The 43,256-nt window shown below is 62.5% G+C and carries 28 protein-coding genes, 1 tRNA gene and 1 pseudogene; 7 read left to right on the plus strand and 23 right to left on the minus strand.

Annotation, left to right across the window (positions count from 1 at the left end; genetic code table 11):
- Positions 1-153 precede the first annotated feature (153 nt).
- A pseudogene (locus W930_RS29565) lies at positions 154-276 on the plus strand (integrase core domain-containing protein); the annotation flags it as partial.
- A gap of 81 nt (positions 277-357) precedes the next feature.
- Here W930_RS29565 and W930_RS0109330 read toward each other — a convergent pair.
- Together W930_RS0109330 and W930_RS26785 are read right to left on the minus strand one after the other, a co-directional pair.
- On the minus strand, positions 358-642 hold the full coding sequence (locus tag W930_RS0109330; protein ID WP_023595201.1) for a hypothetical protein: 285 nt from the start codon (positions 640-642) through the stop codon (positions 358-360).
- Positions 642-9,872: a hemagglutinin repeat-containing protein gene (locus W930_RS26785; protein ID WP_051610638.1), complete on the minus strand. Its 9,231-nt coding sequence runs from the start codon at positions 9,870-9,872 to the stop codon at positions 642-644. Before W930_RS26785 ends, W930_RS0109330 begins: the two co-directional genes overlap by 1 nt.
- 393 nt (positions 9,873-10,265) lie before the next feature.
- Between W930_RS26785 and W930_RS0109340 the strand changes: the two genes are divergently transcribed.
- Entirely contained in the window at positions 10,266-12,035 is a 1,770-nt protein-coding gene (locus W930_RS0109340; RefSeq protein WP_023871780.1) for a ShlB/FhaC/HecB family hemolysin secretion/activation protein, read from the plus strand.
- 175 nt (positions 12,036-12,210) lie between these two features.
- On the opposite strand, the gene W930_RS0109345 is transcribed toward W930_RS0109340, so the two are convergent.
- Positions 12,211-12,287: transfer RNA gene (locus W930_RS0109345), tRNA-Pro, on the minus strand.
- 179 nt (positions 12,288-12,466) lie between these two features.
- Between W930_RS0109345 and W930_RS0109350 the strand changes: the two genes are divergently transcribed.
- Both W930_RS0109350 and W930_RS0109355 read left to right on the plus strand, forming a co-directional pair.
- Positions 12,467-12,943, plus strand: coding sequence for a histidine phosphatase family protein (locus W930_RS0109350; RefSeq protein ID WP_023871781.1), 477 nt, complete (start codon positions 12,467-12,469; stop codon positions 12,941-12,943).
- 209 nt (positions 12,944-13,152) lie between these two features.
- Entirely contained in the window at positions 13,153-13,980 is an 828-nt protein-coding gene (locus tag W930_RS0109355; protein ID WP_023871782.1) for a GNAT family N-acetyltransferase, read from the plus strand.
- Positions 13,981-14,108: 128 nt separating this feature from the next.
- On the opposite strand, the gene ppx is transcribed toward W930_RS0109355, so the two are convergent.
- Positions 14,109-15,623, minus strand: coding sequence for an exopolyphosphatase (gene ppx / locus W930_RS0109360; RefSeq protein ID WP_023871783.1), 1,515 nt, complete (start codon positions 15,621-15,623; stop codon positions 14,109-14,111).
- A 152-nt stretch (positions 15,624-15,775) separates the two neighbouring features.
- Here ppx and ppk1 point away from each other — a divergent pair, with 152 nt between their 5' ends.
- Entirely contained in the window at positions 15,776-17,890 is a 2,115-nt protein-coding gene (ppk1, locus tag W930_RS0109365; protein WP_024788458.1) for a polyphosphate kinase 1, read from the plus strand.
- Between the two features lie 39 nt (positions 17,891-17,929).
- Here ppk1 and phoR read toward each other — a convergent pair whose 3' ends face one another.
- From phoR to W930_RS0109420, 11 genes are all read right to left on the minus strand, one after another.
- Entirely contained in the window at positions 17,930-19,255 is a 1,326-nt protein-coding gene (gene phoR / locus W930_RS0109370; RefSeq protein WP_023595195.1) for a phosphate regulon sensor histidine kinase PhoR, read from the minus strand.
- Between the two features lie 106 nt (positions 19,256-19,361).
- Positions 19,362-20,066, minus strand: coding sequence for a phosphate regulon transcriptional regulator PhoB (gene phoB / locus W930_RS0109375; RefSeq protein ID WP_023595194.1), 705 nt, complete (start codon positions 20,064-20,066; stop codon positions 19,362-19,364).
- Positions 20,067-20,099: 33 nt separating this feature from the next.
- On the minus strand, positions 20,100-20,807 hold the full coding sequence (phoU, locus tag W930_RS0109380) for a phosphate signaling complex protein PhoU (RefSeq protein ID WP_023595193.1): 708 nt from the start codon (positions 20,805-20,807) through the stop codon (positions 20,100-20,102).
- 22 nt (positions 20,808-20,829) lie between these two features.
- Positions 20,830-21,612, minus strand: coding sequence for a phosphate ABC transporter ATP-binding protein PstB (gene pstB / locus W930_RS0109385; protein WP_023595192.1), 783 nt, complete (start codon positions 21,610-21,612; stop codon positions 20,830-20,832).
- 66 nt (positions 21,613-21,678) lie between these two features.
- On the minus strand, positions 21,679-22,575 hold the full coding sequence (gene pstA / locus W930_RS0109390) for a phosphate ABC transporter permease PstA (RefSeq protein WP_023871785.1): 897 nt from the start codon (positions 22,573-22,575) through the stop codon (positions 21,679-21,681).
- Entirely contained in the window at positions 22,575-23,549 is a 975-nt protein-coding gene (pstC, locus tag W930_RS0109395; RefSeq protein WP_023871786.1) for a phosphate ABC transporter permease PstC, read from the minus strand. Before pstC ends, pstA begins: the two co-directional genes overlap by 1 nt.
- Positions 23,550-23,685: 136 nt before the next feature.
- Complete coding sequence (gene pstS / locus W930_RS0109400) at positions 23,686-24,720, minus strand: phosphate ABC transporter substrate-binding protein PstS (protein ID WP_023595189.1); 1,035 nt, start codon at positions 24,718-24,720, stop codon at positions 23,686-23,688.
- A 575-nt stretch (positions 24,721-25,295) separates the two neighbouring features.
- Positions 25,296-26,639 carry a phosphoglucosamine mutase gene (glmM, locus tag W930_RS0109405; protein WP_023871787.1) on the minus strand — a complete coding sequence of 448 codons (1,344 nt, stop codon included), beginning with the start codon at positions 26,637-26,639 and terminating at the stop codon, positions 25,296-25,298.
- Between the two features lie 173 nt (positions 26,640-26,812).
- A complete protein-coding gene (folP, locus tag W930_RS26790) occupies positions 26,813-27,703 on the minus strand; it encodes a dihydropteroate synthase (RefSeq protein WP_024788457.1) in 891 nt (296 codons plus the stop codon).
- Between the two features lie 315 nt (positions 27,704-28,018).
- Positions 28,019-29,893, minus strand: coding sequence for an ATP-dependent zinc metalloprotease FtsH (gene ftsH / locus W930_RS0109415; protein ID WP_023871788.1), 1,875 nt, complete (start codon positions 29,891-29,893; stop codon positions 28,019-28,021).
- 119 nt (positions 29,894-30,012) lie between these two features.
- Positions 30,013-30,663, minus strand: coding sequence for an RlmE family RNA methyltransferase (locus W930_RS0109420; protein ID WP_023595185.1), 651 nt, complete (start codon positions 30,661-30,663; stop codon positions 30,013-30,015).
- Positions 30,664-30,800: 137 nt separating this feature from the next.
- On the opposite strand from W930_RS0109420, the gene yhbY reads away from it, so the two are divergent.
- Positions 30,801-31,304 carry a ribosome assembly RNA-binding protein YhbY gene (yhbY, locus tag W930_RS0109425; RefSeq protein ID WP_023595184.1) on the plus strand — a complete coding sequence of 168 codons (504 nt, stop codon included), beginning with the start codon at positions 30,801-30,803 and terminating at the stop codon, positions 31,302-31,304.
- Positions 31,305-31,448: 144 nt separating this feature from the next.
- Here yhbY and W930_RS0109430 read toward each other — a convergent pair whose 3' ends face one another.
- The 8 genes from W930_RS0109430 to W930_RS0109465 form a co-directional block, all read right to left on the minus strand.
- Positions 31,449-31,964, minus strand: a complete 516-nt coding sequence (locus tag W930_RS0109430; protein WP_051399205.1) for a DUF4149 domain-containing protein — start codon at positions 31,962-31,964, stop codon at positions 31,449-31,451.
- Positions 31,948-32,424, minus strand: a complete 477-nt coding sequence (gene greA / locus W930_RS0109435; RefSeq protein ID WP_023595182.1) for a transcription elongation factor GreA — start codon at positions 32,422-32,424, stop codon at positions 31,948-31,950. The genes W930_RS0109430 and greA overlap by 17 nt, the downstream gene beginning before the upstream one ends.
- 285 nt (positions 32,425-32,709) lie before the next feature.
- The gene (carB, locus tag W930_RS0109440) at positions 32,710-35,952 is read right to left on the minus strand and encodes a carbamoyl-phosphate synthase large subunit (protein ID WP_023871790.1); all 3,243 of its coding nucleotides are present in this window, start codon (positions 35,950-35,952) and stop codon (positions 32,710-32,712) included.
- A gap of 18 nt (positions 35,953-35,970) precedes the next feature.
- Positions 35,971-36,639 (minus strand): leucine efflux protein LeuE, encoded by a 669-nt coding sequence (gene leuE / locus W930_RS0109445; RefSeq protein WP_023871791.1) that lies wholly within the window; start codon positions 36,637-36,639, stop codon positions 35,971-35,973.
- Positions 36,640-36,679: 40 nt separating this feature from the next.
- Positions 36,680-37,825 carry a glutamine-hydrolyzing carbamoyl-phosphate synthase small subunit gene (gene carA / locus W930_RS0109450; protein ID WP_023871792.1) on the minus strand — a complete coding sequence of 382 codons (1,146 nt, stop codon included), beginning with the start codon at positions 37,823-37,825 and terminating at the stop codon, positions 36,680-36,682.
- 195 nt (positions 37,826-38,020) lie between these two features.
- On the minus strand, positions 38,021-38,782 hold the full coding sequence (locus W930_RS0109455; RefSeq protein WP_023871793.1) for a FadR/GntR family transcriptional regulator: 762 nt from the start codon (positions 38,780-38,782) through the stop codon (positions 38,021-38,023).
- 152 nt (positions 38,783-38,934) lie between these two features.
- A complete protein-coding gene (gene treF / locus W930_RS0109460; RefSeq protein ID WP_023871794.1) occupies positions 38,935-40,569 on the minus strand; it encodes an alpha,alpha-trehalase TreF in 1,635 nt (544 codons plus the stop codon).
- A complete protein-coding gene (locus W930_RS0109465) occupies positions 40,566-41,333 on the minus strand; it encodes an SDR family NAD(P)-dependent oxidoreductase (RefSeq protein ID WP_023871795.1) in 768 nt (255 codons plus the stop codon). Before W930_RS0109465 ends, treF begins: the two co-directional genes overlap by 4 nt.
- Positions 41,334-41,776: 443 nt before the next feature.
- On the opposite strand from W930_RS0109465, the gene W930_RS0109470 reads away from it, so the two are divergent.
- On the plus strand, positions 41,777-43,102 hold the full coding sequence (locus tag W930_RS0109470; protein ID WP_023595175.1) for a C4-dicarboxylate transporter DctA: 1,326 nt from the start codon (positions 41,777-41,779) through the stop codon (positions 43,100-43,102).
- The last annotated feature ends 154 nt before the right edge of the window (positions 43,103-43,256 follow it).

Consider the following 43,256-nt stretch of genomic DNA (forward strand, 5'->3'; position numbering starts at 1 on the left):
GATGGCTTCGGCCGTCATCGGACCATTGCCGAACTGCTCAAGCAGCTCCGCGGGAATTGCCGGCAGCTCTGCCAGCGGGGCTTTCGGTTTGCGAGGCATACATTCTCCTTGGGAGCATCATATGCCTTGAACACGAAATTACTGACAGGCCCAGCGAAAGCGACTATCGAGGCATGGCGCGGGGACTACAACGAGAGTCGGCCTCACTCAGCTCTCAAAGAGCTGGCGCCAGCCGAATTCGCCCGACAATTGGTGTTTTTACCCGGGCCGACTTGACCCGATACGCCGAAAAACTCGCTCTGGATTTGGCACAGAAAACCCAAGCGGATCAGGAACTACTACACGTCTGATAACACGCTATCGAGAGATATTTTCGCTTTTAAGATCCAGCCCTCTCAGAAGAGTTTCAAACTGCATGAGTCGCTCCGTTAATATATCAAAACTTTGAATATCCGATTCAAATATCCACCGAGTCAACCCCAAATCTCGAGGCTGATTGACTCTCCCCGCCTTAGCGTCAGAAATAGCCTCCACTAACGTTGGATACTGGTCCAACCAATCAACGTCGCTACTATTCCCGAGATTTTTTTTAATTTCCACCTCGAGCAGTTCCGCGTACTTCTTGAGTTTGATTTCGTCCATCAACGTAGCCCCCTTATTTCGCCAATCTTATTCGCGTTCGGATCAGTCCACTGACTACGATTTGGCACCAGCACCTGCTGACTGCCACCCACCGCAGAATATGCTCCTTGCTTAATCGGTGCGATCAGACTTGTAAATACTGTGGGCATTGACCCCGGTTGAGGAGTCATTGAATAAACATCAAACCCCAATTGCGAGCCACGAATCGCTTGCTCTGCGGGCAAGCCGAGCTTCGCTGCAATCATGTCTGGCGGGAGTTTAGATAACGAATCATATTCCGCTCTCGTCATAAAGTATGGTGAAGTATTTTTTATCACGTCGCCACCTCCAATTGCCTTTGGCACGATCTTGATCAATTCAGTATCAGAGCTAGCAGTAAGTGCAGTTGGCAACGTCGTCCCCGTATTGATCAGATTTTGTGCAAAACCTTGAGCCTTGTCTACAGGCAATCCTGCCGCCACGTACGCGTCGACAATTGCCTGTGCCTGTGATGTCTGCATCACCGCGGTGGTCGGTTGCACCCCCTGCGCAATGAACTTTTCGTTGGTATAGGTCAATCTGGCCGCATCGTTTAACGCCGACGCTTGTTTCCCTGCTTGATTCCCCACAATTGCCCCGGTCGACGCAGCACCTAGGGTCAATGCTGCGTAGGTAAGTGCCGCCGTTCTCGGACCTAACCCAAGACTCTGTAATGCTTGCTCACCATATGTGGAGGCAACATTGCCGTCGATGAGTTGATTAAACCCAGCCTTTGAATAGTCCAAAGCAGCTACAGCGATCACTGCTCCGGCTCCACAAGCCACTAGGCTCGAGCAACTTGCGCCTAAGGATGCGGCAGCCATCGCCGCGTTTGTCACTCCTTGAACGGCCCCAACGGCCCGGTTGCTGATTTGGTATCGGTCATATTTATCATTGAGAATGTCAACTGAAGTGTAGCCTTCAAATGCACCGGCTCGCTTCAACAAGTCTTGCTCAGAGGTATATTTACCCCCATCAAGTTGGAGCTTAAGCAATACGATTTTGTTGGGATCACTATCAGGAACACCATCCGCGCAGCGGACCAGCGCGCAACTCGCTGCAGCCAACCTATACTGCTCCTCTGGTGACTTCCCCTGCTGCAACTGCTTAAGTTTCTGCTCCTCTGTCGGATGCAACTGCCGGTTGAACCGATCAACATTAAACCCAGCAAACGCCCCAGAACTTCCCCCGGCCGCCGCGCCAACTACTGTGCCAACGCCCGACGCCACGATCTGCGCTAGCGCCTGATCGACATCAGCGTTCCCAGTCGGATGCGAATCTCTGATCTTGTCGCTCAGATCATTGAGCTCCTTACCCAGTTTCGATGTCAGGCCCGCGCCCAGCGCGCCGCCGAGTGCGTTTCCGCCACCCAGGCCCGCCACGATTGCTCCACCTGCCGCGTGCATCGCTGTGCGATAATCGCCTCCCTCAGCCCAGTCTTTCGCCTCCTGTTCGTACTGGGCCTTCAGCTCTGGATCGCTGGTCTTTTTCGCCAGGTCCCCCGCTTCCTTTGCCTTCTTGTCGGCATAAGTCCCAATATCCCGCGCCACTGCCTCCCCAGCAGCCGTCGCCGCCGCCATCAGTCGTGACTGATCGCCCAGCAGTTTCTGCAGGTCCGGTGTACGGGTCACCGTTTCGTTCAGGTTTGACGTATCGCGGTTCAGGCTTGCGAGGTCTTGTGTCTGGCTTGAACCGTTCGTCAGCGTGATGCTGCCGTCGCTTACGGCACTACGCGTGGTGCCACGCTCGCTACCGCTTTCGGACTGAGGCAGCATCGGCGAAATGCCGCCCGTGTTCTTGCCGGACGAAGGCCCCGTCCTGCGCTCGTTCGCGCCGCCGTTGCCAACCGTGAACCCGCCACCGAAGCCGAAACTGTTGGCGCTGTAGTCCGAGTGGTTTTCGATATCGGAGAACGTCAGTGTCCCCGTCGTTAGCTGGTTCTTCGATGGGGCGGCAGTACTCGCGATGTACGCTCCCTTCAGATCCGTATTCCCCGCCACATTGACGTCGAACCCGCCAGTCCCCGCCTGAATCCCCGACTGCTCGACCACACCCGCGTAGTTCCCGCTTGCGTTGCCGCGCGAGTAACTGAAACTGCCGGATGCTCCTCCCATACTGACACTCAGCCCACCCCCCATGCTTTCCTGATGCGCGGAACTCTCGCTGGTGTCCTGCACGCTCGCAATGTTCAGATTACCGCCCACACGCGCAATCACCTTATCGGCATTCACGTTCGCGCCGACGATGTTCGTGTCGCCACCGCTCACAATCACGGCGGTGTTGCTCGCATTAATGTGGGAGTTGTTCTGGAACGTCGAATCCGAGTTCGCATCGCCGCTGGACTTCGAGAACGACGCCGACGCGCCCCAACCACTCGTGCCATACGACACGCCGAAGCTGCCGCTCTTCGACTCGTTCTCGCTGCGTGTCGACTCCGTGTCCTTGCTGCTGAGCACGTTGACCTGGTTATTCGCTTGCAGTAGAACGTCCTTTGCATCGATGTTCGAGCCAACGATGTTGACGTTGCCTTTCCCCGATGCAGCATCCCCAGTCGCAATGAACGCCGCAGTACCGCCCGCCTTGATGTTGCTCGACACGTTCTTCGTGCTATCGACGGATGACGTCGACCGACTGCTCGACGAACCCCAACTCAGCTCGATTTTCGCTTCAGGCGTTTTTCCGGCTGCGAGCGCACCGAGCGCACCGTTGGCCTCTCCCAGCGCCCCCACGGCGCCGCTCGCAGCGGCATATCCGCGCAAAGCGGACACCCGTGCGTCGCCGCCAGAATTTGCCGCTGCACTTACCTGATTGGTGACATTTTGAATCGCATCGATCACCGGCGATTTCACCGCAAGCGTGAAGCCCGAACTCTTGAACTCATGCGTCTCGTCGTGATGCTCGCGCTCCACCGCCGACTCGATCGTGACGTTTTGACCAATGCCGGTGATGTCCTTGCCCGCCATAATGTCGCTTCCGCGAACCAGCAGGTCGTTGCCTGCCACCATGCTGACGTTGCCATTCAGGCTGCCCACCAAGCTCCCTGTCTGCGTCACACTGCTGTCGTTGGTCCAGTCGCGTTGCTCGTTCTTTCCGTACGAAATCCCCGCACCTCCCGAAGATCCCAAGCCCGAGCTCTTCTTCTCATAGAAGGTGCTGCTCTCGCTCACGTTCTCCGCCGTCTCGATGCGAAGGTCTCGCCCCGCCTGCAGCGCGACGTCGTTGGTGCCCACCACCGTCGATCCGCTGACAATGAGATCCTTGCCTGCCGCGATACCTACCGAATCGCCCGACACCGTCGAGCCCACGGCAATCGTCTTATGCGAGCGCGCTTCCGACGTCTCCTCCGTCTTGGAGAGGAACCCGGAACTACTGTCGTGTTGCCAACTACTACTGTCGTGCGTCTCAGACACCGTGCCTATCTTGACATCCCCCGTGGCAGCCAACGCCACAGTGCCGGTCCCTTGCGATGACACCGACGAGCCAAGCACCGTCAGATTCCCCGACCCGGACGATGCTGCAACCGGACTGACCTGATAAGCGCCAAGTACACCGTTGACCGCACTCGTCTGGCCTGCGCCGATCAGCACATTGTTACCCGCACTTACAGAGGCGCCATTCGCGGCTTCGTCGAACGACGACTTCGTGAACTGCAGCGAACCGCCGAACGAACGCTCGTCGTGCGCGTGCGAATCCTTAACGGCAGTGATCGTGACATCGTTGCCCGCAAGAACGGACGCGCTCCCTCCCGCAGCAATCGTCGCACCGCTTAACGTCGTGTCGCGGCCGGAAGCGGTCGCCAGGTTTCCACCTGCCGAGATCGCGCTGCCAACTTGCTGGGTAACGACATCGTGCCCGCCGTTCTGGCCGTCGCTGGTGCCGACAGTCTGCGATTGCGTCAACGCGACCGTATTCAGGTTGACGTCCCGGCCAGCGGCGACCATCACCGCGCCGTCGCTCGCAATCGCACCCGCGTTAAGCGTTACGTCGCGATCCGCGACGACGGTCGCGCTGTTCGACGCAGAGATAATCCCGACCGCGCCCACGCCCGTTGCGGTCGCCTTCGACGTAAAGTCGCCGGTATCGGTCCCCGCCGTCTGTATGAGCGTGGTCGATTCGTTAATGACGTCACGACCGGCCTTCACCACGACATCCTTGCCGCCGATGCGACCGCCGGTGTTACGAATGTCGCCAAGCGACGTCAGCGAGGTCGTGCCGCCACTGCCCATCACCCCGAGGTTGACGATGGCGTCGCCCAGAATCGTCGTCGCGGTATTGCTGACGATCTGGCCACTGTTCTGTACATCGCCCGTCGCAGCCAACTTCACGCTGCCGCCAACGACCAGCGCACCAGTATTCGTCAGATCGACGGTGTTGGCCTGCGCCAGATACACCTGCGGGACCAGCACCGACTGAACGGACCCATCTGGCAGCGTCACGTCTTGCGAGACCAGCCACACCATGTCGCTGGTCAGTTGCTTCATCTGCGCTTCCGACAAAGCCACGCCAACGTTCAACCCGAACTGCTTTCCGTACGTCACACCGTTGTTGAGTAACGCCGTGTACTCATCGAGATAATTGGTGTAACCCGCGAGCAATGTCTTGCCCGTGAGCGCCGTAATCTGATCCCGCACCAATTGCGTTTCATAAAAGCCGTCGCCGATGCGCTTCTGCGTTGTCTGCGGATCGAGATTCAGTCCAGTGAGCATGTAGTCGCTGGAGATGAACTTGCCGTAATCGGTGAAACGCGAATCGGTGGCGACGAGATAGGTTTGCCCCGGTGCCGAGCGCAATTGGAACAGCGCGTTTTTTGGCAACGTCAGGCCGGGAATCGCCTGGGCAGATGACCCAAGCGTCTGACGATTGGCCACCGCACCCGACAGGTTGCCCAACTGCGTGCCGGTCGCATTACCACCAGTCACGCCTGCGCTACCCACCGTATTACCGGATCGGTCCACACTCGACACCGTGATGTTCCTGCCGCTGGATTGCACCGACTGATTGCCCACGGCAATCGCGGGAAGCGACGCAAGTGTAGTCGGCGGCAACGGCGTGACGGGATAGGCCACCGTCTGCTGATCGCTGTCGCCACCCGATTTCTGATGCCAGTAGAAAGTCGACGTCTGCGTTTGCGTCACCGTCTCCTGCAACGTGATGCCAACGTCGTTGACAGACCCACCGGTCGCCCGTCGAATCAGATCGCCCCCTGCCGTCATCGTCGACGACTGGTTGTTGATCGCACCGCCGTCGGCATTGATGCGAATCGATCCCTGCGCTTGCAGCTTCGCCTCGGGAGATGCGCTGATGAGTTCGTCGCGCGTTCGCGTCGTCGTGACGACGCGCGCGATTTCGTTGTAGTCGCGCTGATCGATCCCCAGATCGCCACGCGAGATCGCCTGATCCGGCCGGATCATCGTATTCGGATCCCAATCCGGCCAGAACACGACACGGTAACTGTCCGCGTTATCGACGATGCTGTTGAAGTACTGCGTCGGGTTCGTGCCGACGTCGCGCGTCTTGGTGGTCGACGCGCACTGGCCATGATCGTCGCACGGCCCCTGGCCTTGCGTCGTCATGTCCTGATACGACTCTTCGAGCGGCTTCGTCAGACTGAAGGTCTTCGCCGCAAGATCCAAATTCGTCACCTGAGACTTTGGAATGTCGACAGCCAACGGTCTGGCAAGCGTCTGCAGCAACGATGACGATATCGGCGCTCTGCCCCCGCTCCAGAACCATTCTGGGAACGTCAGGCTCATGTGCATCATCGTTTCATCGCCACCGGTCAGCCCCGCAGTGTAGAGACTGAAGCTCTGCGTCGTGGATTGTGGCGTTCCCGGCTGTGTCACGATGCTGGTGCGCGAGTTGTTGATGACGCGCGCCGCAATGTCCAGATTGCCGTCGGCAACGATGCTGGCCGAACGGTTGGTCAGCAACGCCATCTGATTGGCGAGCAGCCCCTGCCCGTCGCGTGTGCCGTCACGCGCAATCTCGATGTCGCCCATGCTGTAGAGCAATGCTCCGTCGTAGTTGGAGACGGAGTTCGACGCATATAACGCGAGTCGCCTCGCGCCCCCCATAATCGCCGACGCGCTGTTGTTCTCGATATCGACGGCATTGATCTGCACATCGTTGCCCAGCACACCATAGCCATTGAAGAAGTAGTTCGCCTTGAGTCGAACGGTATCGCCGCCGATGCTGCCCGAGTTGGAGAACAGGCCCGCAGCACTCAGTTGTGTCGTCGCCGCATTGATCGAGCCATTCGCGCTATTGACGATCTGGGCGGCTTGTACGTCGAGTGTGCCGGGTGCCGTGAGCGTGCCATCGTTGGTGAAGCGCCCCGTCGACGTGAGCTTGAGCATGCCGTCTGCGCGCAGACGATTGGCGGATGCGTTCACGTAGTCGCCAACGGCAGCAAGCGTCAGATTGCGACCGGCCGTCATATGTCCGGCACCGTTCATGGCACCGCCCACGCCCACGTCGCGGTTCGAACGGATGATGCCGCTTGCGTTATCGAGCGAAGCGACCTGCAACGAGACGTCGCCGCGACTTTCGATGGTGCCGCCCGCATTGTTCAAGCGTGCGGTGGCTTGCGTCGCCGTGAGCGAGTTACCGCCGAACAACTGCCCCGCCGAGTTGTCGAGCAAACCGACCACACCCAGCAGAACGTCTGCACCGCCAATGATCTTGCCGCCGGCGCTGTTGCTCAGCGACGCCGCATTGACGCTCAGTTTGCCGTTGCCACCGATCGTTCCTCCGGCATTGCCCACGTCCCGAGCTGCCGTTACAGAAGTATCGCCATCGCCGGCATTCGTCAGTTGCCCGGTGGCATTCACGAGGCTACCGACGGTCACCGTCAGTGCATCGTGCGCGCCATTGGCACTGATACGACCGCCGGTATTGGTGAGCGTACCGTTAGCATCCAGCTTGACGGTGCCCCCCGACTGCATCGATCCCGCCGTGTTGTAGATGTCGGTGCTCGCCGAAACCGTCAGACTATTCGCGCCATACACCGCACCGCCACTACGATTGACGATGTTCGCAGCGGCGGTAAGCCACACGGAATCGCCCGCACTCAGCTCGCCGCCCGTGTTATCGATGCGCGCCGCCGAGATCCGAAGCGCGCCCAGACTTCCCAGCAGACCGGTCAAGTTTGTGACGTCACCCGTCGACACGACCGACAAGGTGCCGCTGCCGAGATGGCTGATCTTCCCCTGATCGTTGACCAACTGTCCGACGTTCAGTGTCAGCCCGCTGGCCTTGGTTGCCACCGTGCCTGCATTGTTGTCCAGCACCCCACCGACTTTGACGGTCTGCGCCGAATCGCCGTACTGCTTGATCTCTCCCGAACGGTTTGACGCATCCCCCAACACTGTCAGCGACAGGGTGCCCGCGTCGATCAGTCCATGATCGTTGACGAGTTGCCCGGCGCGAAGCGTCGATGTCGTCGCGGAAATCGCGCCCTGACGATTGGTCAGAACACTGTCGACGCTCACGTCGATTTTCTCGCTGGAAAGTGCTCCGTTAGTGTTGTCCAGTTGTCCGGACGTAAGGGTCATCGTCGTCCCGGCGACGAGTTGCGCAGCATTGATCAGCGAGCCGGCATGCAGACGCAGGTCGCCGTTGGTGCCGATGACCCCGCCGGGGGCACCGAGTCCGTTCGTGCCCGCCGCGTTACGCAATTCGCCGTCGATATCGATGGATGTTCCGTCGCCGCCGAGCGATACCACACGCCCGGCGGTGTTGTTCAGCGATGCGCCCCTGACCTTGAGAAGCCCGCCCGATTGAAGCAACCCGCGCTGGTTATCGAGACTTCCCCCGGTGACGTCGAGTCGCGTTCTCGCGGCCGTTTGTGCGTCGGTGTTGTCGATACGGCCTAGCGCCGCCAACGTGATCGTGTCGGCCGACAATACGCCATTGGCATTGAGAAGGCCTTGCGCGGCCTTCACACTCAGCGCGTTGGACGCCGTGACAATGGCGCGTTGAAGATCGATATCGCCCGCCCGCGACGTCAGCGACAAGCTTTGACTCGCATCCGTACGACTGCCGGACAGGTCCAGCGCACCGGCAACGAACGTCATATCGCCGCGCGCGACGTTGCGCCCCGTCGCGATCACCTTTCCGGAGGCCGTCACGCTCAGATTGCCCGCGAGCGTCGCCTGCCCCGTGGAATCGATACCGGCACCGAGTGTGCCGCCCGACGTCAGACCGGCGGCCTGCGCGATGAGATTGCCCGCTGCGCTCAGCACACCGCTGTTATCGAGCAGGCCGCCTGTGCGGATGTCAGTCAATCCGCCCGCGTAGACACTACCCCGATTGTCGATGCCTGTCAGGGCGTTGAGGCGCGCATTGCCCGTTGCATCAAGCTTCCCGGTCGTGACAAGCTTACCCTCGGTCGTCAGCGTCAGATCGCCGGCCTGCGCCGCAATCACACCCTTGTTGGAGACGCCGACGCCGTTCTCGGTGCCCACGAGAAAGATGCGTTGCGCGTACATCCCGCCCAACTGGCCGACGTCCACGGCCACATCGGGCGCAGCACCGTCACCGGTTGTCTTCTGCAACGCGAGGGTCTCGTGATCGACGCGATTCGCGCCCGTCACCACATTCAGTTGCTTGGCATGCAACGCAGCGTTGACCTGTACGGCACGTGCGATGAGGTCAACCTGATCGACATTCGCCGCGTTCAGCCCGTCTCCCTGAACCACCAGACGCCCGCCGTTGACCTGATAGCCAGCGAGGCTGCCGTCCGCACCCATGATCGGAATACCGGTGGTCAGCACCGCACGCGTGGTGTTGATGAACCCCCCACCGTCGACCATGATTCCCGCGCTGTTCGCCACAACGACTTGCGCGGCCTTGCCCGCGACTTCGAGATAACCCCGTAGCTGACTCGGGGAATTGCTGTTGACCTGATTCAGGATCACGCGCGCAGCCTGATCCCGAGCGAGATTGGGGTTGCCGTTGACGTACCCCGCTTGCTGTGTGTTCACGATCGTCGGCGAGTTGTTCAGGATGACGCCCTGACGCGGCACGTCGAACTGCGAATAGACGTTTTTTGAAACGCCCGCAGCGGTAGGTGTGGTGATATTGACCTGCTGCAAGCCATTGGCAGTCTGCACGACATTGGGACCACCCGGCGCTGCAACTACCTGCGCCCGAACCGAAATCGGCGCAATGATCTGCGCAAGCACCAGCGCGCGGATCAGGCCGTGCTGCAACCCAGTTTCCAAGGCACTCCCCTGAAGCGCGCCCCGCACGCGCCGATTCGTGTGTGTTTTCATCTGATCTTTGTGCGACTGTCTTTTTCTATTTGCCTCTTCCCGATGCTCTACATTTATCGCAAAAAACTTCGCATGCCGAATATTACTAAATTTTTCATGATCAGTTCCCTATGCAAAACCATCTTCCGAAAAGTGATCAATGGCGGTAACATCCAAAAAAAGCTAATAGTCCGAATGAATATCGCCGGGGATACCAATGCGCTTCGACACCTGATTCGGGGTCGTTAAGTAGGACACGCCTCCTTTCTTTGACATCGCTTTTCGATCTACAACTTCGGGTCAGGCTGGCGCTCGTCTTGTCTCCGCGATTCCTTTTTCCGTTGCCTCGCAATGAATTTCGCATCACGTTGGTCAACCGCACAGTTTTGTCGCCTGCTTCCAGCTCTGCTCTCGCTTCCGCTGTCATTCGAGGCTGTGGCACAAACGTCGCCTGCGCCGGCCGTCGATGCGGCTGCGTCGAATGCGCGACAACAGCAACTGCTCGAGCAGCAACGTCAGGCACAGGAGCGCGCCGCCGCGATCAATACGCCAACGGTGCGCTCGGCACTCCCCGCTGCAGACGGCTTCCCGGCGCTTCCCGTGGAGTCCCCATGTTTTCCGATCGAGAGGTTTTCGCTGCACGTTCCCGAGAAACTCCCGCAACGTGCGCAAGCCGCTGGTGCGTCATCGCTTTCTCTTGATCCATTTGCGTTCGCAACAGACTGGCTCGCGCACTATCGAGGCGAATGCGTCGGCCGAGAGGGCATTGCAGCGATAACGGCGGGGCTCTCTAAGGCGATTCTGGCCAAAGGCTATGTGACGACACGCGTTCTCGTGCCCGAGCAGGATCTGACGACCGGAGAACTGAAGCTCATGCTCGTTCCCGGCATCATCGGGGACATCCGCTTCTCCGATGCCTCGCAATACGGCACGTGGCGTACGGCATTCCCCACACGCCCGGGCGATCTCCTCGAACTGCGCGACCTCGAGCAGGGGCTTGAGCAGATGAAGCGCCTTGCCAGCCAGGACGTGACGATGCAGATCGTGCCGACGCAAGCCCCGGGCGAGAGTGATGTCGTCATCGACGTCAAGCGAACAAAGCGATGGAGCGTTGTCGCCTCGGTCGACAACTCAGGATCTCGCGATACAGGGAAACTACAGGGCAGCCTCGCCCTCGGCATCGACAATCCCCTGGGTCTGAACGACATCCTGAATGTCGGCGCGACACATGATCTGTCGTTCGCTGACAAGCGCTTCGGATCGAACGGGTGGAATGCTTTCTACTCGATTCCGTGGGGATTCTGGACTGCTACAGTGGCGGCCTACGCCAATCGGTATAACCAGCAAATCGCAGGCGTGAACGACACTTTCGTCACGCGTGGACAGTCGCAGAATCTCGATTTCAAACTGTCGCGAGTCCTTCAGCGCAGCCAGAGCAATGTGCTGAGCGCGCACGTCCGGTTAAGCAAGCGCTTTGGACGCAGCTTCCTCGAGGACGCTGAAATCGATCAGCAGTACCGGAACAACACTTTCATCGAGTTCGGGATTTCGGATCGTCACCACATCGGCGGCGGGCAATTCGACAGCACCCTTGCTTATCGGCAAAGTGTGTCGGGGCTCGGGGCGGCGCCGGATAACGCCCCGCCCGGCACGCCGACGTATCGCTTCAAGATGGCGGTACTTGACGCCAACCTGTCACTGCCGCTCGGTCAATTGCCACTTCGCTACGTCACGACATTTCACGGGCAATTCACCGGCGACGTGCTGCACTACATCGACGATATGAGTATCGGTAGCCGTTATACGGTTCGTGGATTTGACGGTGAATCGTCCCTTGCTGCGGAAAAAGGCTTTTACTGGCGCAACGAATTGCAGTGGGCACCTGGCGCGTCTGGCGTATCGCTCTTCGCCGGGGTGGATTACGGCCGTGTCAGCGGTCCGAACGCGCAATACCTGGCCGGTACACAACTTGCGGGTGCGGTCATTGGCGTACGCGGCAATACCAGGCTCCCATTCGGCTTTGTCGCTGGTGAAGTCTTTGCCGGCACGCCAATCCATAAGCCAGCGTCCTTTCAGACAGCACACACCACAGTCGGATTCTCGCTTACCGCGCAGTTCTGATCGTCCATGCCTGCCGGCGAGTTGAGGGACGAAATGCGCATGAACCCGCCGATAACTGGATGAATCACCAGCACTGTTTGAGCACTGGATATTTGACGCACCGGGACAGGATCATGGATAAACGAAAAACGCCCCGATGGGGCGCTCCGTAACTGCTTGTACTGCAAGGTTTTTTTGGTCGGAGCGATAGGATTCGAACCTACGACCCTCTGATCCCAAATCAGATGCGCTACCAGGCTGCGCTACGCTCCGAGCAAAGAGATGAGATTCTAGAACGTTCGGCGCCCCGCGTCAAATCGACGCGCATCCCATGGGCAATTTCCTCTTTCCGGCTGGCACAATGACATTGTCGTTGCTGCACCGTCGACGGTCATCCCGCCGCCACGAAACCCCGCCATAGTGGGAGGTTCTCCATGTCCGAACCCGTGTCGATGAACCTGATTCTCTGGCGTCACGCCGACGCCGAAAACCTGCCTGCCACGCTGGCCACCAGCGCCCAGGCCGACCTTGCCCGCGAACTGACCGATCGCGGGCGCAAACAGGCCGAAAAATCCGCCCAGTGGCTGCGCGCCCGCCTGCCCGCCGACGCCCTCATCCTCTCCAGCCCCGCCGTGCGCGCCGTGCAAACGGCTCAGGCGCTCACCCCCACCCCGCGGATCGTGCGCGATCTCGCCCCAGGCGCCAACGCCATGACCCTGCTCGGCGCCATCCACTGGCCCGGCACCGCACAGACCGTCGTCGTCGTGGGCCACCAACCCGCCCTCGGACAACTCGCCGCCCTGCTGCTGAGCGGCCAGGAAGCTTACTGGACCATCAAGAAATCGGGCATCTGGTGGCTCGCCTCCCGCCGTCGCGAAGACGAAAGCCAGGTCGTCGTGCGCGCCGTCATCAACCCCGATCTGCTCTGAACCCGCCCGCCGCCGGCGGCGAACCGGCGGCCATCCCGCGCGAAAGGCCCCTCCCGAGCGCCTGCGCCAGCCCCGTGGAAGGTACGGAAAATGGGACCTGACTCATGACACTTGTGGTTTTGTCATAGAATTGTCGCCTACCGTTCACGGAATCGACATTGATGCTTTTTAAAGTACGTCGCAACGCGACCGTCAAAAAAAGGGCCTTTATGCGCGACCTGCCGAACCCCACCATGCCGCTCTCTTCGTTGACCCCCACGTCGCGGAGGCGTCTTCCTCGCCCTCAAACGCCTGTCAAACCGAATCTGGCTGTGGCGTGGGCACGCGACGAAAGCGAGCTTCGGGAAGCCCAACGCCTGAGATATCAGGTCTTCGCCGAAGAAATGGGCGCCTCGGTCAAAGGCCCGGCCGGTCTGGATGTCGACGAATACGACCAATATTGCGACCACCTGATCGTGCGCGATCAAGACTCGCTCAGGGTCGTCGGCACCTACCGCGTATTGCCCCCCGCACAAGCCAAACGCCTCGGACGTTTGTACTCCGAAGGAGAATTCGACCTCTCCCGCCTCGATCACCTGCGCCCGAAAATGCTCGAAACGGGCCGCTCGTGCGTGCACACCGACTACCGCAACGGCGCCGTCATCATGGCGCTCTGGAGCGGTCTGGCCGAATACATGCTGCGCAACGGCCTCGAAACGATGCTCGGCTGCGCCAGCGTGCCGATGGCCGACGGCGGGCACTACGCCGCCAGCCTGTACCGCAAGCTGCAAGGCGCCGCCATGGCCCCCTCGGAATATCACGCCGTGCCGCGCATCGCCTTGCCCGTCGACGAGCTGCAATCCACGCTCGACGTCGAACCGCCCGCGCTCGTCAAGGGTTATCTGCGCCTCGGTGCCCGCATCTGCGGCGCCCCGGCCTGGGACCCCGACTTCAACACCGCCGACTTCCTCACGCTATTCCGGCTGTCCGACATCAACCCGCGCTACGCGCGCCACTTCCTCGGACCCGAACTCGTCGGCAAGCTCCAGCAAGCCTGACAGACCTCTCCACCACGGCTTCCGCCCCCGCTACGGACAAAAAAATGCCCGGCTTCTGCCGGGCATTCTTTCATCGAGGGCCGCACATCGGTGCAGGTGCCCCTACGACGAGGCTTCGACGCAGTCGCTCAGGCGTAGACCACCTTGTAGCGCATGCCGATCTTCTCCCACTCCTGCGCCTCACGTTGCAGGCTGTAATCGGTCAACGGGTTGGCCTCGATCCATACACGCGGCACCGACACCTGGAAACCGTCACCCAGACGTTCGACCTCGATGCTGTCGGGTAGCGCGTCGGTTCGCCGACGACAGAACAGCACGGCCAGCCGCAGGCAGAACAGCAATTGCCAGTCGACCTGCTGCGCCTGCGCGGCGAGCTTGCCCAGCTTACCCACGTGCCCCAGCAGCAGCTCCGCCAGGCGCGCCTGATCGGGACGCGAAAACCCCGGCATGTCCGCGTTGCTGCCGATGTAGGCCGAATGCTTGTGATAGGCACTGTGAGAGATCGACAGCCCCATCTCGTGCAGCGACGCCGCCCAGCTCAGCAACGCCTCGTCGTCCTCGCGGCCGTCGTCGGCATCTTCGCCGGCGACCGGCAACTGACGGTACAGCGCAATGGCCAGGCGCCCCACTCGCTCGGCCTGCGCCCGATCCACGCCGTATCGCCGCACGAACTGCTCGACGGTCACCGCGCGCATGTCCTGGTGCTGGGTCCGCCCGAGCAGGTCGTACATCACGCCGAGACGCAGCGCGGCGTCGGTCGTCTCCATATGCTCGACTTCGAGTTCGTTGAAGACGGACAGCATGATGGACAGCCCCCCGGGCAGCACCGGAATGCGATCCTGCTTAAGTCCGGACAGCTTCAGGCGATTCGCGTTCTCGGCCTTGATGAGCGCGCGCTTGAGACGCTCGAGGCCGCCGCGTGTGAGACCGTGCACGCCGCCGTCATTGAAACCATTGGCCTCGAGCAGTTCGGCCAACGCGCGTGCCGTGCCCGACGAACCGATCGCCTGCGACCAGCCCGCATCGCGATACGGCGCGGAGATGATCTGAATCTCGCGACGCGCCGCCAGTTCGGCCTGCTTCATCGCATACTCGTCCACGTTGCCGCTCGGAAAGAACTGACGGCTGTGGCTCACGCAGCCGATATACAGGCTCTCCATGATGATCGGTTCGTAATCCTCACCGATGATGAATTCCGTCGAACCACCGCCAATGTCCACCACCAGCCGGTTGCCCGGGCAGGTCGGCACCGAATGCGCCGCGCCCGCATAGATCAGGCGCGCCTCTTCCCGTCCGGCAATCACTTCGATCGGAAAACCCAGCGCTCGCTGCGCCTCGCCCAGGAAATCCTGCGCATTCTTGGCCACGCGCAACGTGTTGGTCGCCACGGCGCGCACCTGGTCGGGATGAAAACCGCGCAGCCGCTCGCCGAAGCGCTTGAGCACGTCCCACCCACGTTGCTGCGACGGATGATCGAGGTATTTCTCGGCATTCAGACCGGCGGCCAGCCGCACCGGCTCGCGCAAGGCATCGACCTGATAGATCTGGGTGCCGGCGGAGGTTTCCTCCACACGTCCGATGATCAGGCGGAAGCTGTTCGAACCGAGATCGACGGCCGCTAGCAAGGGCGTTGGGGTACTCATGGGGAGGTGCGCCTGAGCGATGAGAGTCGGTAAACGCGATGCTTCACTTTAAATGCATGACGCGCACTCGACAAATAAATGACGAATACGTTACAAATCGTATATGACACGTCGTTGACAAATGTGAATGTCATATAACTGTAACAATACGGATGAAGAATTCACGCCAATCCCATGTCTTTCGCACGTTCAATATGAATTACCCGCTGCTCAATCGTGAGCTGGGCATCCTCGCATTCAACGAACGCGTGCTCGCCCAGGCGGCCGATCCGGCAACGCCATTGCTCGAGCGCCTGCGCTTCGTCTGTATCGTGAGCAGCAATCTGGACGAGTTCTTCGAAATCCGCGTCGCCGGACTGAAAGAGCAGATGCGCGAGAATCCGGGCATGCTCACGCCCGACGGCATGACGTTCCAGCAAGTTTACACGCAAGTCTGCGCCCGGGCACAGGCGCTCGTCGAAAAGCAATACGCGATGTTCGACAGCATTCTGCCGAAACTCGAGGCCGAAGGCATCGCCTTTCATCCGTCCGGCCAATGGAACGACGCTCAGGTCGAGTGGGCCCGCGACTACTTCCTGCGCGAACTGGTGCCGGTGCTCACGCCCATCGGCCTCGACCCCGCGCACCCGTTCCCGCGAGTCCTCAACAAGAGCCTGAACTTCGCCGTGGAGCTCGAAGGCAAGGATGCCTTCGGGCGCGACGCGGAACTGGCCATCGTCCAGGCCCCGCGTGCCCTGCCCCGCCTCGTGCCCATGCCGCCCGCGCTGGCCCCCCTGCCCAACAGCTTCGTGCTGCTCAGCTCGTTCATGCTGCGCTTCGCAAGCGAACTCTTCCCTGGCCTCACCGCCAAGGGTTGCCACCAGTTTCGCGTGACCCGCAACAGCGACCTGTTCGTCGACGAAGACGAGATCACGAACCTGCGCACGGCACTCCAGGGCGAACTTCCCGCCCGGCACCTCGGCGACGCCGTGCGCCTCGAAGTCGACGCGGGTGCGCCGTCGCGGCTCGTACGACGCCTGCAGACCGAGTGCGGCCTGTCCGACTCGGACTGCTACCGCGTCAAGGGCCCGGTCAATCTGGTGCGCCTCATGCCGCTCCCCGAAATGGTCGACCGCCCGGACCTCAAGTTCGTGCCGTTCGTGCCGGCATTGCCCAAGCGCATGACCGCCTCGCCCGCCATGTTCGACCTCATCGATCAGGGCGACCTCCTGCTGCACCATCCGTACGACAGCTTCCAGCCCGTGCTGGAGCTGTTGCTTCAGGCCGCCCGCGACCCGGACGTGGTGGCCATCAAGCAGACGATCTACCGCACCGGCAACGAATCCGCGCTCATGGACGCGCTCATGGAGGCGGCCCGCAACGGCAAGGAAGTCACGGTGGTCGTGGAGCTGCTCGCGCGCTTCGACGAAGAAACGAACATCAACTGGGCCGCACGCCTCGAAGCGGTCGGCGCGCATGTGGTCTATGGGGTGGTCGGCCACAAGTGCCATGCGAAGATGCTATTGATCGTGCGACGCACGCGTCAGGGCAAGAAGACGTATCTCAAGCGCTATGCCCACCTCGGCACCGGCAACTATCACCCGCGCACGGCCAGGCTGTACACGGACTTCGGGCTCATGACCGCGGACGAGACCCTGTGCGCCGACGTCCATGTAGTCTTCCAGCAGTTGACGGGCATCGGCCGCCAGACCCATCTCGACGGCCTGTGGCAATCGCCCTTCACGATGCACGCGCATCTGCTCGAGGCCATCCGCCGCGAGACGGAAGCGGCTGCCGCTGGCCGCAAGGCCCGCATCATCGCGAAGATGAACGCGCTGCTCGAGCCGACCATCATCGCCGAGCTGTACAAGGCGTCGCGCGCCGGCGTGAAGATCGACCTGATCGTGCGCGGCGTATGCTCGCTGCGCGCGGGCGTCCCGGGGCTCTCCGAGAACATCACCGTTCGCTCGATCGTCGGACGCTTTCTCGAGCACCATCGCATCTATTACTTCCATGCCGACGGTGACGAGCGCGTCATGCTCTCGAGCGCCGACTGGATGGAGCGCAATTTCTTCCGACGCGTGGAGGTGGCCTTCCCGGTGCGCGACAAGCGTCTGAAGGCGCGCGTGATTCGCGAAGGCCTGATGGTGCATCTGCGCGACAATACGGCGGCCTGGCTGATGCGCCCGGACGGCAGCTATGTTCGCCGCAAGCCGGGCAAGACCCCATTCAACAGCCAGATGGTGCTGATGCAGGAAATCGCGCAGCACGTACAGACCGGCAACTGAGCGCGTGCCACTGCGGCAGCGGCACGAACGCGCCGGCAATCACGCGGCCGACGCATCCACGGGGGCGCGATGCACCACGCGCGTGGGCGGGAAATGAATCGCGAACACGCTGCCCCGCCCCACCTCGCTCGTGACCTTCAGATCGGCCTGATGTCGGGTGAGCACGTGCTTGACGATGGCCAGTCCCAGACCGGTGCCCCCGGTATCGCGCGAACGGCTGCGGTCGATGCGGTAGAAGCGTTCGGTCAGCCGCGGAATATGCTCCGCGGGAATACCGAGCCCCGAATCCACGACGGCGAAACGCGCGCCGCCATCGGCGCTCGGCCCCCATTCGATCCGGATCTTGCCGCCCTGTGGCGTATATCGCACGGCATTGCTCACGAGGTTGCTGAACGCGCTGTGAAGCTCTCCCTCCGCGCCGCGAAGATCGATCCCCGGCGCCGCATCGACCTCGATCACGTGCTGCCCCTGCGAGAGCCCTTCCGCATCGCTTCGCAGCGAGCGCATCTGCATGCCCATGTCGATCCGGTCGTCCGCCGGTGGCTTGCCGCTGCCTTCGAGCTTGGCGAGCGTGAGCAGGTCGTTCACGATGTTCTGCATGCGTGAGGCCTGCTGCCGCATGATCTCGACGTAGCGCTGGATTTCCTCCGGCGACAGGGGCAACTCCCCGACGGTTTCAAGAAACCCCGAGAGCACGGTGAGTGGCGTCTTGAGTTCGTGCGAGACATTCGCCACGAAATCGCGCCGCATGGCGTCGGTGCGCTCGATGTCGGTCACGTCGAGCGAGATGATCAGCTTGCGGTTGTCCCCGTACGGAAACACCTGCATCGACAGCACATGGTTACGCTTGGCGCCCATGTTCGGCATGGTGAGCGCCTCGTCGTAGCGCTCCGATGCAAGGTAGTGCAAGAACGCCGGCGTGCGAAGCAAATGCGTGATCTGCTGGCGCAGGTCGCGCTTGGCGTCGATGCCGAAATGCACCTCGGCGATCGCGTTGCACCACTCGATCTGGTTCTGCTCGTCGAGCATGATCACGCCGTTGGGCGACGCCTGGATCGCCTGAATGAAGCGGGCGTGCTGTTGCTCCACCTGCTTGACCTGACTGTGCCAGCGTTTGGCGAGCTTGTGCAGCCGGTAGTAGATCTCGCCCCACAGGCCGATGGCGCTGGGGACTTCTCCGTAGACGGGGGCGTCGAGCAGACGCCAGAGACGCTGGGCGTGATAGACGTTGAACAGGAGCTGCGTCACCAGCAGCACGATGGCGGTGACGTAACCCGCGCTCGCGCCGAACAGCCAGCCGACGGCCACCGAAATGACCGCCTGCAGGATCAGGAACGCCAGCGCACGGGCCCAGATGATATTCATAGACGATGCACAGGAATTTTACCGCCCGGCGCCACCGGACGAGAGCGGCCTTGGCCCGGCAGGCGTCGGCCGCCGGGCGCGCGGTGCGCAGGCTCGGTTCGGTCCGTCAGACGGACTTCGTCAGGCGATAGCCGCTGCCGCGCACCGTCTCGATCATAGCATCGTGGCCCGCCGGCTTGAGCGCGGCGCGCAAACGCTTGATGTGCACGTCGACCGTGCGCTCCTCGACGAACACGTGGTCGCCCCACACCTGGTCGAGCAACTGCGAGCGGCTGTGCACGCGCTCGGGGTGCGTCATGAAGAAGTGCAGCAACCGGAACTCCGTGGGCCCGAGGTCCAGTTTGATGCTGTCGCCGCCGGCCTGGTGGCTCGTGACGCGGTGGGTTGCCGGGTCGAGCTTCAGGCCGTTCACGCTCACCACGTCCTCGGTGAGCTGCGGCGCACGCCGGCGAAGCACGGCCTTGATGCGCGCCATCAGCTCCTTCGGCGAGAACGGCTTGGTGACGTAGTCGTCCGCGCCGATCTCGAGGCCCATTACCTTGTCCTGCTCTTCGCTGCGCGCCGTGAGCATGATGATCGGCACGTGCTTGGTGCGCTCGTTCGCACGCAGCTCACGCGCGAACGTCACCCCCGACTTGCCGGGCAGCATCCAGTCCAGCAGCACCAGATCCGGCAGGACGTCACTGATCAACGTGAGCGCCTGCTCCGCGTTGTACGCCCGGATCGGATAATGACCCGCGTGTTGCAGATTAACGGAGATCAGCTCGGAAATCGCCGGCTCGTCTTCCACGATCAGAATGCTGCTGGGCATCGGTTCCTCTCAAACCTTCGGTGATGTCTGGCTTTACTCGCCTTGCACTTTGCGCTGCAGATCTTCGCGCGAAATGTGCCGGACGTCGGTGCCCTTGACAATGTAGATGATGAACTCCGCGATGTTCTTCGCGTGGTCGCCGATGCGCTCGACGGCCTTGGCGATGAACAGGAAATCCAGGCCCGCCGAAATGGTCCGCGGGTCTTCCATCATGTACGTGACCAATTTTCGCACGAAGCCACGAAACTCATTGTCGATCGCCTTGTCGTCGCGCACGATCTCTGCCGCGGCGACGATGTCCAGGCGGGCAAACGCGTCGAGCGTGCGGCGCAGCAATTGAGCCGCCATCTCGCCCGAGAGCTTGATCTCGGCAAAATTCACGCTCTGCGCGGCGCCGTCCTCGAGCAGATGGCGCGTGCGCTTGGCGATCTTCTCGGCTTCGTCGCCGGCGCGCTCCAGGTTGGTGATCGTCTTGGAGATCGAGAGCAGCAGACGAAGATCGCGCGCGGTCGGCTGTCGGCGGGCGATGATCTTGCTGCACTCCTCGTCGATCTCGACTTCCATCGTGTTCAGCCGCTGCTCGGTGGCGATCACTTCGTCCACGAGCGCGCGATCGAACGTGTTGAGCGCCTGCATGGCCGTCACGATCTGCGATTCGACCAGGCCGCCCATTTCGAGGACGCGCGAGCAAACCTGATTGAGGTCGGAGTCGAACTGGCTGGAAAGGTGTTTGTCGTTCATGTCGCTGATTTCCTCGTGGGCATCAACCGAAACGGCCGGTGATGTAGTCTTCGGTCTCTTTGCGATCCGGCTTGATGAATATCTTCTCGGTCTCGCCGAATTCGATCAGCTCGCCCAGATACATGTAGGCCGTGAAGTCCGAGCAACGCGCGGCCTGCTGCATGTTGTGCGTGACGATCACCACGGTGTAGTCGTCCTTGAGCTCGGCGATCAGCTCTTCGATACGACCGGTCGAGATCGGGTCGAGCGCTGAGCACGGCTCGTCGAGCAGGAGCACTTCCGGACGAATGGCGATGCCGCGCGCGATGCACAGACGCTGTTGCTGGCCGCCCGAGAGCCCGTACCCCGACTGTTGCAGCTTGTCCTTGACTTCGCTCCACAGCGCCGCCTTGGTCAGCGCCCACTCGACACGGTCGTCCATTTCCGAGCGCGAGAGCTTCTCGAACAGGCGCACGCCGAACGCGATGTTGTCGTAGATGGACATCGGGAACGGGGTCGGCTTCTGGAACACCATGCCGACCTTGGCGCGCAGCAGCGCGATGTCCTGCTTGCTGGTGAGCAGGTTCTCGCCGTCCATGTTGATCTCGCCCTCGGCGCGCTGCTCCGGATACAGGGCGTACATCTTGTTGAACGTGCGCAGCAGCGTCGACTTGCCGCAACCCGACGGGCCGATGAAGGCCGTGACCTTGCGATCGGGAATGCGCAGGTTGATGTTCTTGAGCGCGTGGTACTTGTCGTAGAAGAAGTTCAGGTTCTTGACTTCGATCTTCGAGGGCAGCTTGATTTCTTGGGTCGGGTTCGTCATGTTGGTCTCAACCGTCATGTAGGCGTCGTGTCGGGAGGTGTCGTTTCGCGTCGCTCGATTCGCCGGTCACTTCCTGGCAAACAGCGTGCGCGCCAGAATGTTCAGGAACAGCACCCCGAGGGTGATGATGAACACCCCCGCCCAGGCAAGCGCCTGCCACTCCGCAAACGGGCTCATGGCAAATTTGAAGATCGTGACCGGCAAGTTGGCCATCGGCTGGTTCAGGTTCATCGACCAGAACTGATTCGACAGCGCGGTGAAGAGCAGCGGCGCGGTCTCGCCCGCAATGCGCGCCACGGCCAGCAGCACCCCCGTCACGATGCCGGCGATCGAGGCCTTCAGCGTGATCTTCACGATGATGCGCCACTTCGGCGTGCCCAGCGCGAAGGCGGCCTCGCGCAGGTTGTTCGGCACCAGCTTGAGCATGTTCTCGGTCGTGCGGATCACGATCGGGATCTGCAGCAGCGCCAGCGCCACGATGCCGGCCCACGCCGAGAAGTGCCCCATCTTGGCCACGACCAGCGCATACACGAACAGGCCGATCACGATCGACGGCGCAGAGAGCAGAATGTCATTGATGAAGCGGGTGAGGCTCGCGAGCCAGGACTTCTGTCCGTATTCCGCGAGGTACACGCCCGCGAGGATGCCCAGCGGGGTGCCCAACAGCGTGGCCATGCCGACCATCACGAGGCTGCCCGCGATGGCGTTGGCCAGCCCCCCGCCGGCGGTATTCGGCGGCGGCGTCATCTCGGTGAACAGCGACAGCGACAGGCCGCCGACACCCAGCGAGAGGGTCGTGTAGAGAATCCACAGCAACCAGAGCAGGCCGAAGGCCATCGCCGCGAGCGACATGGCGATCGCGAAAATATTCTTGCGGCGGCGGTAGGCCTGGAGCCGCACGCGGGTAAAGGCGTCGGTGGGCTTCACGTCGGGCGTTTCCAGTTCGAGCGCTTGTTGGGTCATTATTTACCTTCGCTTTTCTCGAGGCGCAGCAGCATGAGCTTGGACAGCGCCAGCACCACAAAGGTGATGAAGAAGAGAATCAGGCCGAGCTCCATGAGCGCCGAGGTGTGCAGGCCCGGCCCGGCTTCGGCGAATTCGTTGGCCAGCGCCGAGGTAATGCTGTTGCCCGGCGAATACAGCGACACGTTGTCGAGCAGGTTCGTGTTGCCGATCACGAAGGTGACGGCCATGGTCTCGCCGAGCGCCCGGCCCAGGCCGAGCATGATGCCGCCGATGACGCCGGTTTTCGTGAAGGGCAGCACCACTCGCCACATCACTTCCCAGGTCGTGCAGCCGATGCCGTACGCCGATTCCTTGAGCAGCACGGGCGTGACTTCGAACACGTCGCGCATGACCGAGGCGATGTACGGAATGATCATGATCGCGAGGATGACGCCGGCCGGCAGGATACCGATGCCCAGCGGCGGACCCTGGAAGAGCGCGCCGATGACCGGCACATTGCCGAGCAGCGATTGCAGCGGCTTCTGGAAGTACTGGCTGAAGATCGGGGCGAAGATCAGCAGGCCCCACATACCGTAGACGATGCTCGGGATGGCCGCGAGCAGCTCGATGGCGGTGCCCAGCGGGCGGCGCAGCCACACGGGCGAGAGTTCCGTCAGGAAAAGTGCGATACCGAAGCTCACCGGCACCGCAATGATGAGCGCGATCACCGACGTGACGATCGTGCCGTAGATGGGGACGAGCGCGCCGAATTGCTCCGCGGGTGGATCCCACTCCTTCGTCCACAGAAAGGCGAAGCCGAACTTCTCGATCGACGGCATTGCGCTCACGATCAGCGACACGATGATGCCACCGAGCAGGAGCAGCGTGATGAACGCGGCCGCGCGTGCCAGCAGCGCGAAGAGAAAGTCGCCAACGGAAGACGGGGCGCGCTGCGCGCCCGGCGTTGCGAGGGGGCTGGTGGCTTCTGCCATGATGTCGTCTCAGCGTGAGCGCGCCGCCGGCCGGTGCCGGATCAGAGTCCGGGCTTCGGAACAGGCGGCGCGGATATTGCCGGTTTTGTGGTCACGGGCAACGCAGCCTTGCATTGCCCGATGCCTGCAAGGCGCGTTAGATACCGGCCTTGGCGGCCGATTCGGCAACCTTTGCCTTCCAGCCGGCACGGATCTGCTTGAGCACGGCTTCCGGCAGCGGGATGTAGTCCAGCTCCTTCGCCGTGTTCACGCCGTTCTTGAACGACCAGTCGAAGAACTTGAGTACGTCGGCGCTTTGCGCTTCCTTGCCCGCGTCAGCCTTCTGGTGCACCAGAACGAACGTCGCCGCCACGATCGGCCACGAATCGGCACCCTTCTCGTTGGTCAGGATCTGGTAGAACGTCTTCGACCACTCTGCCTTGCCGGCCGCGGCCGCGAACGTCTTGGCATCCGGCTCGACCGTCTTGCCGTCGGCATTCACGAGTGCCGTGTGCGTGAGCTTGTTCTGCTTGGCGTAGGCCGATTCGACATAACCGATGGCGCCCGGCAGACGTTGCACGAAGGCGGCAACGCCGTCGTTACCCTTGCCACCCGTACCGGTAGGCCAGTTGACCGTGGTGCCTTCGCCGACCTTGCTCTTCCACTCGGCGTTGACCTTCGACAGGTAGTTCGTGAACACGAAGCTCGTGCCCGAACCGTCGGCGCGGCGAACCACGGCGATGTCGGTATCCGGCAGCTTGACCTTCGGGTTCAGCTTGGCGATGGCCGGATCGTTCCACTTCTTGATCTTGCCCAGGTAGATGTCGCCCAGCACTTCGCCCGACAGGACCAGCTCGCCAGCCTTCACACCCGGCACGTTGATGACCGGCACGATGCCGCCGACCACGGTCGGGAACTGGAACAGGCCCTGCTTGGCGAGTTCTTCATCGGTCAGCGGGGCGTCCGAGCCAGCGAAATCGACGGTCTTGGCCTGGATCTGCTTGATGCCGCCCGAGGAACCGATACCCTGGTAGTTCACCTTGTTCTGGGTCGCCTTCTGGTAGGCGTCGGCCCACTTCGTGTAGATCGGAGCGGCGAACGTGCTGCCGGCACCCGTAATCTCGCCCGCAATCGCGCCCGCGGCAAACAGAACGCCAGCCAGGCCGGCAATCGCAGTCTTCATCAGCTTCATGGATCTCTCCGAGTTGGTGTGGTACAGCGTGTGGATGGCTCGAAGCATAGATTCCGAATGTGACAGTAATGTGTCACATTCGAAAGCCCACCATCAAAGTGTCACGAAGCCGTCTTCCCATCGACACATTGCATGCAGCTTCCACACCGCTCTGGCGGTGCACAAGATCGTTGACTGGCGCGGGTTTCGGTAGATTTCGGCGACCATCCGGCACGCCTGCCGCGCACTTTTAGGCGCCGGGACCCCGCCATGACCGTGACGAATCGATGTCGGAAATTCGCCGACAACCGTCACGAAGACTGTCACAAACGGATGGCGCAATGCCCCGTAATTCCCATGATTGGATGGTGTGGTGGCGCGCGAAAGGCGTTTTCGGCGCCCCGGAAACGACAAAAGCCGCCACGAACCGTGACGGCTTTTGCGCCGGGATTGACCGGCGGGAACGATCGGGGCGAATGATATCGCGCAAGGCACCGGCAGACCGACCGCGAATGGTCGGCGACCGCCGCCGGGTGTCGGCCTGAGGGCCGGCCGGGCGACGCGTTATGACGTCATGGCGCTGTTCCGACAGGGCATTAAGCGGCCGCCTTCACGACGTTCGCCAGATGCTGGGCCAACGACGTGGCCTGCGACTCGTCGCGCGCCTCGACCATCACGCGCAGCACCGGTTCGGTGCCGGATGCGCGAATCAGCACACGGCCCGCGTCGCCGAGCTTTGCCTCGACGGCGTCGCGTTCGGCGGCAAGACGCGCGTCGGCCTGCCAGTCGTAACCGGGTATCGTGCGAACGTTGATCATGTGTTGCGGGAACAGGCGCACACCGTCGAGCAGCCGGGCCAGCGGCTTGTTGTCCGCGCGACGGATCGCCGCGAGCACCTGCAGCGCCGAGACGATGCCGTCGCCCGTGGTGTGCTTGTCCAGACACAGGATGTGCCCCGAGCCTTCCGCACCGAGCTGCCAGCCATGCTTGTGCAGTTGCTCGAGCACGTAGCGATCGCCGACCTTGGCGCGCACGAACGGCACCCCCAGGCCCTTGAGCGCCACTTCGACGGCCATGTTGGTCATCAGTGTGCCCACGGCACCGGGCACGCCGCCGTTGTCCAGACGATCCTTGACGAGCAGATACAACAGCTCGTCGCCGTTGTACAAACGTCCTGCACCGTCGACGATCTGCAGGCGGTCAGCGTCGCCGTCGAGCGCCACGCCAATGTCGGCATGGTTCGCCCGCACTGCGCGCATGAGTGCATCCGGGGCGGTCGCGCCGCAGTCTTCGTTGATGTTGAAACCGTTCGGCTGATTGCCGATCGCGATGACTTCCGCGCCCAGTTCGTGAAAAACGTGCGGCGCGATGTGATACGCCGCACCGTTGGCGCAGTCGACCACGATTTTCATGCCACGCAGGTCGAAATCGTTCGGGAAGGTGCTCTTGCAGAACTCGATGTAGCGGCCGGCGGCGTCGTCCAGGCGACGCGCCTTGCCTAGCTGCTCGGAGCGCACGCAGGACATCGGATTGCCGAGCTCCGCCTCGATCGACAGTTCGGTCTGGTCCGGCAGTTTGTTGCCGTCGGCCGAGAAGAACTTGATACCGTTGTCGTGATACGGATTGTGCGAGGCGCTGATGACGACGCCCGCCGCCAGGCGCAGTGCGCGGGTCAGGTAGGCGACCGCGGGCGTGGGCATGGGGCCCGCCATCATCGTATCGACGCCGGCGGCCGCGAACCCGGCTTCCAGCGCGGCTTCGAGCATGTAACCCGAGACCCGGGTGTCCTTGCCGATCAACACCGTCGGCCGGCCCATCGTCTGATTGCCGGCCAGCACGCGCCCGGCCGCATAGCCGAGCCGCAGCACGAACTCCGGCGTGATCGGGCTTTCGCCCACGGTGCCGCGAACACCGTCCGTCCCAAAATAGCGTCGTTTCATCTTGCTTCGTTCCCAGGTGAGGCGTCACGCCCTCGCCCCGTGGTGGGCCGGACGTGCGCGTCTTTCATTCTGTGTCTTGCTCGTCGTTCGAGCGCGAGCGGGGTGGCGATATTTTCGACGACATGCGTCCCCACTCGGTCCCCGGCCGACGTCTGGCCCGGCCTGCCATACGCCTACTCGGCGTCGCGCACCGCCTGCCATACCTTCAGGGCATCGACGGTCTCCGCCACATCGTGCACCCGCACGACAGCAGCGCCCTGCTGGGCAGCGCACAGCGCGGCCGCCACACTCGCCGTGCGGCGCTCCAGCGGCAGGGCGCGTCCGGTGATTTCGCCGAGCATTCTTTTGCGCGACATGCCCACGAGCAATGGCAGGCCGTCGCGCGAGAGCACCCGCAGATGCTTGAGCAAGGCGAGATTATGGGCGAGATTCTTGCCAAAACCGAATCCCGGATCGAGATACAGACGCGTCGGCGCAACACCGGCCGAGAGCATCGCGTCGACCCGGCCATCCAGGAAGGCCGCGACTTCGGTCACCACATCGGTGTAGATGGGCGCATCCTGCATCGTTTTCGGATCGTGCAACATGTGCATGATGCACAGCGCTGCCTCGCTGTCGCGTACCGCCTCGATCGCACCGGGCTGCTGGAAGCCCCAGATGTCGTTGATCATGTCCGCGCCGGCGGCCAGCACGGCGCGCATTACGCCCGGCTTGTAGGTGTCGATCGAAAGCGGCACGCCGCAATCGCGCAATGCCTCGACGATCGGTACGACGCGCTCGAGTTCGGCGTCCTCCGGCAATGCCTCGGCCCCCGGACGGGTCGACTCACCGCCGATGTCGAGGATATCCGCCCCGTCAGAAATCAGTTGCTCGGCATGGCGCAGCGCCGCGTCGCGCGCCACGAACTTGCCGCCGTCGGAAAACGAATCGGGCGTCACATTCAGGATGCCCATCACGTGGACACGGCTGGCATCGAGCCGGAAACGGGGGCCCAGCGCCAATGTGGCGGGACTGGCCGGGGTGTGGAGGGCATCGGCAGGCGCGACGATATCGTCGGCGGGCATCGAGGCGGAAGGCGCGGATTTCGACTGCTCAGTGGACATTCGACAGCTCGTGGCTCAGAAAAACCTGTGTGGTGGCCCGTTCGGGAGGAGCGGACCCACGCGCCCGCAAGGCGGGCATCGCTTATGGCCGTAATGTTACCGGATTCACCCTGCGTATCGACCGCGGAAACACTCGGAAACACTCGATCACGCCCATATGCCGATCGGCCAGGGCGCGCTGCGACCGCCCTCCGATGCCGCCCGGAAAATACAAAAAGGCCGGCGGTCTGCCGGCCTTCTCTGAAACGACGTGCTTTCGTCCGTCGCGGCAACCGATCACACGGTTGCCGGGGTGTTGCTCGGCTTGAGCGGCGAGTTGCCGCCCGAAGCACCACCGTTCGACGGGCCGCTCTTCGGCGGGCGCGGCGGACGGCCGTCCATGATGTCGTTGATCTGCTCGCCGTCGATGGTTTCCCACTCCATGAGCGCCTGCGTCATCGACTCGACCTTCTCGCGGTTGTCTTCCAGCAGCTTCTTGGCCAGCGCGTACTGCTCGTCGAGAATACGACGCACTTCCGCATCGACCTTTTGCTGCGTGGCTTCCGACACCGACTTGGCGGACATCCGGCCGAACACCGAATCCTGCTCCGTGTCGACGTAGACCATCGGGCCCAGGGCGTCCGACATGCCGTAGCGGGTCACCATGTCGCGCGCCAGCTTGGTCGCGCGCTCGAAGTCGTTCGATGCCCCCGTCGACATCTTGTTGATGAAGACTTCCTCGGCCGCACGACCGCCAAACAGGATCGCGATCTGCGTGAGCATGGTGTCGCGATACTCCGAATACTTGTCGTGTTCCGGCAACTGCATCGTCAGACCCAGCGCCCATCCACGCGGAATGATCGTGACCTTGTGGACCGGATCGGCCCCCGGCAGAAGCATCGCCACCACCGCGTGACCCGACTCGTGGTAGGCCGTGGCACGGCGTTCCTCGTCGCGCATGACCGCCGACTTGCGCTCGGGACCCATGAAAATCTTGTCCTTCGCGTCTTCGAAGTCGAGCATCTCGACGATGCGCTTGTTACGACGCGCCGCAAACAATGCCGCTTCGTTCACGAGGTTGGCCAGATCGGCGCCCGACATGCCCGGCGTGCCACGTGCGATGACCGATGCGTCGACGTCGTTCGCAATCGGCACCTTGCGCAGGTGCACCTTCAGGATCTGCTCGCGACCGCGGATATCCGGCAAACCGACGTAGACCTGACGGTCGAAGCGCCCCGGACGCAGCAGCGCCTTGTCCAGCACGTCCGAACGGTTGGTCGCCGCGATCACGATCACGCCCGAATTCGCTTCGAAGCCGTCCATTTCGACGAGCATCTGGTTCAGCGTCTGCTCGCGTTCGTCATTACCGCCGCCCATGCCGGCGCCACGATGGCGACCGACCGCGTCGATTTCGTCGATGAACACGATACACGGCGACTGCTTCTTGGCGTTTTCGAACATGTCGCGCACACGGGCCGCGCCCACGCCGACGAACATTTCCACGAAGTCAGAACCCGAAATGCTGAAGAACGGCACCTTGGCTTCGCCCGCGATGGCGCGTGCCAGCAGCGTCTTACCGGTTCCCGGCGGCCCGACGAGCAGCACGCCGCGTGGAATACGCCCGCCCAGCTTCTGGAATTTCTGCGGATCCTTCAGGAAGTCGACCAGCTCGCCGACCTCGTACTTGGCTTCGTCGCAGCCCGCGACGTCGGCAAAGGTGACCGGATTGGCATTCTCGTCGATGAGGCGCGCACGGGATTTACCGAAGGAAAAGGCGCCGCCCTTACCCCCGCCCTGCATCTGCCGCATCATGTAGAACCAGAAGCCGATGATCAGCAGCGTTGGTCCGAGGTAGTAAAGCGCGGACATGAGCACGTTCGGTTCGTCGTCGGCCTTGCCCGAGACCTGAACACCGTACTTCATGAGATCGCCCACCATCCAGATGTCGCCGGGCGACACGATGGTGTACTTCTGACCGTCGCTGGGCGTGACCTGAAGGCTGCGGCCCTGCACCACCACGTTCTTGATCTTGCCGTTCTTGGCATCGTCCATGAACTGGGAGTACGTCACGCCCTCCTGGACGTGCGGCTTGTCGAACTGTTTAAAAACAGTAAACAAGACCAGCGCGATGACTAACCACACCGCCGCTTTGGAAAACATATTATTGTTCAAAGCGTTGCTCCTTCATGAAATCGCTTCGCGCCAGGAATTCATTCTAATCCACTCGCAGGCACACCGCCATAGTGATTCTCTACCGCCACCATAGCGCCAGTGCGCCGGTTTGACGGGCATCAAGCCGGTTTTTTCAAACCCCGTCCGAGGATGAACGTTTCGGAAGATTTGTCTCGAGACGCCTTCGGCTTGCGCGGCGCCACGGTTTTGAACTGTTGTTTGAATTTCTCGACGATCTGGCTATAGCCGCTGCCGTGAAAACATTTGACCAGCAGCGCGCCCTCCGGTTTCAGGTGTCGTTGAGCGAAATCGAGCGCCAGATCGCATAAATGCTCGATTCGCGCGGCGTCGGCCGACGCCACTCCCGACAAGTTGGGGGCCATATCCGAAACTACAAGGTCGACTTTGCGCCCGGCAACGATTTCCTCGAGTTGCTCGAGGACGCTGTCTTCCCGGAAGTCGCCCTGCAGGAAATGGACGTCGGCGATCGGCTCCATCGGCAAGATATCGAGCGCGATGATCGTGCCGTCGATACCGCCGTCGACCCGATTGCCCTTGGCGAGCTTGTTGCGCGCGTATTGACTCCAACTGCCGGGTGTCGACCCCAGGTCGACAATCACCTGCCCCGGCTTGATGAGCCGGTCCTGTTCGTCGATTTCCTTGAGTTTATAGGCTGCGCGGGCGCGATAGCCCTCGCGCTGCGCCATTTTGACGTAGGGATCGTTGATGTGATCGTGCAGCCACGCGTGACTGAAACGGTTTTTTGCCATGATTCTTCGAAAACGCTGCAATTTGCAGGATAATACGCCCTTGCGCGCCCAAAAATGCGTGGAGCGGCCTGCCGTGCGGCAGACGCCTCACCAGCGCTCGCGGGCGCATCCTAACTCGTTTGTCTCGTCTGTTTTCTATGCCCGCTTTGACCCTGACCCCGGCGCAACGCGCCGACTTGCGCTCCGCCGCCCATGCGCTGAATCCCGTCGTTCTGATCGGCGCCGACGGCTTGACGCCGGCGGTGCTCAAGGAAATCGACGGCGCCCTCAAGGCCCACGAACTGATCAAGGTGCGCGTGTTCGGCGACGAACGCGACACGCGCGTGGCGATTTACGACACCATTTGCGACCAACTCGGTGCCGCGCCGGTGCAACACATCGGCAAACTGCTGGTCCTGTACCGTCCCACGCCCGACGAAACCGCCGAAGCCCCGGTTCGCGCCAAATCCGGCGGAACCGGAGCCACGGTCAAGGGCCGCGCCCCCCGCACTGTGACAGTCGTCAAGCACAGCACCAACGCCGGGCGACGCCCGACGGTCAAGAAAGTGACCGTTCGCGGCAACGAACGCATGACTGCCGGCGGCATCGTCAAGAAGGCCAAGAAGCGCCAGACCAGCGTCAAGCGTCAGCGCAACGACTGATCGCCGCTTCCGCTTTGTGGCGTTTGCCTAAAAGAACGCGCCCGGACAATGTCGGGCGCGTTTTTTCGTGGGCGACGGTGTTCGACGCGCCTTGACGGAGCCGCCGAGCGTTCCATCCGGCCCGGCCACCCACGCCTGCGACAATCAGCCGCGTACTGGCTGACGCCAGATCAGCACGATCCCCAACAGACTTTGCAGCAGGTAAATTCCGCTCGAAATGCCGTGAAGCATGCCGAATCGGGCGGCGAAAGCCGACTGACCGATTTCCACGCCCGCGGCTTCCGCCTGCGCACGCAAATCCGCCATGAACGGCTGCAGGCCAAACGAAGCGATCAGCACGCAGACCATCATCGCCACCGCCAACCAGCGAAGCGTTCGATAGCTGCGCGCGGCCGTGGCATCGGGCGTACGGGCGATGAGCGCCGTAGCCAGCCAGACCAGTAGCGCCCCGCAAACCAGGCTCAACCAGGCCTGCGTGTGGAATAGCCGGCCTGCGACCGTTCCGGCCACGGTGCGTGATTCGAGCACCGCAAAAAGCGTGGGCGCGACGACATAACCAATCGCCCACTGACTCCCGCACCAGAGCGTTGCCACCAGCCGGAACAACCGTTCCAGCCTGGGCGAGCCGCCGGCAGACGTCACATCAGACGTAGCGGACATCGATGATCTCGTACTCACGCACGCCGCTCGGGGCCTGCACTTCGGCCACATCGCCTGCGTACTTGCCGATGAGCGCACGTGCGATCGGCGAACTCACCGAGATCTTGCCGTGCTCCAGGTCGGCTTCATCGTCGCCGACGATCTGATACAGGACCGTGCCGCCGTTGTCGAGGTCTTCGAGTTCGACGGTGGCGGCGAACACCACGCGGCCTTCGGCGTCGAGCGCCGCGGGGTCGATGATTTGGGCCGCCGAGAGCTTCGACTCGAGTTCGGCGATGCGCCCTTCGATGAAGCCCTGCTTTTCCTTGGCGGCGTCGTATTCCGCATTTTCCGACAGATCACCCTGCGCACGGGCTTCGGCAATCGCAGTGATCACGTTCGGACGTTCGACGGTCTTCAGGCGGTGCAGCTCATTCTTGAGCAGCTCGGCGCCCCGTTTGGTCAGAGGAATGGTACTCATGCGCGTTATTCCAAAAGACAAAAAAATTGCCGCAGCAAAGCCGCATTCGCACTTTTCGCGAACGCCGCTCGACCGCGGCTGTGACACCTGTATGGCATTAGTGTAGCAGAGTTGCCGACGGCGCGACCCCGAGGGTTCGCCGGACGACATCGCGCCATCCATGAAGCGTTTGGCGCGCCCGGCGGAGATCGGTTCCCCATCGGGCGCGCCATATTTCGCGTCATCGCCCGGCGCCCCGCAGGGCGGCCGGGCGATGGCCCGCTCAGCCGGGCAAACCTGACTTCCTCAGTTCGGCAGCGAGGCGTGAAGCCCCTGGAGATCGTAGACCTCGAGGTTCTGCAGGTATTTCAGGCCTTCCACCGCGGCGCGGGCGCCCGAGATGGTCGTGTAGTACGTGACCTTGTGTGCCTGCGCCGACATGCGGATCGAGCGCGAGTCGGCGATGGCCGTGCGCGTTTCATCCACCGTGGTGAATACCAGCGCGATTTCGCCGTTCTTGATCATGTCGACGATGTGCGGACGGCCATCCTTCACCTTGTTGACCACGCGCACCGGGATGCCGGCGTCTTCGATCGCCGCCGCGGTCCCGCGCGTTGCCACGATCGGGTAACCCAGCGCGTGCAGCATGCGGGCGACCTCGACGGCACGCGGCTTGTCGGCGTCCTTGACAGTGAGCAGCACCGTGCCCGAGGCCGGCAGGCGCGAGCCGGCCGCCAGTTGCGACTTGAAGAGCGCTTCGCCGAACGTGCGGCCCACGCCCATCACTTCGCCGGTCGAGCGCATTTCCGGTCCGAGCACCGGGTCGACCCCCGGGAACTTCACGAACGGGAACACCGCTTCCTTCACGCTGAAATATGGCGGCACGACCTCGGTCGTCACGTTCTGCGACGTGAGCGACTGGCCGACCATGGCGCGCGCGGCGATCTTGGCCAGCTGACGGCCGGTGGCCTTCGAGACGTACGGCACCGTACGCGAGGCGCGCGGGTTCACTTCGAGCACATAGATCGTGTCCACGCCATTGCCCTGCTGAATCGCGAACTGCACGTTCATCAGGCCGATCACGTTGAGCGCCCTGGCCATCGCGGCCGTCTGGCGCTTGAGTTCGGCGACCGTTTCGGCCGACAGCGAGTACGGCGGCAGCGAGCAGGCCGAGTCGCCCGAGTGCACGCCGGCCTGTTCGATGTGCTCCATCACGCCGCCGATATACACGTCGGTACCGTCCGAGATGCAGTCGACGTCGCATTCGATGGCGTCGTCCAGGAAGCGGTCGAGCAGCACGGGGCTATCGTTGCTCACCTTGACGGCTTCGCGCATGTAGCGCTCGAGGTCACGCGGCTCGTGAACGATTTCCATCGCGCGGCCACCCAGCACGTACGAAGGACGCACGACCAGGGGATAGCCGATTTCCGAGGCCAGCTTCAGGGCTTCGTCCTCGGCGCGCGCCGTGCGGTTGGGCGGCTGACGCAGACCGAGGTCGTTGAGCAGCTTCTGGAAACGCTCGCGGTCTTCCGCGGCATCGATCATGTCCGGGCTGGTGCCGACGATGGGCACGCCGTTCGCCTCGAGATCGAGGGCGAGCTTCAGCGGCGTCTGACCGCCGTACTGCACGATCACGCCGGCCGGCTTCTCGAGGTCGACGATTTCCAGCACGTCCTCGAGCGTCACCGGTTCGAAGTACAGACGATCGGACGTGTCGTAGTCCGTCGACACCGTTTCCGGGTTGCAGTTGACCATGATGGTCTCGTACCCGTCCTCGCGCAGCGCGAGCGCCGCGTGCACGCAGCAGTAATCGAACTCGATGCCCTGACCGATCCGGTTCGGGCCGCCGCCAAGCACCATGATCTTCTTCTTGTTGGTCGGCTGGGCTTCGCACTCTTCCTCATAGGTCGAGTACATGTAAGCGGTATTGGTCGAGAATTCGGCCGCGCACGTGTCCACGCGCTTGTAGACCGGGCGCACCTTCTGCGCGATGCGCGCGCGGCGCACGGCGGTCTGGTCGGTATCCAGCAGCTTGGCCAGGCGGCGATCGGAGAAACCGCTTTGCTTCAGGAAGCGCAGTTCTTCGGTCGACAGGCTCTCCAGCGTGCGGCCGGCGAGCGCCTTTTCCTTCTTGACGATGTCTTCGAGCTGGGCGAGGAACCACGGGTCGATGGCCGTCTCGGCGTAGACCTCCTCGAGGCTCATGCCGATGCGGAACGCGTCGCCGACGTACCAGATGCGGTCCGGGCCCGGTTCACCGATTTCGGCCACGATCTCGTCGCGATCGGTCGACTTCTCGTCCAGACCGTCCACGCCGACTTCCAGACCGCGCATGGCCTTCTGGAACGATTCCTGGAACGTGCGGCCCATGGCCATCACTTCCCCGACCGACTTCATCTGCGTGGTCAGGCGGGCGTCGGCTTCGCGGAACTTCTCGAAGGCGAAACGGGGCACCTTGGTCACGACATAGTCGATGGTCGGCTCGAACGAAGCCGGCGTGGCGCCGCCAGTGATTTCGTTGCGCAGTTCGTCGAGCGTATAGCCCACGGCAAGCTTGGCGGCGACCTTCGCGATCGGGAACCCGGTGGCCTTCGAGGCCAGTGCCGACGAGCGCGACACGCGGGGGTTCATCTCGATGACGACCATGCGGCCGTCCTTCGGGTTGATCGAGAACTGGACATTCGAGCCGCCCGTCTCCACGCCGATCTCGCGCAATACGGCGAGCGACGCGTTGCGCAGCAACTGGTATTCCTTGTCGGTGAGCGTTTGCGCGGGGGCGACGGTAATCGAGTCGCCGGTGTGCACGCCCATCGGGTCGAGGTTTTCGATCGAGCAGACGATGATGCAGTTATCGGCGCGATCGCGCACGACCTCCATCTCGAACTCCTTCCAGCCGAGCAGCGACTCCTCGATGAGGAGTTCGCGCGTGGGCGAGAGGTCGAGACCGCGCTTGCAGATCTCTTCGAATTCCTCGCGGTTGTAGGCAATGCCGCCGCCCGAGCCGCCGAGCGTGAACGACGGACGGATCACCATCGGATAGCCGCTGCCGCCGGTCTCGGCCGTGATCTGCGCCTGCACGGCCAGGGCGTCTTCCATCGAGTGGGCGATGCCCGACTTGGCCGAACCGAGACCGATCTTGGTCATCGCGTCCTTGAACTTCTGGCGGTCTTCGGCCTTGTCGATGGCTTCGGGCGACGCGCCGATGAGTTCCACCTTGTACTTGTCGAGCACGCCGTGGCGGTGCAGGTCGAGCGCGCAGTTCAGCGCGGTCTGGCCGCCCATCGTCGGCAGGATCGCGTCCGGGCGCTCCTTGGCGATGATGCGCTCGACGACTTCCCACGTGATCGGTTCGATGTAGGTCACATCGGCCGTATCCGGGTCGGTCATGATCGTGGCCGGGTTGCTGTTGATCAGAATGACCTTGTAGCCTTCCTCGCGCAGGGCCTTGCAGGCCTGTGCGCCGGAATAATCGAACTCGCATGCCTGACCGATGATGATCGGGCCGGCGCCGATGATGAGGATGCTCTTGATGTCTGTGCGCTTTGGCATAACGTTCTCAACAAAAATTTAACTCAGCGTCGCGGTCGCCAGCTTCACACCGAAGCCAACGAACAGCGCGCCCACGCCGCCGGTTGCCCCGGCGCTCAACCGGCGACGTTGCCGGAAGTGCTCGGCCAGGCGGTAACCGGCCAGGATCAGCGTGCTCAGGTACAGGAAACTGCAGGTCTGCACGATCGCGCCCAGCACCGCGAACGACACGGCGGGGTGGGCGTAGCCCGGATCGACGAACTGGATGAAGAACGACACGCAGAACAGGATCGCCTTGGGATTCAGCAGGCTGATGAACAGCGCGCGCTTGAACGGGTGATCCGCGTCGACGTGCTTCGGCGCGGCGACCGACGCCGCGGCGCTGGCCCGTGCGGCCCGCGCATTCGCGAGCGCGCCGCGCAGCATGTTCAGGCCCATCCAGCAAAGATAGGCGGCGCCGAGGTACTTCACTACGAAGAAGAGTGCCGGTTGGGCGTGCAGCAGCGAGGCCACGCCCGCGGCCGACAGCGTCATGAGGATCGTGTCGCCCAGGAACACGCCGCACGCCCCCGCATAGCCCTGGCGCACGCCGCGCTGCGCGGCCACCGACAGCACATACAGCGAGTTCGGTCCCGGCAGCAGAATGATCACCACCACCCCGGCCAGATAGGTCCAGAGGTTGACGATGCCGATCGAGGTTCCGAGCATGTGACGTGATTCCTTGTCCGTTGTTCGTCGTCGCCGTGCCTTACGCCGGCTGCTTGGCGTCGGCCATCGACTGCACGAAGCGGTCGAACAGATAGCCGATGTCGTGCGGGCCGGGCGACGCTTCCGGGTGGCCCTGGAAACAGAAGGCCGGGCGGTCCGTCAGCTCGAAGCCTTGCAGCGTGCCGTCGAACAGCGACACGTGCGACACGCGGGCGTTGGCGGGCAGGCTGTTTGCATCGACAGCGAAACCGTGGTTTTGCGACGTGATGACCACGCGGCCGGTTGCCAGATCCTTCACCGGATGGTTGGCGCCGTGGTGGCCGGTCTTCATCTTGAGCGTCCTGGCGCCGACGGCCAGGCCCATGATCTGGTGGCCGAGGCAGATACCGAACGTCGGGATGCGTCGCTCGAGGAAGGTCTTGGTGGCGGCAATGGCGTAATCGCACGGCTCCGGGTCACCGGGGCCGTTCGAGAGGAATACGCCGTCCGGGTTGAGGGCGAACACCTCGTCAGCCGAGCTTTGGGCGGGCAGGACGGTGACCTTGCAGCCGCGTTCGGCCAGCATGCGCAGGATGTTGCGCTTGACGCCGTAATCGAGCGCGACCACGTGGAATTTCGGGTGCTTCAGTTCGCCGTAGCCTTCCTCGAGCGTCCATTCCGTTTGCGTCCACGAATACTGTTCCGTGGTCGAGACGACCTTGGCGAGGTCCATGCCGGCCAGTCCCGGGAACGACTGTGCGAGGGCGATGGCCTTGGCTTCGTCCGCCTCTTCTCCTGCGAGGATGCAACCGTTCTGGGCACCCTTGTCGCGCAGGATACGGGTCAGGCGGCGCGTATCAATGCCGGCGATGGCAACGACGCCTTCATCCTTCAGATATTGCGAGAGCGTCTTGTTGGCGCGGAAATTCGAGTCGAGGATCGGGAGATCCTTGATGATCAGGCCGGCGGCATGGACTTTCGTGGCTTCGACGTCTTCACCGTTGACGCCCGTGTTGCCGATGTGCGGATACGTCAGCGTGACGATCTGGCGCGCATAGCTGGGGTCGGTGAGGATTTCCTGGTAGCCGGTAATGGCCGTATTGAAGACCACTTCACCGATGGTGTGACCGGCAGCGCCGATGGCGTACCCACGAAAGACCGTGCCGTCAGCGAGCGCGAGAATGGCGGGTGGGAATGACGGCAGCACGGGAAACTCCTGAAGGGTTCACCCCGGCTGCCAGCCCCATCGTCCGCTCGCGATGACATCAGCGCGGGCACCGGAATTGCGCGAAATATGCGCACAGCGGATGCTCGGACTGCGGACGAGATGTCAGGCGGGTAGGCGCTAGGGTGAGGGTTAAATGACTAAAACCTTTAAAGTATAGCGCAAAACCGATGCATCTCAAAGCTGAACGTGTGGGGCACCAGTACGCTCTGCGTTCTCACGAGGGGGCAAGGTGTCGGGCGACGAATACGCAGAGGGGATAGGAAAATGAATGCCCGCTCGCTGGGCTGCCAGCACGATATGGCGTTCCATCGCGGCCCCGGCGGCGGCGCCATCGCGTCGTCGCAGGGCGTTCAGGATCTCCAGATGTTCATGATAGGTGGAAAGCACGAGTTCGCGCTGATAGAACGGCAGGCGCTGGCTCTCCATGACGATGTCAGTGCTGCCGCGCAAAATGTCTGCGATGGCGCCGTTGCCGGCCAGCCCCACGATACGCAGGTGAAAAGCGAAGTCCAGCTGGGCGGCGGTATCCACATCGCCCTCGATCAGGGCGGCCTTCATCGACTCGACATTGTCCGTGAGCCAGTCGATCTCGTCGGCACTGGCGGCGTGGGCGGCAAGCCGGGTCGAGAAGCCTTCCAGGGCAAAGCGCAGTTGGTAAGTATCGGCGAGCGAGATCTGGTCGGCGAAGCGCCAGGCGACGCCGACCCGTGCCGAAGCGTCGTTCACGTACACCCCTTTGCCGGGGCGGATCGCGACCATCCCGAGCGCTTCGAGCGTCGAGAGCGCCTCGCGCAGCGAGGCGCGACTGATCGCCAGCTCTTCGGCGAGCTGGCGCTGCGAGGGCAGCATCGCGCCGGCGGGATAAACCTGGCGTTCGATGCGCTCGCGGATAGTGGCGACGGCGGCGTCGGTTACGGCATGCGCCGAATGCTTCATGAGGCCTCACTGGGAATGCGGGGATTCGTAAGGCGCATTGTACGACGCCAAATATCGGTCCGGTGCCAGCCTGCCGGGCGCCCGGAAGCCCGACAGCCGTTTCCGCGCGCGCCTTGCCGGACACGCCTGCGCGGCCCCGACCATTTGCCGGATCAATTGCCTGGCGTGCGGCCTTGCGCCGTCGCCTGATGCGCGTCGTGTTCCGGATGATCGCCGAGCAGGCGTCTCACCACGCCGTTGGTCCAGCCGAAGCCGTCCTGCAGCGGATACTCGCCGCCGCCCCCGCCGCTCGCGCACATGGCGTCGCTCGTATGCAGCGAGTACTTTTCCACGAGCTTGCTCTCACGGACATACAGGGCGCTGACGGTCGAGAGCCAGCGGTGGGCGATATCCCTCGCCAGGGCTTGCTCGCCGTACTTGCGAAGGCCATGGATGGCGATCCATTGCAACGGGGCCCAGCCGTTGGGCGGGTCCCACTGTTGCAAACTCGACGCCTGGGTCGTGCGCAGACCGCCGGCGGCGATCAGATGGTCGCGCAGCGTGTCGGCCGTGCGTTGCGCCTGCGCCGGCGAGGCCAGCCCGACGAAGAGCGGGGTGGCCGCGGCCGCGCTCAGGCAAGTTCGGCGTTGCCCGCGCTGCCAGTCATAGTCGAGGAAGGCGCCAACCTCGTCGCTCCAGAGGTAGCGGGTCATCGCATCGCGCCGGGCCAGTGCGCGGGCGGCGAACGCGTGTGCGGCCTGCGAGTCGCCGGCGGCCTGGGCGAGGCAGGCCAGTTGGCGTTCCGAGGCGTACAGAAAGCTGTTCAGGTCCACGGGGACGATAGCCGTGGTGCGGATCGACGAGAGGTCATTGACGTCATCGAGCCAGCGCGAACTGAAGTCCCAGCCCGACGCCGCGCCTGCGCGGAGATCGCGATACACCTCGCCGGCGGGTCGGTGCGGGGCATGCAGCGCCGTATTCACGTCCTCCAGATAGCCCTCCTCGCGTGGCGTATCGCGCTCGTCCCAATAGCGGTTCAGGCAGGCACCGTCGGGCATGCGCACGACATGACGCCGGGCGTCGCCGGGTGCGAGCGACGCCTCGCCGTCCATCCAGTACTCGTACTCACGTCGCAGATGCGGCAGATAGCGCAGGGCGCGGTCCACGCCGTGCGACTCGAAAAGTTCGACCATCAGGCCGTACATCGGCGGTTGCGAACGGCTGAGGTAATAGGTGCGATTGCCATTCGGAATGTGGCCATAGGTGTCGATGAGAAACGAGAAATTGTCGGCCATGCTCACCAGCAGGTCATGGCGGCCGCTGCTGGCGAGTCCGAGCATCGTGAAATACGAATCCCAGTAATAGAGCTCGTGAAAGCGTCCGCCGGGCACCACATAGGCACGAGGCAACGGCAACAGCGAACTGCACGCCGGGTGGGCTTCCGGCTCGCGCGTAAGCACGTCCCACAGACCGTCGATGTGGGGTACCAGTGCCTGCCCCGGCGCCGACACATAATGGCTTGGCGGTGTGCGCTCCAGCGTGAAATACGTGGCCACGAAGCGTGACAGATCGAAGCCGGGCACTTGCGCGCTTTCCCGATAGCGGCGCAGCACCTCCTCCGGAGCCAGCGAAGGAACGCAATCGACGAACGTCTTGCTGTCGGGAAAGATGCGTTGCGTCTGCACGGCGACGAACAGTTCCTGATATCGGTCGGCAGGCGTGAGCACGTCCGACGGCGCCGAGTGCGCGACATCCGGCGTCATGCCGCCCCGTGCGAGCGTGCGTTGAGCGGTGTCCGTCATCGTCATTGCTCCGAATAATTCCAGAGCAGGCCGCCGTCGATGAACAGAGTCGTGCCGGTGATATAGCTTGCCTCCGGCGAGGCGAGGAACAATACCGCGTTGGCCACCTCGCTGGGATCCGCCAGGCGTCCGAGGGGAATGTTCGCCACCAGCGCATCGAGCTGGGCCTTGTTCGCGAGCAGGTGCTGATTGATCGGCGTGCCCACCGCGCCCGGGGCCACGTTATTGATGGCAATGCCGAGCGGGGCGAGTTCGATGGCAAGGTTGCGCATCATCATCTTCATGCCGCCCTTGCTTGCGCAGTAGCTGGCGAAATGCGGAAACGGCAGCTCCTCATGAACCGAGCTCACGTTGACGATGCGCCCGCCGCGCTTCGTGTCCCGGAGATGCTTCACAAACGCCTGCGTCACAAAAAACGCCCCCTTCAGATTCACGTCCATCACCAGGTCGTAATCGTCCTCCGTTACCTCCAGGAACGGGGCGCGGCGTTCCACACCGGCGTTATTGACCAACACGTCCACGCGGCCCATAGCCTCGACCGCCTGCTCGATCACCGCGCGGTCGTCGGCGACACTGCCCACATCTCCCGCGATCACGCAGCCGTCGCTGCCGGCCTTGCGCACGAAATCGAGTGTCTGCTCGGCCATCGCATTGTCCAGCCGGTCCTCGATCACCAGCCGCGCGCCCTCCTGGGCCAGCCGGATCGCGATCGCGCGCCCGATACCCTGCCCGCTGCCGGTGACCAGAACCACCGTGTCCTTCATCCGCATGGCGCCTCCCTGCTTCGTCGGTTTGGGGAAATCCGTGCACGCCACCCGAGGATCCGTCTGCCCCGAACCACGTGCCCGATACCAGTGCGACCGAAGGGCGGAAAGTGAAGTTCACACCGAATGCCCCCGGATTCGCCTGACAAAACAAAGGCTTTCGAGCGGATCGTCGCTACCGGTGAAGTCGGCCCTGGCGCATCACCCCGTCCTAGGGAATCCCCTCACAAGACTCACCTTGACCTCACTATATTGACTTTCTAATATTCGCCATAACACCACTGGTCAGACCGGTATGACGTGTTTAACTACACTGGAAAGTGGTGGATGAGTGCGCAGCGCTCATCGATGCGGTAGATGCACAGAGCCAGCCCCCCGAGAGCAGTCCGTCAGACGTAGAAATCGCGAAATCCGAGAGAGTGATTTGCGCAGGCAGAGGAGACAAAACCATGCCCAAGCTGTTTCGTTCGTTGTTTGGCCGAGTTGTCATAGCGTTGATCGTTGGTGTGGCGCTCGGCATATGGTTTCCGCAGTTGGGAGAGTCATTGCGCCCCTTGGGCGACGGCTTTCTGAAATTGATCAAGATGGTCATCGGCCCCATCGTCTTCTGCGTGGTGGTGAGTGGCATGGCGAGCGCGGGCGATTTGCGTAAAGTCGGCCGGGTGGGCGTCAAGGCCGTGTTGTACTTCGAGATCATCACCACCTTCGCGCTCGTGATTGGCGCCGTGCTTGCGTGGGTCACGCGTCCGGGCGTGGGCATGAACATCGACATTCACAGCCTCGATCCGAGCGCCATGTCCGCGTACACCGAGAATGCGAAGAGCCTCAAAGACACTGCGGGCTTCCTGTTGAAGATCATTCCCGACACCATCACCGACGCCTTTGCCAAGGGCGACATCCTGCAGATCCTCGTGTTTTCCGTGATGTTCGGTTGCGCACTTGCGGCCATCGGCGAGCGCGGCCGTCCCGTCGCGCGCTTCATCGACGACCTAAGCCATGTCTTCTTTCGCGTGATGGCGTTCATCATCCGGCTGGCGCCGTTGGGCGTGCTGGGGGCGGTGGCATTCACCACCGGCAAATACGGCGCGGCGTCGCTCAAACAGTTGGGCATGCTCGTCCTCGTGTTCTACCTGAGCTGCTTCGTCTTCGTCACCGTCGTACTGGGGGGTGTGTTGCGTCTGGCGGGCTTCAACATCTTCAAGTTCATCAAATACTTCCGTGAAGAGCTGTCCATCGTGCTGGGTACCGCGTCGTCCGATGCCGTGTTGCCGACCATCATGCGCAAGCTCGAATGGATGGGGATCAAGAAATCGACCGTGGGCCTCGTCGTGCCAACCGGTTACTCCTTCAACCTCGACGGGTTCTCCATCTACCTCACCCTGGCGGTCATCTTCATTGCGCAGGCGACCAACACCCCGCTGTCGATCCACGACCTCATTCTCGTCGTGCTCGTGTCGCTGCTCACGTCCAAGGGCGCGCATGGCATTCCCGGATCGGCCATCGTCATTCTCGCGGCGACATTGACTGCCATTCCGGCCATTCCGGTGATCGGGCTCGTGTTGATCCTGCCCGTGGACTGGTTCGTCGGCATTGCGCGGGCCATCACCAACCTGCTCGGCAACTGCGTGGCAACGCTCGTCGTGGCCGCGTGGGAAAAAGACGTCGACTTCGCAAGAGCGCACAAAGTCCTCGACGGCGCCCTGCCCTACGAACCGATTTCCGAGTCTGCCGGGGCTGAATCCGGCGCACCGGTCAACGCCGCCCTGACACGCTGAAATACAGCACCATTCAAACCGCGGGTGCCTGGCGATGCCTGGCGCCTGCCCGAACCCGCTTAAGGCCGACGTCAGTCGTCGGCCACATACCTTGGAGTCAACTGCAACATGGCCCTCGCCCCGCAAGATCCGAGCGCACCGGAATTCGTGCGCC

Origin of the sequence: Pandoraea sp. E26, assembly GCF_000681415.1 — a bacterium.
Lineage (GTDB): Bacteria > Pseudomonadota > Gammaproteobacteria > Burkholderiales > Burkholderiaceae > Pandoraea > Pandoraea pnomenusa.

Bases quoted from the DNA above. Each gene is read 5' to 3' on its own strand.
- W930_RS0109465 (WP_023871795.1), bottom strand. From the start codon at position 41,333: ATGCGGATGAAGGACACGGTGGTTCTGGTCACCGGCAGCGGGCAGGGT.
- treF (WP_023871794.1), bottom strand. From the start codon at position 40,569: ATGACGATGACGGACACCGCTCAACGCACGCTCGCACGGGGCGGCATG.
- phoB (WP_023595194.1), bottom strand. From the start codon at position 20,066: ATGCCCAGCAGCATTCTGATCGTGGAAGACGAGCCGGCGATTTCCGAG.
- leuE (WP_023871791.1), bottom strand. From the start codon at position 36,639: ATGCTCGGAACCTCGATCGGCATCGTCAACCTCTGGACCTATCTGGCC.
- phoU (WP_023595193.1), bottom strand. From the start codon at position 20,807: ATGAACGACAAACACCTTTCCAGCCAGTTCGACTCCGACCTCAATCAG.
- glmM (WP_023871787.1), bottom strand. From the start codon at position 26,639: ATGAAACGACGCTATTTTGGGACGGACGGTGTTCGCGGCACCGTGGGC.
- W930_RS0109330 (WP_023595201.1), bottom strand. From the start codon at position 642: ATGGACGAAATCAAACTCAAGAAGTACGCGGAACTGCTCGAGGTGGAA.
- carB (WP_023871790.1), bottom strand. From the start codon at position 35,952: ATGCCAAAGCGCACAGACATCAAGAGCATCCTCATCATCGGCGCCGGC.
- W930_RS0109430 (WP_051399205.1), bottom strand. From the start codon at position 31,964: ATGTCCGCTACGTCTGATGTGACGTCTGCCGGCGGCTCGCCCAGGCTG.
- pstC (WP_023871786.1), bottom strand. From the start codon at position 23,549: ATGGCAGAAGCCACCAGCCCCCTCGCAACGCCGGGCGCGCAGCGCGCC.
- phoR (WP_023595195.1), bottom strand. From the start codon at position 19,255: ATGAATATCATCTGGGCCCGTGCGCTGGCGTTCCTGATCCTGCAGGCG.
- yhbY (WP_023595184.1), top strand. From the start codon at position 30,801: ATGCCCGCTTTGACCCTGACCCCGGCGCAACGCGCCGACTTGCGCTCC.
- pstS (WP_023595189.1), bottom strand. From the start codon at position 24,720: ATGAAGCTGATGAAGACTGCGATTGCCGGCCTGGCTGGCGTTCTGTTT.
- ppx (WP_023871783.1), bottom strand. From the start codon at position 15,623: ATGAGTACCCCAACGCCCTTGCTAGCGGCCGTCGATCTCGGTTCGAAC.
- ppk1 (WP_024788458.1), top strand. From the start codon at position 15,776: ATGAAGAATTCACGCCAATCCCATGTCTTTCGCACGTTCAATATGAAT.
- pstB (WP_023595192.1), bottom strand. From the start codon at position 21,612: ATGACGAACCCGACCCAAGAAATCAAGCTGCCCTCGAAGATCGAAGTC.
- W930_RS0109455 (WP_023871793.1), bottom strand. From the start codon at position 38,782: ATGAAGCATTCGGCGCATGCCGTAACCGACGCCGCCGTCGCCACTATC.
- W930_RS0109420 (WP_023595185.1), bottom strand. From the start codon at position 30,663: ATGGCAAAAAACCGTTTCAGTCACGCGTGGCTGCACGATCACATCAAC.
- W930_RS0109340 (WP_023871780.1), top strand. From the start codon at position 10,266: ATGAATTTCGCATCACGTTGGTCAACCGCACAGTTTTGTCGCCTGCTT.
- W930_RS0109350 (WP_023871781.1), top strand. From the start codon at position 12,467: ATGAACCTGATTCTCTGGCGTCACGCCGACGCCGAAAACCTGCCTGCC.
- W930_RS0109355 (WP_023871782.1), top strand. From the start codon at position 13,153: ATGCGCGACCTGCCGAACCCCACCATGCCGCTCTCTTCGTTGACCCCC.
- W930_RS0109470 (WP_023595175.1), top strand. From the start codon at position 41,777: ATGCCCAAGCTGTTTCGTTCGTTGTTTGGCCGAGTTGTCATAGCGTTG.
- greA (WP_023595182.1), bottom strand. From the start codon at position 32,424: ATGAGTACCATTCCTCTGACCAAACGGGGCGCCGAGCTGCTCAAGAAT.
- folP (WP_024788457.1), bottom strand. From the start codon at position 27,703: ATGCCCGCCGACGATATCGTCGCGCCTGCCGATGCCCTCCACACCCCG.
- pstA (WP_023871785.1), bottom strand. From the start codon at position 22,575: ATGACCCAACAAGCGCTCGAACTGGAAACGCCCGACGTGAAGCCCACC.